The organism is Goodfellowiella coeruleoviolacea (assembly GCF_024171785.1).
In the GTDB taxonomy this organism is placed as follows: domain Bacteria; phylum Actinomycetota; class Actinomycetes; order Mycobacteriales; family Pseudonocardiaceae; genus Goodfellowiella; species Goodfellowiella coeruleoviolacea.
In genome coordinates, this window is sequence record NZ_JAMTCK010000012.1 from 1 (window position 1) to 57,293 (window position 57,293).

The 57,293-nt window shown below is 71.2% G+C and carries 50 protein-coding genes, 3 tRNA genes, 1 rRNA gene and 1 other RNA gene (1 of these 55 running past the window's edge); 34 read left to right on the forward strand and 21 right to left on the reverse strand.

From position 1 onward, the window contains the following. From rrf to LX83_RS24105, 5 genes are all read left to right on the forward strand, one after another. A 5S ribosomal RNA gene (gene rrf / locus LX83_RS24085) occupies positions 1 to 107 on the forward strand; the annotation flags it as partial. A 180-nt stretch (positions 108 to 287) separates the two neighbouring features. Continuing rightward, the gene (locus tag LX83_RS24090; protein WP_253775213.1) at positions 288 to 1,190 is read left to right on the forward strand and encodes a GNAT family N-acetyltransferase; all 903 of its coding nucleotides are present in this window, start codon (positions 288 to 290) and stop codon (positions 1,188 to 1,190) included. A 34-nt stretch (positions 1,191 to 1,224) separates the two neighbouring features. After that, complete coding sequence (locus LX83_RS24095) at positions 1,225 to 1,980, forward strand: type 1 glutamine amidotransferase (protein WP_253775215.1); 756 nt, start codon at positions 1,225 to 1,227, stop codon at positions 1,978 to 1,980. 169 nt (positions 1,981 to 2,149) lie between these two features. Next, positions 2,150 to 5,413 carry a bifunctional [glutamine synthetase] adenylyltransferase/[glutamine synthetase]-adenylyl-L-tyrosine phosphorylase gene (locus LX83_RS24100; protein WP_253775217.1) on the forward strand — a complete coding sequence of 1,088 codons (3,264 nt, stop codon included), beginning with the start codon at positions 2,150 to 2,152 and terminating at the stop codon, positions 5,411 to 5,413. Positions 5,414 to 5,542: 129 nt separating this feature from the next. Beyond that, the gene (locus tag LX83_RS24105; protein WP_253775219.1) at positions 5,543 to 6,478 is read left to right on the forward strand and encodes an NADP-dependent oxidoreductase; all 936 of its coding nucleotides are present in this window, start codon (positions 5,543 to 5,545) and stop codon (positions 6,476 to 6,478) included. A gap of 69 nt (positions 6,479 to 6,547) precedes the next feature. Here the strand turns inward: LX83_RS24105 and LX83_RS24110 are convergent, their stop codons facing one another. The 3 genes from LX83_RS24110 to glnA form a co-directional block, all read right to left on the reverse strand. After that, positions 6,548 to 6,790, reverse strand: a complete 243-nt coding sequence (locus LX83_RS24110; RefSeq protein WP_253775222.1) for a hypothetical protein — start codon at positions 6,788 to 6,790, stop codon at positions 6,548 to 6,550. Continuing rightward, on the reverse strand, positions 6,780 to 7,526 hold the full coding sequence (locus tag LX83_RS24115; protein WP_253775224.1) for an alpha/beta fold hydrolase: 747 nt from the start codon (positions 7,524 to 7,526) through the stop codon (positions 6,780 to 6,782). The genes LX83_RS24110 and LX83_RS24115 overlap by 11 nt, the downstream gene beginning before the upstream one ends. A 280-nt stretch (positions 7,527 to 7,806) precedes the next feature. Then, entirely contained in the window at positions 7,807 to 9,231 is a 1,425-nt protein-coding gene (glnA, locus tag LX83_RS24120) for a type I glutamate--ammonia ligase (protein ID WP_253775226.1), read from the reverse strand. Positions 9,232 to 9,448: 217 nt separating this feature from the next. Here glnA and LX83_RS24125 point away from each other — a divergent pair, with 217 nt between their 5' ends. Further along, entirely contained in the window at positions 9,449 to 9,922 is a 474-nt protein-coding gene (locus LX83_RS24125; protein WP_253775228.1) for an RDD family protein, read from the forward strand. A gap of 169 nt (positions 9,923 to 10,091) precedes the next feature. On the opposite strand, the gene LX83_RS24130 is transcribed toward LX83_RS24125, so the two are convergent. Further along, positions 10,092 to 10,820, reverse strand: a complete 729-nt coding sequence (locus tag LX83_RS24130) for a DUF4191 domain-containing protein (protein ID WP_253775230.1) — start codon at positions 10,818 to 10,820, stop codon at positions 10,092 to 10,094. A 143-nt stretch (positions 10,821 to 10,963) separates the two neighbouring features. On the opposite strand from LX83_RS24130, the gene LX83_RS24135 reads away from it, so the two are divergent. The 4 genes from LX83_RS24135 (at position 10,964) to LX83_RS24150 (ending at position 14,680) form a co-directional block, all read left to right on the forward strand. Then, a complete protein-coding gene (locus tag LX83_RS24135) occupies positions 10,964 to 13,051 on the forward strand; it encodes an ATP-dependent DNA helicase UvrD2 (protein WP_253775232.1) in 2,088 nt (695 codons plus the stop codon). Positions 13,052 to 13,548: 497 nt separating this feature from the next. After that, entirely contained in the window at positions 13,549 to 13,932 is a 384-nt protein-coding gene (locus LX83_RS24140; RefSeq protein ID WP_253775234.1) for a WhiB family transcriptional regulator, read from the forward strand. Then, complete coding sequence (locus tag LX83_RS24145) at positions 13,929 to 14,153, forward strand: hypothetical protein (RefSeq protein WP_253775236.1); 225 nt, start codon at positions 13,929 to 13,931, stop codon at positions 14,151 to 14,153. The genes LX83_RS24140 and LX83_RS24145 overlap by 4 nt, the downstream gene beginning before the upstream one ends. A gap of 317 nt (positions 14,154 to 14,470) precedes the next feature. Further along, positions 14,471 to 14,680 carry a hypothetical protein gene (locus LX83_RS24150; RefSeq protein WP_253775794.1) on the forward strand — a complete coding sequence of 70 codons (210 nt, stop codon included), beginning with the start codon at positions 14,471 to 14,473 and terminating at the stop codon, positions 14,678 to 14,680. Between the two features lie 185 nt (positions 14,681 to 14,865). On the opposite strand, the gene LX83_RS24155 is transcribed toward LX83_RS24150, so the two are convergent. The 4 genes from LX83_RS24155 to LX83_RS24170 all read right to left on the reverse strand — a co-directional run bounded on the left by LX83_RS24155 (position 14,866) and on the right by LX83_RS24170 (position 19,670). Further along, positions 14,866 to 15,678: a hypothetical protein gene (locus tag LX83_RS24155; protein ID WP_253775238.1), complete on the reverse strand. Its 813-nt coding sequence runs from the start codon at positions 15,676 to 15,678 to the stop codon at positions 14,866 to 14,868. A 671-nt stretch (positions 15,679 to 16,349) separates the two neighbouring features. Next, entirely contained in the window at positions 16,350 to 17,705 is a 1,356-nt protein-coding gene (locus LX83_RS24160; RefSeq protein ID WP_253775241.1) for an ABC1 kinase family protein, read from the reverse strand. Between the two features lie 27 nt (positions 17,706 to 17,732). After that, the gene (locus tag LX83_RS24165) at positions 17,733 to 18,836 is read right to left on the reverse strand and encodes a ThiF family adenylyltransferase (RefSeq protein ID WP_253775243.1); all 1,104 of its coding nucleotides are present in this window, start codon (positions 18,834 to 18,836) and stop codon (positions 17,733 to 17,735) included. Between the two features lie 678 nt (positions 18,837 to 19,514). Further along, positions 19,515 to 19,670, reverse strand: a complete 156-nt coding sequence (locus tag LX83_RS24170; RefSeq protein WP_253775245.1) for a DUF5679 domain-containing protein — start codon at positions 19,668 to 19,670, stop codon at positions 19,515 to 19,517. Between the two features lie 237 nt (positions 19,671 to 19,907). On the opposite strand from LX83_RS24170, the gene LX83_RS24175 reads away from it, so the two are divergent. Continuing rightward, entirely contained in the window at positions 19,908 to 20,435 is a 528-nt protein-coding gene (locus LX83_RS24175; RefSeq protein ID WP_253775247.1) for a M48 metallopeptidase family protein, read from the forward strand. A gap of 150 nt (positions 20,436 to 20,585) precedes the next feature. Here LX83_RS24175 and LX83_RS24180 read toward each other — a convergent pair whose 3' ends face one another. Beyond that, a complete protein-coding gene (locus tag LX83_RS24180; RefSeq protein WP_253775249.1) occupies positions 20,586 to 22,037 on the reverse strand; it encodes a zinc-dependent metalloprotease in 1,452 nt (483 codons plus the stop codon). A 182-nt stretch (positions 22,038 to 22,219) separates the two neighbouring features. Between LX83_RS24180 and LX83_RS24185 the strand changes: the two genes are divergently transcribed. Further along, positions 22,220 to 23,359, forward strand: a complete 1,140-nt coding sequence (locus tag LX83_RS24185) for a YlbL family protein (protein ID WP_308204036.1) — start codon at positions 22,220 to 22,222, stop codon at positions 23,357 to 23,359. 115 nt (positions 23,360 to 23,474) lie between these two features. Here the strand turns inward: LX83_RS24185 and LX83_RS24190 are convergent, their stop codons facing one another. Further along, positions 23,475 to 24,008 (reverse strand): PPA1309 family protein, encoded by a 534-nt coding sequence (locus LX83_RS24190; protein WP_253775251.1) that lies wholly within the window; start codon positions 24,006 to 24,008, stop codon positions 23,475 to 23,477. Positions 24,009 to 24,240: 232 nt separating this feature from the next. On the opposite strand from LX83_RS24190, the gene LX83_RS24195 reads away from it, so the two are divergent. From LX83_RS24195 to LX83_RS24205, 3 genes are all read left to right on the forward strand, one after another. Further along, positions 24,241 to 27,252 (forward strand): UPF0182 family protein, encoded by a 3,012-nt coding sequence (locus LX83_RS24195; RefSeq protein ID WP_301328852.1) that lies wholly within the window; start codon positions 24,241 to 24,243, stop codon positions 27,250 to 27,252. Between the two features lie 68 nt (positions 27,253 to 27,320). Next, positions 27,321 to 27,394: transfer RNA gene (locus tag LX83_RS24200), tRNA-Met, on the forward strand. Between the two features lie 315 nt (positions 27,395 to 27,709). Continuing rightward, positions 27,710 to 27,783, forward strand: a tRNA-Met gene (locus tag LX83_RS24205). A gap of 539 nt (positions 27,784 to 28,322) precedes the next feature. Here the strand turns inward: LX83_RS24205 and LX83_RS24210 are convergent. Continuing rightward, positions 28,323 to 28,520, reverse strand: coding sequence for a hypothetical protein (locus LX83_RS24210; RefSeq protein WP_253775253.1), 198 nt, complete (start codon positions 28,518 to 28,520; stop codon positions 28,323 to 28,325). Positions 28,521 to 29,082: 562 nt separating this feature from the next. On the opposite strand from LX83_RS24210, the gene LX83_RS24215 reads away from it, so the two are divergent. From LX83_RS24215 to smpB, 5 genes are all read left to right on the forward strand, one after another. Further along, complete coding sequence (locus LX83_RS24215) at positions 29,083 to 29,583, forward strand: PadR family transcriptional regulator (RefSeq protein ID WP_253775255.1); 501 nt, start codon at positions 29,083 to 29,085, stop codon at positions 29,581 to 29,583. 83 nt (positions 29,584 to 29,666) lie between these two features. After that, positions 29,667 to 30,773, forward strand: coding sequence for a peptide chain release factor 2 (prfB, locus tag LX83_RS24220; RefSeq protein WP_253775257.1), 1,107 nt, complete (start codon positions 29,667 to 29,669; stop codon positions 30,771 to 30,773). A 74-nt stretch (positions 30,774 to 30,847) separates the two neighbouring features. Continuing rightward, positions 30,848 to 31,537, forward strand: coding sequence for a cell division ATP-binding protein FtsE (ftsE, locus tag LX83_RS24225; RefSeq protein ID WP_253775259.1), 690 nt, complete (start codon positions 30,848 to 30,850; stop codon positions 31,535 to 31,537). 154 nt (positions 31,538 to 31,691) lie between these two features. Next, positions 31,692 to 32,594 (forward strand): permease-like cell division protein FtsX, encoded by a 903-nt coding sequence (ftsX, locus tag LX83_RS24230; protein WP_253775261.1) that lies wholly within the window; start codon positions 31,692 to 31,694, stop codon positions 32,592 to 32,594. A gap of 84 nt (positions 32,595 to 32,678) precedes the next feature. After that, a complete protein-coding gene (gene smpB, locus LX83_RS24235; protein WP_253775263.1) occupies positions 32,679 to 33,155 on the forward strand; it encodes an SsrA-binding protein SmpB in 477 nt (158 codons plus the stop codon). Between the two features lie 8 nt (positions 33,156 to 33,163). Here the strand turns inward: smpB and LX83_RS24240 are convergent, their stop codons facing one another. Continuing rightward, a complete protein-coding gene (locus LX83_RS24240; protein WP_253775265.1) occupies positions 33,164 to 34,633 on the reverse strand; it encodes an acyltransferase family protein in 1,470 nt (489 codons plus the stop codon). 528 nt (positions 34,634 to 35,161) lie between these two features. On the opposite strand from LX83_RS24240, the gene ssrA reads away from it, so the two are divergent. The 4 genes from ssrA (at position 35,162) to LX83_RS24260 (ending at position 39,088) form a co-directional block, all read left to right on the forward strand. Next, positions 35,162 to 35,534, forward strand: a transfer-messenger RNA (tmRNA) gene (gene ssrA, locus LX83_RS24245). A 150-nt stretch (positions 35,535 to 35,684) separates the two neighbouring features. Continuing rightward, a complete protein-coding gene (locus LX83_RS24250; RefSeq protein ID WP_253775267.1) occupies positions 35,685 to 36,785 on the forward strand; it encodes a nucleoside hydrolase in 1,101 nt (366 codons plus the stop codon). A gap of 30 nt (positions 36,786 to 36,815) precedes the next feature. Further along, positions 36,816 to 37,763 (forward strand): serine hydrolase, encoded by a 948-nt coding sequence (locus LX83_RS24255; RefSeq protein WP_253775269.1) that lies wholly within the window; start codon positions 36,816 to 36,818, stop codon positions 37,761 to 37,763. A 104-nt stretch (positions 37,764 to 37,867) separates the two neighbouring features. After that, on the forward strand, positions 37,868 to 39,088 hold the full coding sequence (locus LX83_RS24260; protein ID WP_253775756.1) for a cytochrome P450 family protein: 1,221 nt from the start codon (positions 37,868 to 37,870) through the stop codon (positions 39,086 to 39,088). A gap of 91 nt (positions 39,089 to 39,179) precedes the next feature. Here LX83_RS24260 and LX83_RS24265 read toward each other — a convergent pair whose 3' ends face one another. Beyond that, the gene (locus tag LX83_RS24265; RefSeq protein WP_253775271.1) at positions 39,180 to 39,746 is read right to left on the reverse strand and encodes a TetR/AcrR family transcriptional regulator; all 567 of its coding nucleotides are present in this window, start codon (positions 39,744 to 39,746) and stop codon (positions 39,180 to 39,182) included. 95 nt (positions 39,747 to 39,841) lie between these two features. Between LX83_RS24265 and LX83_RS24270 the strand changes: the two genes are divergently transcribed. Continuing rightward, positions 39,842 to 41,095, forward strand: coding sequence for an MFS transporter (locus LX83_RS24270; RefSeq protein WP_253775273.1), 1,254 nt, complete (start codon positions 39,842 to 39,844; stop codon positions 41,093 to 41,095). 3 nt (positions 41,096 to 41,098) lie between these two features. On the opposite strand, the gene LX83_RS38515 is transcribed toward LX83_RS24270, so the two are convergent. Next, the gene (locus LX83_RS38515) at positions 41,099 to 42,001 is read right to left on the reverse strand and encodes a DedA family protein (RefSeq protein ID WP_308204037.1); all 903 of its coding nucleotides are present in this window, start codon (positions 41,999 to 42,001) and stop codon (positions 41,099 to 41,101) included. A 124-nt stretch (positions 42,002 to 42,125) separates the two neighbouring features. Between LX83_RS38515 and LX83_RS24280 the strand changes: the two genes are divergently transcribed. Further along, the gene (locus LX83_RS24280) at positions 42,126 to 43,322 is read left to right on the forward strand and encodes a sensor histidine kinase (protein ID WP_253775275.1); all 1,197 of its coding nucleotides are present in this window, start codon (positions 42,126 to 42,128) and stop codon (positions 43,320 to 43,322) included. Further along, positions 43,319 to 43,963 carry a response regulator gene (locus LX83_RS24285; protein ID WP_253775758.1) on the forward strand — a complete coding sequence of 215 codons (645 nt, stop codon included), beginning with the start codon at positions 43,319 to 43,321 and terminating at the stop codon, positions 43,961 to 43,963. The genes LX83_RS24280 and LX83_RS24285 overlap by 4 nt, the downstream gene beginning before the upstream one ends. Here the strand turns inward: LX83_RS24285 and hrpB are convergent. Continuing rightward, on the reverse strand, positions 43,948 to 46,425 hold the full coding sequence (gene hrpB / locus LX83_RS24290) for an ATP-dependent helicase HrpB (RefSeq protein WP_253775277.1): 2,478 nt from the start codon (positions 46,423 to 46,425) through the stop codon (positions 43,948 to 43,950). The genes LX83_RS24285 and hrpB overlap by 16 nt on opposite strands. A gap of 84 nt (positions 46,426 to 46,509) precedes the next feature. Here hrpB and LX83_RS24295 point away from each other — a divergent pair, with 84 nt between their 5' ends. From LX83_RS24295 to LX83_RS24305, 3 genes are all read left to right on the forward strand, one after another. Next, a complete protein-coding gene (locus tag LX83_RS24295) occupies positions 46,510 to 47,355 on the forward strand; it encodes a GNAT family N-acetyltransferase (protein WP_253775279.1) in 846 nt (281 codons plus the stop codon). Between the two features lie 176 nt (positions 47,356 to 47,531). Next, complete coding sequence (locus LX83_RS24300) at positions 47,532 to 48,815, forward strand: MFS transporter (RefSeq protein WP_253775281.1); 1,284 nt, start codon at positions 47,532 to 47,534, stop codon at positions 48,813 to 48,815. A gap of 171 nt (positions 48,816 to 48,986) precedes the next feature. Further along, positions 48,987 to 49,802: a DsbA family protein gene (locus LX83_RS24305; protein WP_253775283.1), complete on the forward strand. Its 816-nt coding sequence runs from the start codon at positions 48,987 to 48,989 to the stop codon at positions 49,800 to 49,802. A gap of 22 nt (positions 49,803 to 49,824) precedes the next feature. Here the strand turns inward: LX83_RS24305 and LX83_RS24310 are convergent, their stop codons facing one another. After that, positions 49,825 to 51,132: a phenylacetate--CoA ligase family protein gene (locus LX83_RS24310; protein ID WP_253775285.1), complete on the reverse strand. Its 1,308-nt coding sequence runs from the start codon at positions 51,130 to 51,132 to the stop codon at positions 49,825 to 49,827. A 178-nt stretch (positions 51,133 to 51,310) separates the two neighbouring features. Between LX83_RS24310 and LX83_RS24315 the strand changes: the two genes are divergently transcribed. Beyond that, positions 51,311 to 51,383: transfer RNA gene (locus LX83_RS24315), tRNA-Ala, on the forward strand. 477 nt (positions 51,384 to 51,860) lie between these two features. On the opposite strand, the gene LX83_RS24320 is transcribed toward LX83_RS24315, so the two are convergent. Beyond that, positions 51,861 to 52,085 carry a hypothetical protein gene (locus LX83_RS24320; protein ID WP_253775287.1) on the reverse strand — a complete coding sequence of 75 codons (225 nt, stop codon included), beginning with the start codon at positions 52,083 to 52,085 and terminating at the stop codon, positions 51,861 to 51,863. A gap of 433 nt (positions 52,086 to 52,518) precedes the next feature. Here LX83_RS24320 and LX83_RS24325 point away from each other — a divergent pair, with 433 nt between their 5' ends. Further along, positions 52,519 to 52,884, forward strand: a complete 366-nt coding sequence (locus tag LX83_RS24325) for a hypothetical protein (protein WP_253775289.1) — start codon at positions 52,519 to 52,521, stop codon at positions 52,882 to 52,884. A 319-nt stretch (positions 52,885 to 53,203) separates the two neighbouring features. On the opposite strand, the gene LX83_RS24330 is transcribed toward LX83_RS24325, so the two are convergent. The 4 genes from LX83_RS24330 to LX83_RS24345 all read right to left on the reverse strand — a co-directional run bounded on the left by LX83_RS24330 (position 53,204) and on the right by LX83_RS24345 (position 56,176). Next, the gene (locus LX83_RS24330) at positions 53,204 to 53,680 is read right to left on the reverse strand and encodes a hypothetical protein (protein WP_253775292.1); all 477 of its coding nucleotides are present in this window, start codon (positions 53,678 to 53,680) and stop codon (positions 53,204 to 53,206) included. 233 nt (positions 53,681 to 53,913) lie between these two features. Continuing rightward, positions 53,914 to 54,687 (reverse strand): SDR family oxidoreductase, encoded by a 774-nt coding sequence (locus LX83_RS24335; RefSeq protein ID WP_253775760.1) that lies wholly within the window; start codon positions 54,685 to 54,687, stop codon positions 53,914 to 53,916. A 111-nt stretch (positions 54,688 to 54,798) separates the two neighbouring features. After that, complete coding sequence (locus LX83_RS24340; RefSeq protein WP_253775294.1) at positions 54,799 to 55,278, reverse strand: hypothetical protein; 480 nt, start codon at positions 55,276 to 55,278, stop codon at positions 54,799 to 54,801. Between the two features lie 22 nt (positions 55,279 to 55,300). Continuing rightward, positions 55,301 to 56,176 (reverse strand): alpha/beta fold hydrolase, encoded by an 876-nt coding sequence (locus LX83_RS24345; RefSeq protein WP_253775296.1) that lies wholly within the window; start codon positions 56,174 to 56,176, stop codon positions 55,301 to 55,303. Positions 56,177 to 56,261: 85 nt separating this feature from the next. On the opposite strand from LX83_RS24345, the gene LX83_RS24350 reads away from it, so the two are divergent. Beyond that, complete coding sequence (locus tag LX83_RS24350) at positions 56,262 to 56,828, forward strand: CGNR zinc finger domain-containing protein (protein WP_253775298.1); 567 nt, start codon at positions 56,262 to 56,264, stop codon at positions 56,826 to 56,828. A gap of 462 nt (positions 56,829 to 57,290) precedes the next feature. Beyond that, positions 57,291 to 57,293, forward strand: partial view of a MarR family winged helix-turn-helix transcriptional regulator gene (locus tag LX83_RS24355; RefSeq protein ID WP_253775300.1) — the start only. It continues 438 nt past the right edge of the window; the window shows 3 of its 441 coding nt (coding positions 1-3); the start codon lies at positions 57,291 to 57,293; the stop codon falls past the right edge of the window.

Here is a 57,293-nt window from a genome sequence, read left to right on the forward strand (position 1 = left end):
ATGGCGGAGGGGAAACGCCCGGTCCCATTCCGAACCCGGAAGCTAAGCCCTCCTGCGCCGATGGTACTGCACTCGGAGGGGTGTGGGAGAGTAGGTCGCCGCCGGACATTCTTTCTGGTCTGGAGGGGTTTGTGGTTGACGCGAGAGCGTCCCCGAACCCCTCCAGACCATTTTTTTATGCCCAGATCATGGTGCTGATCCCGGATCGGGCCCGAGCCTCCACGTGATCGTGTTGGCCTGGCCGCGGGAACCGGCGGGTGCCGGTGGTGGCGTCTAGGGTTCTGCGCATGCGCGCTGAAGTGCACGCCGACCTGTCGCGCTTCGCCGCTCTGGCCGGCCCGCTGTTCGCTGAGGACCCCGTGCTCCACACGGTCGCGACCACGCTGTTGCACGACCGGATGATCCAGGCCGGCTGGGACGATGGGGAAGCCCTGGTGCTGGTGACCCTGCACGAGGGTGACCACCTGTGTGGCGCGGTGCTCCGGGTGCCTCGCATGCCCGTGGTCGTCAGCGGTCTGCCCGCCGACGCGGTGGACCTGGCCGTGTCGGTGCTGTCCGAAGTGGACCCCGGGCTGCCCGGGGTGACCGGACCTGACGATCGGGCTGAGGCCTTCGCACGCCGTTGGGTCGACCGGACCGGCGCGACCGTGGCGCGGCGGATGGACCAGCGGCTGTACCGGTTGGGCGAGCTGCGCCGACCGCGCGTCGCCGGGGTGGCACGGTTCGCCACCCAGGGCGACCTGATGCTGCTGGCCACGTGGTGCATGGGGTTCGCCCGGGATGCCCACGGGTACGCGTTGGCCGCGTCGTCCGCGTTCGACCTGATCACCTGGTCGTTGACCAGGGGTGGTGTCCTGCTGTGGGAGTTGGCCGGGCAGCCGGTGGCGATGGCGGTGGTCAGGCCGGTGCACGCGGTGCGGATGGCCCGCGTCAGCATCGTCTACACGCCCAGGGAGTTGCGCGGGCACGGATACGGGTCGGCCGCCACCGCGGCGGCCAGTCAGTGGGCGTTGGGGTTGGGCATGACGCACGTGGTGTTGTTCACCGACCTGGCCAACCCGGTGTCCAACGCGATCTACCAGCGGCTGGGCTACCTGCCGGTGCGGGACTTCCTCGATGTGCGGTTCGGTGAGCGCCCGGACCAGCGGCGCGCTGTGGAGGAGATCGACGGGACTGGGGACTCTGGCTGACCGCGACCCACCGATGCCCCTAGGCTCGGTGGTTGTGGATCGTCCTCGTCTGTTGGTGGTGCAGCCGGCCGACTCTGACCCGCCTGCCCGACTCGGTGAATGGCTCGACCAGGCCGGCGCTGTGCTCGACGTCGTGCGTCCGGCGCAACAACCCGTCCCGACCACCCCGGCCGAGTACCAGGGCGTGGTGTGCCTGGGTGGTGGCATGGGCGCCTACGACGACAGCGAGCACCCGTGGCTCGCCGAGGTCAGGAAACTGCTGTCCGCCTCGGTGGCCCAGCGCGTGCCGGTGCTGGCGGTGTGCCTCGGCGCGCAGCTGCTGGCGGTCGCCACCGGCGGCCAGGTGCGCAAGGGGCCACGCGGGCCGGAGGCGGGACCGTCCCTGGTCGCCAAGCGGGACGCGGCCGGCCGCGACCCGCTGTTCGCCGACCTGCCCCTGCTGCCGGACGTGATCCAGTTCCACGAGGACGAGGTGCACGTGCTGCCGCCGGCGGCCGAACACCTCGCTGCCTCGCCCACGTACCAGCACCAGGCGTTCCGGGTCGGGTCCAGCGCCTACGGCATCCAGTTCCACATCGAGACCACGCCCGAGATCGTGGCGGAGTGGGCGCGGCGCAACCCGGCCAGGGTCGCTGCGGCGCGTCCCGGCGCGTTCGAGCTGGAACGGCTGCGCGAGAGCCACCAGGACGTGGCCGAGACCTGGCAGCCCTTTGCCGAGCGGTTCGTCCGGCTCGCCGCCGGGGAACTGGTGCCGGCGGCCCCGACCGGTCGGGATCTTCCGCTGGTTTAGCTGGTTCAGGCGGCCAGGCGTGACTGGCGGTCGACGGCACCGGGTAATCACTCGACCGAGTGATGGGTGCCGGCTGGCTGGCCACGACGGGTTTCGCCGGTCGCTCATCCGGCGGTGGATTGCCTTGGTGGGCTTGGCCGGGCCTGCTCGCTGACTACGGTGAGGACCGATGACCGACAGATCTCGTGCAATCCCATCGCCAGCCCGGTACGGCCTCACCCACCCCCGGGCCGAGCAGGAACTGCGGGACACCGGGCTGTGGACGGCCGATGGTCCTGAGCCGGGCAGCGAGTCGGTGCTCGGCGCGTTGTCGCGCAGCCCGGACCCGGATCTCGCGCTGCGCGGGCTGGACCGGCTGCGGGTGGCGGTCGCCGACGAGTGGCCGGTGCTGGCGCGGGAACTGCGGGCCGATCCGGGGCTGCGTGGCAGGCTGCTGGCCGTGCTCGGCTCGTCCACGGCGCTCACCGATTTCCTGGTGGCCAATCCCGAGCAGTGGCATCGGCTGACCACGACCGGGTACGACGACCTGCGCGACGAACCCGGTGGTGACGCGGCGGCGGAAGCGTCGACGCCCCTGGCGCCGCCGGTGGCGACCGGTGCGACGCCCACCGAGGGCGAGCAACCCGAGCCCGGGCTCGCGCAGGGCGGTGTGGCGGGCGAGGTGACCGTGCGGGGCAGGTTCACCAGGACGCTGCTCAACGCGGTCCGCGTCACGCCGGCGTCCCCCGGATCGGCGAACACGCCCGATCCGGCGAGCGGGCGAGCGGGTGGCGGGTTCGAACTGGCGCGGGGGACGGCGGCGGTGTCCGCGTTGCGCGCGGCCTATCGCGGCGAGCTGCTGCTGATCGCCGCCGCGGACCTGGGCCACCTGGTCGAGGCGGAGCTTGTCGCACCCAGCTACGACGAGGTGTCCGCGTGGCTGTCCGACCTGGCCGATGCCGCCCTGCGGGCCGCGCTCGCCGTGGCGTTCGCCGAACACGGGCTCGCCGCCAGCCCGGTCGAACCAGCCGCTCCGGGTGGACCGGCCGGCTCCGACCCCGGTGGCCGGCCGGAAGACACCGGTCAGCAGCCGCCCTGCCGGCTGGCCGTGATCGCCATGGGCAAGTGCGGTGGCCGCGAACTCAACTACGTCAGCGACGTGGACGTGGTGTTCGTGGCCGAAGGCGACCTGGGGGTGGCCACCCGGGTGGCCAGCGCGATGATGCGGGTCGCGGGCTCCGCCTGCTTCCAGGTGGACGCGGCGCTGCGGCCCGAGGGCAAGTCCGGCGCGCTGGTGCGCACCCTGGACGGGCACGCCTCCTACTACCGCCGCTGGGCGCGGACCTGGGAGTTCCAGGCGTTGCTCAAGGCCAGGCCGGTGGCGGGGGACGCCGAACTCGGGGAGCGCTACCTCGACGTGGTCCGCCCGCTGGTGTGGACGGCCGCGGAGCGGGCCGACTTCGTGTCCGACGTGCAGGCCATGCGGCGCCGTGTCGAGGACCACGTGCCCAGTGACCTGGTCGAGCGGGAACTCAAGCTGGGCCGGGGTGGCCTGCGCGACGTGGAGTTCGCCGTGCAGCTGTTGCAGCTGGTGCACGGCCGCACCGACGAGCACCTGCGGCTGTCCTCGACCACCGCCGCCCTGGCCGCGCTCGGCGAACGCGGCTACGTCGGTCGGACGGACGCGGCCGAGCTGGGCGAGTCCTACCGGTTCCTGCGCACCCTCGAACACCGGCTGCAACTGCAGCGGCTGCTGCGCACGCACCTGTTCCCGGCCGACGACGACGCGGCGGGGCTGCGCTGGCTGGCCAGGGCCGCCGGCCTGGCGCCCAACGGCCGGCGGTCCGCGGCGCAGGTGCTGCTCGGTGAGTTCCGGCGGCACGTCAACCAGGTGCGCCGACTGCACGAGAAGCTGTTCTACCGGCCGCTGCTGCAGGCGGTGGCCAAGGTGCCGGCCGAGGCGCTGCGGTTGACCACCACCCAGGCCGTGGCGCGGCTGGCCGCGCTCGGCTACACCTCGCCCGAGGGGGCACTGCACCACATCCAGGCGCTCACCGAGGGGGTGTCCCGCCGCGCGGCCATCCAGGGCGCGTTACTGCCGGTGCTGCTGGACCTGTTCGCCAGCACACCCAACCCGGACGCCGGGTTGCTGGCCTACCGCCGGGTGTCCGAGGCGCTCGCGCAGACCCCCTGGTACCTGCGGTTGCTGCGGGACGAGGGCGCGGTGGCCGAGCGGCTGGCCACCCTGTTGGGCACGGCCAAGCTCATCCCCGACCTGCTGGTGCGGGCACCCGAGGTGCTGCAGCTGTACGCGGACACCACCGCGCTGACCCAGCGCGACCCGGCCGAGGTGGCCACTTCGCTGCGCAGCGCGGTGCGCCGGCACGCCGATCTGGGCGCGGCCGTGACCGCCGCCCGGTCGCTGCGCCGGCACGAGCTGCTGCGGGTGGCCAGCGCCGACCTGCTCGGCCTGATAGAGCTGGACGCGGTGTGCCGGGCGTTGTCCGGGGTATGGGTGGCGGTGCTGCAGGCGGCGCTGGACGCGGTGCTGCGGGTGGCCGTCGCCGACCGGGCGGATCACACAGCGCCGGCCAGGATCGCGGTGATCGGGATGGGCCGGCTGGGCGGCGCGGAGCTGGGTTACGGCTCCGACGCGGACGTGCTGTTCGTGTGTGAACCGGTCAGCGGCGCCGGGGAGACCGAGGCCGTGCGGTTCGCGGTGGGGGTCGCCGAGCTGGTGCGGCGGCTGCTGGGCTCGCCCAGCCAGGACCCGCCGTTGCAGGTGGACGCCGACCTGCGGCCGGAGGGGCGCAACGGGCCGCTGGTGCGCACGCTGGACTCCTACCGGGCCTACTACGCGCAGTGGGCCGAGGTGTGGGAGGCGCAGGCGCTGCTGCGGGCCAGTTTCGTGGCGGGCGACGCCGACCTGGGGCAGCGGTTCCTGGCCATGGTGGACCCGGTCCGGTACCCGGCTGGCGGCCTGGACGCGGCCAGGACCAGGGAGATCCGCCGGATCAAGGCGCGGGTGGACTCGGAGCGGCTGCCCAGGGGCGCCGACCCGACCACGCACACCAAGCTGGGCCGGGGCGGGCTGGCCGATGTGGAGTGGACCGTGCAGCTGCTGCAGCTGCGGCACGCCCACGAGGTGCCGGAACTGCGCACGCCGTCGACCACGGCGGCGCTGGCCCAGGCGGTGCGGGCCGGGCTGCTGGGTGCCGAGGACGAGGCCGCGCTGCGGGCCGCGTGGACCACGGCGAGCCGGGCGCGCAACGCGGCCACCCTGGTCCGGGGCAAGCCCACCGACCAGGTGCCCACGTCAGGCCGGGAGCTGGCGTCGATGGCCAGGGCACTGGGCTACCCTGCCCACACCGACTCCGGTGAGGTGCTCGACGACTACCGGCGGATCACCCGGCGGGCCAGGGCCGTGGTCGAGCGGGTGTTCTACCAGGGGTGACGCCCCCGATTCCACGCTCCGGATGCGGGCGGACCGGCGTCGGTCAGACCATTGGGGGAGTCGAACACGTGGTTCCGCCGGTGATCGCCGGGCGTTCGGCGAGGCCGGTGGGCAGAGGAGGAGGCTGGTGTGCAGGCGATCGCGCTGACCGAGTTCGGCGGCCCGGAGGTGCTGTCCCTTCAGGAGCTGCCCGACCCGCTGGTCGGGCCGGACCAGGTGCTGATCGAGGTCAGGGCGGCGGGGGTCAACCCGGTCGACTGGAAGATCAGGGAGGGCTACCTGCGGGGCGCCTTCCCGCACCACACGCCCCTGGTGCCCGGCTGGGACGTGGCGGGTGTGGTGCGCGCGACCGGCCCGGCGGTGACCGAGTTCGCCGAGGGTGACGAGGTGATCGGCTACGTGCGCAAGGACCACGTGCGCGACGGCACCTACGCGCAGCTGGTGTCCGCCGCCGACCGGTACCTGGCGCGCAAGCCGACAACGGTGGGTTTCGCCGAGGCCGGCGGGCTGCCGCTGGCCGGGCTGACCGCGTTGCAGGCGCTGCGCGCGGCCGGGCTCGACCAGGGGGACACGGTGCTGGTGCACGCGGCGGCCGGGGGAGTGGGGCACCTGGCGGTGCAGCTCGCCACCGTGCTCGGCGCGGCCCGGGTGATCGGCACCGCGTCCGACGGCAACCGCGACTTCCTGGACTCGCTGGGTGCTGAGCAGGTGCGCTACGGGGACGGGCTGCCGGAACGCGTGGCCGAGTTGGTCGGCGGGGACGGCCGGGTGGACGTGGTGGTGGACCTGGTGGGCGGGCAGGCCCTGGAGCAGAGCGTCGAGCTGGTGCGGGACGCGTCCAGGCACGTCTCGATCGTCGACCCGGAGCGGGTGCTCGCGCAGGGCGGTCGTTACGTGTTCGTCCGACCCGACAGCAACCAGTTGGGCTGGCTGGGCGAGCTGATCGACCAGGGCCGGCTGCGGGTCGTGGTGCAGCGGACGTTCCCGCTGGCGCAGGCGGCCGAGGCGCACCGGCTGGCCCAGGAGGGTCACGTGCGCGGCAAGCTCGTGCTCACCACGGACTGACCGGGGCGGGCCGGCGTCGGGGTGCTCCCGGACGGTGCGCTCGGCACCCCGACGCGACGGCGGCTCGCCTCAGTCCTCCAGGTCGGCCTCGACCGCGGGGACGCTGTTGTAGACCTCGACCACCCATTCCTCGACCAGGGTGTCCTCGGTGTCGGTATCCGGAACGAGACGGTTGAACAGCCGCACGCCCAGACCGAGCACGTCGGCGGCGTGCACCGCCTCGATGGCCTCGGCGGCGGAATCCAGAACATTGCTGGACAGCAACTGCGGGGCGGGGAACTCGAACGCGTCATCAGAGGAGTCAACAGACACGGCGCGACCCTAACGCCCCGGCCGGCCCGGCGCCCGGGTGGCCCTGCTCACGTTGCGCGACCGTCATCAACAGTTGAGCCACCACCGCGGGCCGGGACACGTGGGGACAGTGACCACTGGAGATTTCCACCGGTCGCACCCGCAGCCGCTGCTCGGCCGCCCGCCGCATCCAGTCCGGGCGCAGGGTGCGGTCCAGCGTGGGCAGCACGTAGGTGGACGGCAGCGCGGCCGGGTCCACGGTGGGTGGCTCCTGGTAGGCGGGTGGGGCGTGGAACAGCCGCATGGTGCTCAGCGCCCAGGCGAGGGTGGGCTGGTCGCAGTCGTGGAACAGGAACTCGGTCGCGACCACGGGATCGGTGACCGGGTTCTTGCCCCACCAGTCGTGGTTGAACATGCCCGGCTCGTGGCTGGCCTCGTCGATCAGGCCGCGGGGCCGCAGCGTGTCCGGCACGTACGCGGCGAGCCAGACCTGGTGGGCGGCGTTGACCTCGGCGGCCACCGGGGCCAGCAGCGGGCCGCTGCCGGAATGGGCGACGACCACCGGCCGCTCGGCGGTTCTCGGCTGGTCCCGCCACCACCGGGCGACGCCGGCCGCGTAGTCGGCGATGGTCAGGTCCGGTTCGATGCCGACCAGGTCGACGGCGTGCGCGCGGTGGCCGGCCGCGACCAGTTCGGCCGACAGCAACCGCCAACCCGCTGGCGACTGGGTGGTGCCGTGAATCAGGAGGAAGTCCATGGGAGCCTCCAGCCCCGCATTCTGCGGGTACCCGCGCTGTCGCGGCTGACCCCCGGTGTCGCGTGAGCGGATGGGGTGAACCAGCGCAGGACGGGCTGTCCGGCTCCAGTCGGTCCGGGCCTGACCTGCCCGGAAAGGGGCTGCCCGGAAACGGTCTGCCTGGGAACGGTCTGCCTGGGAACGGTCTGTCTGGAAACGGGTGGAGAAGGCCGAGGGCCGGGTGACCGCAGTGGTCGCCCGGCCCTCGGGGAACGTGCTGGTGGTGATCACCCGGGGGTGATCACACGTCGTAGTAGAGCGCGAACTCGTAGGGGTGCGGGCGCAGCCGCAGCGGGTCGATCTCGTTCTCCCGCTTGAACGCGATCCAGGTCTCCACCACGTCGGGGGTGAACACGCCACCCTCCAGCAGGAAGTCGTGGTCGCGCTCCAGGTTGTCCAGCACCGTGCCCAGGTCGCCCGGCACCAGCTTGACGTCCTTGGCCTCCTCGGGCGGCAGCTCGTAGAGGTCCTTGTCGATCGGGGCCGGCGGCTCGATCTTGTTCTTGATGCCGTCCAGGCCGGCCATCAGCATCGAGGCGAACGCCAGGTACGGGTTGCCCGACGAGTCGGGGCAGCGGAACTCGATGCGCTTGGCCTTGGGGTTGTCCCCGGTGATCGGGATGCGCACGCACGCCGACCGGTTGCGCTGCGAGTACACCAGGCTGACCGGCGCCTCGAAGCCGGGCACCAGGCGGTGGTAGGAGTTCACCGTCGGGTTGGTGAAGGCCAGCAGGCTCGGCGCGTGGTGCAGGATGCCGCCGATGTAGTGCCGCGCGGTGTCGGACAGCCCGGCGTAACCGGACTCGTCGTGGAACAGCGGCACGCCGTCCTTCCACAGCGACTGGTGGGTGTGCATGCCGGAGCCGTTGTCGCCGAACAGCGGCTTGGGCATGAACGTCGCGGTCTTGCCGGCCTGCCACGCCGTGTTCTTGACGATGTACTTGAACAGCTGCAGGTCGTCCGCGGCGTGCAGCAGGGTGTTGAACTTGTAGTTGATCTCGGCCTGGCCGGCGGTGCCCACCTCGTGGTGCGCGCGCTCCACGGTGAACCCGGCGTCGGCCAGGTTCAGCACGATCTTGTCGCGCAGGTCGGTGAAGTGGTCGGTCGGCGAGACCGGGAAGTAGCCGCCCTTGTAGCGGACCTTGTAGCCCAGGTTGCGGCCGCCCTCCTCGGCGCCGGTGTTCCACCAGCCGGCCTCGGAGTCGATCTCGTGGAAGCTGCCGTTCGGGGCGTCGTCGAAGCGCACCGAGTCGAACAGGTAGAACTCGGCCTCCGGGCCGAAGTACGCGAGGTCGGCGATGCCGGACTCGGAGATGTACTGCTCGGCCTTGCGGGCGATGTTGCGCGGGTCGCGGCTGTAGGGCTCGCGAGTGAAGGGGTCGTGCACGAAGAAGTTGACGATCAGCGTCTTCTCGATCCGGAACGGGTCGATGCGCGCGGTCGCCAGGTCGGGCAGCAGCAGCATGTCCGACTCGTGGATGGACTGGAAGCCACGCACCGATGAGCCGTCGAACGCCAGACCCTCGTTGATCGCGTCCTCATCGAAGGCCGCGGCGGGCACGGTGAAGTGCTGCATGATGCCTGGCAGGTCGACGAACCTGACATCGACGAACTTCACGTCCTCATCGGCGATGAAGCGCAGGACCTCGTCGGGATTGGTGAACACCCTCGTTGGCTCCTTTTGTCTGATTGCCGCTCGCCGGCGCACGCACGCGGACACAACCCCCTGGCTGCTGGTCGTACCCGGCCCTGAGCTGGGACGCTATGCCCGCGGTGTTGCCCGGTCATCACCCATGTGTTTCACCGGTGTTAACTGGGCCCCTGTTGGGCGGTTCACCACACTGCCGGCAATCAGCCCGTGACCAGGGGCTTACGCTAGTGGAGTGACCAGGTGGACCGGTTCGTGGCTGTCAGGACCCCGCTCCGCGCTGGAACCCGGCGAGAACGCCGGCGACCGGCCCCAACAGCGGTGGCGGGGTGAGCGACTGGGCCTGCCGGAGAGCGGGCCGGGCTCGGTGTCCTCGACCGGCCGGCGGGCGTGGGCGCTGCTCATCGACGTCTTCCTCGCGGCCGGGGTGGCGGGGCTGTTCACCTACCCCGAGCTGCCCAGGAACTGGAGTCTGCTGGCCTGGTTCGTCATCACCGTGGTGGCTGTCGCGTTCTTCGGGTTCACTCCGGGAATGGCCGCGCTCGGGCTTCGGGTGGCCAGGATCGACAACAAGGTCATGGTCGGCCTGCCCCACGCCGTGCTGCGCGCCGTTCTCGTGGGACTGATCATTCCAGCCGTGGTGTGGGACGCCGACAACCGGGGTCTGCACGACAAGGCGTGCCGGACCGTGGTGCTGCGCACCCGGTGACGCGCTGAACCCGGGTGGCCACCCACCGCTGGCTCGCGGCCGGGTCGACGGTGTTCCTCAGTGTTCCTCGGTGTTCTCCTCTCCAGGACAGCAGTGGGGCCCGGCAGGAAGTCCTGCCGGGCCCCACCCGGTTCTGGCTGAGTCGGCCCTGCTCAGGGCTGGTGGCTGGTCAGCGCCGGCGGATCGTGCGCTGCACGTTGCGCATCTTGGCGCCCTGGGGCAGCGGTCCCTTGGGCATGGCCACGCCCTTGCTGGCCAGTGCGGCGAGCCGGGCCTCCAGGGAGTCGACCTGGGCCGGGGTGATGTTGCGCGGCAGCTTCATCATGTGGGTCTGCAGCCGGCGCAGCGGCACCTGCCCCTCGTCGTTGCCGATCACCACGTCGTAGATGGGTGTGTCACCGACCACGCGGGACACCCGCTTCTTCTCCTGGGCGAGCAGCGACTTCACCCGGTGCGGCGCGCCCTCGGCCACCAGCACCACGCCGGGGCGGCCGAGCACTCGGTGCACGGCGTCCAGGTGGGTCGTGCCGGCCACGGCCGTGGCCACCCGCCAGCGGCCCCGCAGGTTCTCCAGCGCCCAGGCGGCAGCGCCCGGCTGGCCCTCGGCCTTGGCGTAGACGTTGCGCTGGACCCGCCGGCCGAACACGATCACCGCGCCCAGCGCGCCGAGCGCGAGGCCCAGCGGCAGCAGCACCCACTGGAGACCCCAGATCAGCCCGAGCAAGAAGGCGATGGCGGCGACGCCGAGCAACACCCCCAACATCCAGGGGATGAGTGCCTTGTCCTCGCGGCGCTGCATCTTGAACGCCTCGAAGATCTGCCGGCGTCGGGCTCGGGATGCTTCGCGCCGAGCGCGCGCCGCCTCCTTGGCAGCCGCCTTGTCCTGCTTGGGAGCCATGTCACCAGGATACGGCTGTGGTACCGCCTTGAAGTCCGGGACTCCGGTACTACCGGATTCCGCTCGTCGCGCGGTGACCGCCGGGCGCGGTCCGCCGACGGGGGCTGGTGGGCGGCCGGTGTGCTGGTGCGAGGATGCGGCACATGGATACCGAGCGCCGACTGCTCGACGGACTGGACCCAGAACAGCGAGCCGCGGTGGCGGCGCCGCGGGGACCGGTCTGCGTGCTCGCCGGCGCTGGGACGGGCAAGACGAGGACCATCACGCACCGGATCGCCTACCTGGTCCACCGCGGGCACGTCGCCGCCGGACAGGTGCTCGCGGTCACGTTCACCGCCCGGGCGGCCGGGGAGCTGCGCACCCGGCTGCGCGCCCTGGGGGTGACCGCGGCACAGGCACGCACGTTCCACGCCGCGGCACTGCGGCAGTTGCGGTACTTCTGGCCGAGGGTGGTCGGGGACGAGCAGTGGGATCTGGTGGAGGGCAAGCTCCGGTTGGTGGCCCAGGCGGCCAACCGGGTGGGGATGTCCACGGAGGCGGAGTCACTGCGCGACCTGGCCAGTGAGATCGAGTGGGCCAAGGCGTGCCTGGTGGCCCCGGACGACTACCCGGCCGAGGCCGCCAGGCTGCACCGGCAGCCGCCCGGCCCGGTCGAGCAGGTTGTCCAGGTCTACCGCGCCTACGAGCAGCTCAAGACGCGCGCCAGGTTGCTGGACTTCGACGACCTGCTGCTGCACACCGCCGCCGCGCTGGAGGAACACGGCGAGGTGGCCGCCGAGTTCCGCGACCGCTACCGCTGTTTCGTGGTGGACGAGTACCAGGACGTGACGCCGCTGCAGCAGCGGGTGCTGGACGCCTGGTTGGGCAACCGCGACGACCTGACCGTGGTCGGTGACGCCAACCAGACGATCTACTCCTTCGCCGGTGCCTCGCCCCGGCCGCTGCTGGAGTTCTCCCGGCGGTTCCCGTCGGCCACGGTGGTCCGGCTGGAGCGTGACTACCGGTCCACACCGCAGGTGGTGTCCCTGGCCAACCAGGTGATCAGCGCCGCCCGCGACCGGCCGGCTGGTTCCCGGCTGAAGCTGGTCGGCCAGCGCGCGCCTGGTCCGGAACCGCGGTTCGCCGAGTTCGACGACGAGCCAGCCGAGGCCGCGGCCGTGGCGGCCAGGGTGCGGAGCCTGGTGGACGAGGGCGTGCCGGCCAGTGAGATCGCCGTGCTGTTCCGGGTCAACGCCCAGTCCGAGGTGTTCGAGCAGGCGCTGGCCGAGGCGGAGATCCCCTACCAGGTGCGCGGTGGAGAGCGGTTCTTCCAGCGCCCCGAGGTGCGGCAGGCCATGCTGGCCCTGCGGTCGGCCGCGGTCAGCCCACCGCCCGGCGAGTTGCCCGAGGTGGTTCGGACAGTCCTGGCCCGGGTCGGGTTGACCGAGGAGCCGCCCTCGGGTGGCGCGGCCCGGGAGCGGTGGGAGTCGCTGCTCGCGCTGGTCGAGTTGGCCGAGGAGCTGGCGGCCTCCGTCGCCGACGCCACCCTGGGCGGCTACGTGGCCGAACTGGACATGCGGGCCGAGGCGCAGCACCCGCCGACCGTCGAGGGCGTCACGCTCGCCTCGCTGCACGCGGCCAAGGGGCTGGAGTGGGACGCGGTGTTCCTGGTCGGCCTGGTCGAGGGCACGCTGCCAATCCAGCACGCGGACGGTGACAACGCCGCCATCGAGGAGGAACGCCGCCTGCTGTACGTCGGCGTGACCCGCGCGCGGGAGCACCTGTGGCTGTCGTGGGCGCTGGCCCGAACGGCCGGTGGACGCCGGTACCGCCGACGGAGCCGGTTCCTGCACGGGTTGCTCCCGGACAGCCACCCGGCGGCCCGCACCGGGCAGACGCGGCAGCGTGACGGTGGCCCGGGGTCGGTCGGGCGGCGCACGCCGAGCAAGCCGCGCTGCCGGGTGTGCGGCGAGTTCCTGGTCGACACGCCCGCGGTGAAGCTGGGGCGCTGCGTGGACTGTCCGTCCACACTGGACGAAGAGCTGCTCACCCGGCTTCGGGCGTGGCGCAGCGAGCGCGCCCGCGAGCTGAAGGTGCCCGCCTTCGTGGTGTTCACCGACGCGACCCTGGTGGCCATCGCCGAGCAGCGCCCGACCGACTCGGCCGGGCTGGTGGCGATCTCCGGGATCGGCGCGTCCAAGTTGGACCGGTTCGGTGCCGACCTGCTCGCGCTCGTCCACGGCGACCGGTGACAGATCGCCTGGTCAGGTCATGTCTCGCTCCTCTCGGTGCCGCTCGTCCGGTTGAACTTCCACTTCGCGGCGAACTGAATCAGAAAAACCTGTTGCACAGATCCGGCAGGCCGCAATAGCCTGCTGAGGCCGGGGTCGAGGTACCCCGTGAACTTGTCAAAGCGCCCCGCGGAGGGAGGTGGCCGGAGTGGACACGATTCAAATCATCAGCGTCCCTGGCTACCCCATGACCGGGGCTCGTGGTCTCGCTATGGCCGCTTTCGTTGAGCCGAAGCGTCGTGGAGTGCTGCTGTCCGCCACGACCGCTGTCGCGCACGCGGCGCCGGGCCGCCAGGTCGTTGATGTCCCGAACCGTCGGTTGCAGTCCGCCCTTGAGCGAAGTCCCTGACACCAGCGTCAGGACTCCAAGTCTCACGAAGGCCGCGGACCGCATGTCGGATCCGCGGCCTTCGTGTTTGTGCACGTCCTGAGTTCAAACTCCAGATAGGAGACCGTTCATGTTGACCGCCACCGTCCCGTCTCTCGGCGGGGCGATGTCCGAGCTGATAGCGCCGGAAGGCACCGGCATTGCCGAACTGCTCGATGCGGCCCCGGTCGAAAGCCTTGCCCTGCCCTGCCGCACCAACAACGCGGACCTGTGGTTCTCCGACAGGCCGGCCGAGTTGGAGCAGGCCAAGACACTCTGCGCGGAGTGCCCGGTGCGGGCCGAGTGCCTGGCGGGCGCGCTCACCCGGCGCGAGCCGTGGGGTGTGTGGGGCGGCGAGATCTTTGAACGCGGCGCGGTTGTGCCCCGCAAGCGGCCACGGGGCCGGCCCCGCAAGGAGCACCAGGTCCGGGCCGAGCAGCCGGCCAGTGGCAAGAGCCAGGAGGCAGCGGCGTGAACGACCGGCACAGCAGCCCGACTGCGAAACCCATTGGCTACCAGCACAAGAAGGTGTGGGGCGTGTTACTTCAGGAAGAACTGGCCAAGGCCCGAATACGGGAGGCGGAGCACTCCGCCGAACAGCATCGAATGGCCCACGGGCTGCTGCTGGCTCGGCGCTGGCGACGACTCTGGGGCTGGACGCGGCAACGAGCGCTGCTGTACAGCGAGCAACTGTGATCAGGTAGGCGAGCAGGGGCTGTTCCTCCATGTTGGAGGGGCAGCCCTTCGCCTGTCCGGGCCGTTGTCGGAGTCGGGTTCTCCGGAGTCGGGTTCTCCGGAGTCGGGTTCTCGGGAGTCGGTGGCGGTGGTCGGGGTGGTGCGGCTGCCTGCTGGCCGTGTGGTTCGCGGTGCCGGACGCCATGATCAACTGTGCGGTGGTGTCGCGTAGCATGCTGGTTCTCCTTGGCATGTGGACAAAGCCGTGGCGGCTGGTGACATGGAGCCGGAGAGCGCCGGTGGTCGTGCCGGCGGTGGGCTGACGGATTGGTGAGACGGTGGCGCAGCCGGACAAGGGCGGGAACGTGGGCGACACGCTGACGACGCAGTGCTACCGATGTGACCAGCGGCAGGACCGTGACGACCCGGTCGAGGCACTGACCTGGGTTCCCGAACGAGAGGGCCAGCGCCTGCGGTGGCTGTGCCCGGCCTGCGCGCGCGCTCACGTTCGGGAGATCGAGGGCAAGCTGTCGCACGAGTACTGGTGATGCCGGTCAGCACCGCCAGCACCGAGTGCGGCGGCCGGCGGTAGCGCAGCGGCGGTGGACCAGCCAGTGGTACCAGCGCTCGTCGAGTGTCGTGGCCTTCCCCCGGCCGTGGTTGTTCGTGCCGGCAGTGGTGCGTCCGACGCGCTCGTCCCTGGCCGCGACGGGGGTGGCGGCGCGTGGCTGGCCTAGCCATCGTCGAGCTGCCCAACCCCTGCGACAGCCCCGTGATCGCTCGAAAGCGAACCGCCACTCCTGCCTGATGCCGCTCGAAGGTAGGCCGCGGCCAGGCCACGGCGGACGTCCTCGGGTGAGCTGTGCAGTTCGAGCGGGGTGTTGTCCAGCACCGTGTCCGCGGTGACGGCGGAGTGCCCGGCAGAGGCGACGCACTGGCGGTGGTGCGCCCGCGCGCCGATGTGCCAGAGCAGGCCCACGTCCTGCCACCAGGCGTGCACGACCCGGCTTGGTGACGACTGGTTCGGTAACCCGTCGGTGATGAGCCAACTCGGTGGTGGGATGGGACAGTGCGCCACGATCCGGCGCGCCCAGGCTTCCGTGATCAGGTGGACGTGACCGGTCAGGGACTGGAGCGCCTGTCGGGGCTGGGCGGAACCGCGCTGGCTGCCGGCGTCGAGTTCATTGCGCAGCTGGGTCAGCGTGCAGGCCCCGTGGCGAATGGCTTCGACGAGCAGGGTGCGGACCTGGTTGGGGTCCCGCTCCCGCCGTGCCGCGTCGAGCACCGCCCTGGCGGTGGGGGGTAGCGGCAGGCCAGCGTGGTGCCGGGGATCGGGCAGTCGGGTGGTGCGCTCCACCAGTACGAAGCCGCGGCTGGTGACGCGTCGGGTGGCCGGTATGAGCACGTGCACCGGCCCGGAGGGCTCCAGCGGCCACGCTCCCTGCCGGTGCAGCGCGTCCAGCCCGGTGATGACCGCGCGGTCACCGGCGTAGAGCAGGGCTGCGCGCACCAGCTGTTCACGGCACGGGGGACCGCTGCTGAGCATCAGCACACCGGGCAGTAGCCGTTGCCAGGGGCCGCCGCTGCGGCAGCGGGCGTCAATGGCTGAGCCGGACATGCCCGCGCGCCGGAGTTGGGCTCGCCGGACAACGCTGCCGGGATCGGTGGTGGTCAGGTTGAGGCGGGTGGTGGCCGGGGAAGTGGTGGTTGAGGAAGTGGTGGTTGAGGAAGTGGTGGTTGAGGAAGTGGTGGTTGAGGAAGTGGTGGCCGGGGGCGTGGGGAAAGTCCTGTTGCGCATGCCTCCAATCGTCGGCTTGGTCAGCGATGGTGAAAAGAACGAGCCGTGTTCTGTGGATAACCCCGGTCAGCGAATGGAGATTTTGGATTCCTGGCCCTTGGTTCTGTGGATAACTGGGCTATTGGGTGAAAATCCGTTGGCCACCTGGAAGAATCGGCGTTGCGCGGTGCGGCGGGGGCGGGTTGTGCCGGGGGGATGGTGGCCCCCTTTGGGTGGGTGGGCTGTGTGCTGGGGTTGGGGAAGCGCGTTGGGAGGGCGCTCGGCCTGGTGTGGTGGGGTGGTGGCGGCGCTGGGCTGCGGCTGGTGGGTGAGGGAAGAGCAGGTGGCGGCGCCGGCGTAGCTGGGTTGATCGGCCGCGGTACGGCGCTGTGTCGGCGGAGGGGAGTGCCCGCCGCCGTGGCGCTGTGGCTCGCGTGGCGTCAGTCCGTGAAGCCTGGTTGCCAGCGAGTCACGATGCTCTTGGCCGGAACCTCGGCGTTGAGCTGGCAGAGAATGCCGGTCGCGCCCAGCGTCACCCGGTGGATGAGCAGGTACTGGGGTGGCAGGTTCAGCGAGCGCACCATGCGGGAGTCTGGCGCGCGCAGATCGCTGACCCGTTCCGCCTGCGCCTGGAGCCACCGCCGGGTGAACCGGAACCGCTCGGGACGCAGGGGTTCGACGAATGGTGCGAGATAGTCGAACACGTCCTCGGCGTGCACCTCCATCCCCGGTCGGATGAAGTGCTCGGTGCGGAGCAGTTCGAGCAGTTCGGCGGGTTTGTTCTCCAACGCCAGCCTGGTCATGACCCCCAAGGGGCGGGGAATGCCCTGTGGAAGCCTGGCGACCGCGCCGAAGTCGAGAATTCCCAGCCGACCGTCGTCCAGCACCATGAAGTTGCCCGGGTGCGGGTCGGCGTGCAGCAGGTGTGCGCGAAACGGCGCGGAGAAGTGGAACTCCGCCAGGAGCAGACCGGCGCGGTCACGCTGCTCGGCGGTGCCACTGCGGATGATCGTCGCGAGCGGCGTGCCCTCCAGCCACTCGGAGACCACCACCTTCGGTGCGCTGGCCACCACCTTCGGGACGAAGATCTGCTCGTCGCCGTGGAACGCCTTGGCAAAGGCACGCTGGTAGTCGGCCTCCCCGCGGTAGTCCAGTTCCTCCACCATCCGGTCGCGAAGCTCAGCCAGCAACGGCTTGACCTCCACACCAGGCACCAGTGTCTGGAACAGCCGGCTGAACCGCTGCAACTGGCGAAGGTCGGCGAGCAGGGCCTCGTCCGCCCCCGGGTACTGCACCTTCACCGCGACTTCCCGGCCGTCGTGCCACACCGCGTGGTGCACCTGACCGATGCTGGCCGCCGCGGCGGGCTCGTTGTCGAAGCTGGCGAACCTGCGTGTCCACCCACTGCCGAGCTGCTCGGCGAGCACCCGGTGCACTGTTCGGGCCGGTAACGGCGGCGCCGAGGACTGGAGCTTGGTCAACGCCTCCCGGTAGGGCGCGGCCAGCTCCTCGGGCACGGCGGCCTCGAACACGCTCAGCGCTTGGCCGAACTTCATGGCCCCGCCCTTGAGCTGACCCAGCACCGCGAACACCTGCTCGGCGGTCTTGGCCGCCATCTCGGCGTTGATCTCCTCTGCGTCGCCGCCGATCAGGCGCTTCCCCCAGCCGCCAACGACGCGTCCGGCGACGCCCAGGGGAAGGCTGGCCAGCTTGGCGGTTCGTTGTACGGCCTTGCGAGGGATGTCGGTCACTCGGGGATTGTCTCCTGACGTGTGTGAGCAGCGCAGCAAAATCATCGGCCAGAAGCACAATAACTCGGCTGTCTACCTATCGGGTGGGTCTGGCTGCCGGTTGTCGCGCGCGCCGCAACCACAGTTCGGATGGGGTGGCCACGGTCGGTGGTTGAGCAGACCGCGCCACGGGTCCAGTTCGAGGGTGGCGTTCCAGGTGGGCGGCGGAGCGGGCGCCGCCGCCGGCCAGCTCAGGGCCAGCAGTGCCTGACTGACCGCGAGGGACGCGGTCGCGTGCGCTGTGGCCAGGTCGGCCAGTTGGGTGCGGTCCGCGAGCTGGGCGGCGACCACCGACCAGCGGGCATCCCGGTCACACCGGTGCAGGTCGGCGCAGCGCACACAGCTGCTCCGACCGGGCACCACCAGCGGGCCGACCAGTCCAGTGCCCTCCCGGACCCGGACGAGCAGGTGCGGTACCTGGTCGGCGACCAGCGTGGCGACGAGTTGGGGACAGGGCACCAGCGCGTCGGCGAGCACCACCAGATCGGGTGGCTCGCTGGCGGGCATCCGGTCGGTGCGCACCACGCACGAGGCGCGGTGGACCGCGGCAAGGGCGGCTTCCTGCCTCGGTCTGCCCACGTCGGCGTCCAGATAGCCGCCTCCGGTGTCCTCCGCGCGGACCTGTCCATCGGCGTGCACGTTGATCCAGCCGACGCCGGCTGCGGCGAGCAGGGCGGCGACGGCAACCGTCAACCGGCCGTTGCCGTGCACCACGACCCTGGTCTGCGCCCGGGCGGGGACGCTGGCCGCGCTCGGTTCGATGTGCAACGCGCAGGCCGTGACGTCAGCGGACAACCGGCCGACCAGCGCTGCCCGGTCCTCGGGCGCTGGCGCGGCGTCGGTCAGCAGACCGGCGTTGGCCAGGGCGAGGAGCAGAGCGGGCAACTCGCTTGCGGCACCGCCGCGTTCGGCCACCTGAGCGCTGAGTTCGTCGACGGTGTGTCGCCCGTCGAGTTCACGCAGCACCTGGACGAGCGGCTCGGTCAAGCCGTCGATGACCACGGCGTGCCGCGGATCGGTGCCGATCTGCACCTCGCCGCTGTTGCGGTGCAGCACGGCGAGGCCGGGCAGGATTCGCGGCCGATGCGGTAGGACCGGGCTGAACTCGCGCTGCTGGTCGGTGCGATCGGGAGCCATGACGGCAGCCTGGCAGGCCGGTGCGGCAACCGAAAAACGGTTGTCCACAGGGCGGGGTTTCTGTCCACAGGCGGGCAAGAGGGCCTTGACAACACCGCGGCGGCTGGTCCGCGCAGCTGGGTGGCGGTGGTGCGGCGTGGCAGACGGCGCGGAGCAGGCCGGACCGGCACGGCTGCGGAGGTCAGACGCGCGGATGACGTGACTGACTGGTGGGGCTACCCGGTGCGGGGTCCCCCCGAAATCAACTCTATTTGGAGCGTGTTTGGTGTGGAAAGGGTGGAACGGGAGTTGTGGATGGGTGGGCATTGTGAATGGAAAGATCGAACGACTGGTTGGCTGAAGATGTGGATAACGCGGTGCGTGAGTTGAAAAGCGTTGGAACGGGTGGAGGATGGACAAGGGAGATCACACCGGTGTCCGGTTCGATGCTGTTCCGGGCGACAGGGCGGGCCGTCGTTGACGGCTTTCCCGTCCGAGCTGCTGCGACCGCGACGACGGCTCCCCGGTGGGTGGGCGGGTGGTGTGCTGGGGGTGGTGGCCCCCCTTGGGTGGGTGGGCTGTGACTGGAGAGCGGAGAGCAGCAGGGCACTGGCGAGGCTGGGGGCGGCCCACCTCCCACCGCGGACCGCCCCCAGGGGCACCGGATTCTGGCGGCCGTGTCAGCGCACGGCCGTGGCGCTACGACGACGCCTTGCCCAGGATCCTGGTCATCTTCGTGCCACAGACCGGACAGGTGCCCTTGGCCATGCGTCGACTGTTGGTCTCCTCGACGTGGCCAGTGAAGTCACGCTTCTCCCGGCACTTGACGCAGTAGCCGTTGTAGGTCTCGGCCACAACTCCCTCCCTCTGAATCTGCCCTGGCCGCGGCCGCGACCGGGGCTTGGTGAGCACGGTCCGCTGCCCGCACTCGGGGACCCGGCGGCCACGCTACCTGTGCAGACGTGCTGATTCGTGCATGCGGACAGGCGCGTGTCCAACGGGGTGTTCCGGGTGGGGCACGAGTGGGTGAGGGCTTGTTCACAGCTCGTTGGCGACCCCGGATCGTCAGGGGGTGGCCTTACTGTGATGCTCATGGCCGAACCCCGGGTCGAGGTGCGGCGCAGCGCACGGCGGCGTCGCATGGTCAGTGCCTACCGGGAGGGCGACACCGTCGTCGTGCTGCTCCCAGCCAGGATGACCAGAAGCGAAGAAGAACACTGGGTTGCTGAGATGCTCAGCCGTCTCCAGCGCAGTGAGACACGTCGGCGTTCACCCGCCAGGGCGTCGGACGCCGCACTGCTGGCCAGGTGTCGGGAACTCGCCGCGCGCTATTTCGACAACGACGCCGAGCCGGCGAGTATCCGGTGGGTGCCGCCGATGCGCACCCGCTGGGCCTCGTGCACCCCCGCCGACCGCACCATACGGGTGAGTGACCGACTACGCGACGTGCCCGGATGGGTGCTCGACTACGTGTTGGTGCACGAGTTGGCCCACCTGTCCGTGCCAGGGCACGGCAAGGACTTCTGGGAACTCGTGCACCGGTACCCGCGGTCCGAACGCGCCATCGGCTACCTGGAGGGCATCTCCGCCGCGGCCGGTTGGGGGCTCACCGAGGACTGAACCGGCCGGGACGGCTGAGCTGGGGACAGCGGCGCGCCCCAGCCGGGGGACTCACGTGGGGGCAGCCCGATGTGACACGGGGCGACCTGGGCAGACGCAGCCGGGGCCCGCCGCGCGGCGGTGGGGCGGTGGGCTCGGCCGCGTCGGGCGTCAGGACTGGCCGGGCTGGCCGGGGCCAGCGCTGTCGGATCCGTCCTCGTTGTCGTCGGTGGTGGCCTTGTCACCGCGCTGCTCGGCCTCGCGCTGGGCCCGCTCCCGCTGCTCGGTGCGGGCGATCTCCGCGATCGGGTCGTCGAGCGCGGCGTGCACCGCGCCGAGCCGATCGGCGAACTCCAGCGGATCGTCCAGGTCCTCGGCGGTCGGCACCAGGTCGGGGTGCTCCCAGATCTGGTCGCGCACCTCGATGCCGTGGCGGTCGCTCACCAGGCGCCACAGCGCCGAGGCGGCCCGCAGGCGCCGGGGCCGCAGCTCCAGGCCCACCAGGGTGGCGAAGGTCTGCTCGGCCGGCCCGCCCGTGGCGCGCCGCCGCCGCAGCGTCTCCCGCAGCGCCTCGGCCCCGGGCAGCCGGTCGCCGACAGCGTCCGCCACCACCACGTCGACCCAGCCCTCCACCAGCGCGAGCAGGGTCTCCAGCCGGGCCAGTGCGGCCTGCTGCTCGGGCGTGGTCTGCGGTTCGAGCATGCCCGACCGCATGGCCTCCTCAATGCTCGCCGGGTTGGCCGGGTCGACCTGGCTGGCCAACTGCTCCAGCGCGGAGGTGTCCACGGTGATGCCCCGCGCGAACTCCTCCACCGTGGCCAACAGCCGCTGGCGCAGCCACGGAACGTGGGTGAACAGCCGCTGGTGCGCGGCCTCCCGCGCGGCCAGGAACACCAGCACCTCACTGGCCGGCCGCTCCAGGCCCTCGGTGAACCGCTCGATGTTGGCCGGCAGCAGCGCGGCCGTGCCCGGCTTGCCCAGTGGCAGGCCGACCTCGGTCGAGGTCAGCACCTCGGAACCGAGTTGGGCCAGCGCGCCGCCCAGCTGTGAGCCGAAGGCCATGCCGCCCATCTGGCCGAGCATGGACAGCAGCGGGCCAGCCGCCTCCTTGGCCTCGGCGGGCATGGCGTCGACCCAGGCGGTGGACATGCGCTGGGCCACCGGGTCGCACAGCCGCTGCCAGGTGGGCAGGGTCTGCTCCACCCAGTCCCTGGCGCTCCAGGCCGCGGTGTTCGTGCTGCCCGCCGGCAGGGTGGTGGCCGGGTCGAGCCACAGCTCGGCGAGCCGGACCGCGTCGGCCACGGCGGCGCCGCGGTCCTCCCCGCCCTGGCCGCCGGTGCCGGCCAGTTGCTGCAGGGCGATCTGCTTGGCCAGGTCGTAGTTGACCGGCCCGGTCGACGAGCTGGCCTGGCTGAACATCTGGCCCAGCTGGCTGAGCATCTGGCCCAGCTGGTTGAAGTCGAACGGGGCTCCCCCGGGACCGGGCATGCCGCCGGGCAGCGCGCCGGGCCCGAAGCCGAACGGCATCTTGGGGATGTCGCCACCGCCGCCCTGCTCAGGAGGCTTACCCTTGCCTTCGTCGTCGGGGTCGGGACGGGAGAACCCGAACGGCAGGTCGTTCATATCTCCACCGTACGCGGCGCACTCCCGCTGAGCTGGTTCGCCTCAGCCAAGGCCGTCCGCCCAGAGAAAAACCAGCACCCGGAAAAACCGGAGAAAACCTGGGGCGCGCTCCGCTGTCCCGGCGCTGGCCGGCGCGCCCTCTGACACCAACACCACACGGTCTCGTCGTACGCTGTGCCACCGTGAGTGAGCGGAGCCAGGCCGACAGCCAGGGCAACAACCAGCAGGTCAGCGTGCCGGGACCGGCCGGGGCCAGCGTCGCGCCCCAAACCGCCCCGGTGCGGGCGGACCGTGGCCTGACCCGCCGCACCTGGACACTGGTGGTCACCTTCGTGCTGGTGGCCGGGCTGGGCCTGCTCGGCGGGTTCGCCCGGGTTCCCTACGTCGCGCTCGGCCCCGGACCCACCTACGACACGCTCGGCACGGTGGGCGGCGGCAACACACCGGTGGTGGGCATCTCCGGGCAGGAGACCTATCCCACCGCGGGCCGGCTCACCATGGTCACGGTCTCGTTGATGGATGACGTCACCCTGTTCGGGGCGCTCGGCATGTGGGTGAGCGGCCGGTACGCGCTCGCGCCGCGCGAGGAGTACTTCAAGCCGGGCGAGTCCGACCAGCAGGTGCAGCAGGAGAACGTCAAGGCGTTCCAGGACTCGCAGACCAACGCCGAGGCCGCTGCCCTGAACTACCTGGGTTATCCGCAGAAGGTGCTGGCCGCCGAGGTGGTCAAGGGCAGTGCCGCGGACAACGTGATCGAGCCGGGCGACCAGTTGCTCGCCATCAACGGCAAGCAGGTGGCCAGCGCCGACGAGGTGCGCGGCATCCTCCAGGCGACCAAACCGGGCGACGAGGTGCAGGTCACCTTCCGGCACGACGGCCAGGACCGCACCCAGTCCTTCCGCCTGGGCACCGCGCAGGACCGCGACTGGGGCTTCCTGGGGGTCTCCCCGGTCAACCGGGCCGACGTGCCGTTCCAGATCAAGATCGGCCTGGCCGACGTGGGCGGCCCGTCCGCGGGGCTGATGCTCGCACTGGCCATTGTGGACAAGATGACCCCGGGTGAACTCAACGGCGGCCAGGCCGTGGCGGGCACCGGTGAGATCACCGAGACCGGCGAGGTCAAGCCGATCGGCGGCATCCCGTTCAAGATGATGGGCGCGCGGGACGCCGGCGCCACCGTGTTCCTGGTTCCCGCGGACAACTGCGTGGAGGCCAGCCAGCGCGCACCGGAGGGCCTGAAGCTGGTGAAGGTGACCAGCCTCAAGGACGCGGTGGCCGCGCTGGACGCCCTGCGCGAGGGCAAGCCGACCCAGGGCTGCTGACCTGGAGCTGCTGACCCGAAGCGGGTGAGCGGCCGTTGACCGGGGGCGGGCGGCCCGCGCCGGTGGGTGCGCCCGGCTGCCCGGCCTCGGTCGTGTTCGGCGCGGGACGCGCCGGTCAGGGGCGCAGGGTCTCGCGCAGCGCGTCGGTGAGGTTGGGTGCCAGCTCCGGGTGTTCGACGATCTCGTCGGGGTGTTCCTGGTCGCCGCGCAGCCGCAGCACGCAGGCGGCGCTGCCGTCCCTGAGCACGGCCGCGACCAGCCGGGCCTCCCGGCGCCGCGGGTGCTGGGCGGCGAACTGCTTGGCCCGCTCGGCGTCCTCCTCGTCGGCCAGTTCCGCCTCGGCCTCCGGCGGCAGCACCACGATCTCCTGGGCCAGGGCACACCCGGTCACCTCGTCCGGCCAGGCGATCCCGGCCAGCGCCTCCACCAGGTCGTCGGTGGGCAGCGGCTCCTGGGCGATCGGGGTCAGCGCGGCCGACGGGTCGAGCTGCGCGGCCAGGTCGGGCTGCTTGGCCAGCAGGTCGGCCGTGGACACCAGGGCGAACAACTGGGGCGCCTGGTCCCAGCCGGCGGCGGAGACGAAGTCCTCCACCTCGCGGGCGACCGAGGGCAGCGCGGGTGGGGTGGGCGCGGAGTGCGGGGCGGACACGGCCTTATCGTCGCATCCGCGACCGGAGGCTGCCCACCACCCGAAGGGGGCGCGCTGATCGCCCCGGGCGTTGGGTATCGCCCTGATAACGGCTGCTCGGGCGGGAACCACCGGACCCATCCGTAAAGTTGGACAAGATGGGACCATCCGCCTGTTGGCGGCGGGGTTCGCGCCCCGGTGCGGACGTGTCCCTGCCAAGATCAAATGCGACCCTGGAGCGTGCCCAGTGGCGATGCGGCCCCCGGCCGGACTGCCGAAGCTGTCCCGACGCAGCCGGACCCTGCTCATCATCGGCCTGGTGGTCCTGGTCGGGCTGATCGCCGGTTCCAGACTGCTCGGCATGTACGTGAACTGGCTGTGGTTCGGCGAGGTCGGATTCCGGTCGGTGTACAGCACCGAACTGCTGACCAGGCTCGGCCTGTTCGTCGGCGTCGCCGTGCTGACCGGCGGGCTGTTCGCGCTGAACCTGGTGATCGCCTACCGGACCAGGCCGGTGTTCGTCCCGGTGTCCGGGCCGGAGGACCCGGTGGCCCGGTACCGCGCGGTGGTGGTGCGCCGGCTGCGGCTGCTGGGCATCGGGCTGCCGGTCGTGGTCGGGGCCATCTGCGGCTCGGTGGCGCAGAGCGACTGGCAGCTGGTGCAGCTGTTCCTGCACGCCACTCCGTTCAACCAGGTCGACCCGCAGTTCCAGCATGACATCGGGTTCTACGCGTTCCAGGTGCCCTTCTACACGTGGCTGCTGTCCTGGCTGTTCATCAGCATCGCGGTGGCGTTCTTCGGGTCGCTGGTCGCGCACTACCTGTTCGGCGGCATCCGGCTGGCCGGCCGGGGCGGCCAGATCGCCGGGCCGGCGACCATGCAGCTGGCCATCCTGGCCGGGGTCTTCGTGCTGCTCAAGGCGGTCGCCTACTACTTCGACCGGTTCGCGCTGCTGTCCTCGGGCCGCAACGAGCGGTTCACCGGCGCCTCCTACACCGACCTGAACGCGGTGCTGCCGGCCAAGCTGATCCTGTTGTTCATCGCGGTGTTCTGCGCGATCGCGTTCTTCGTGGGCGCGTTCCTGCGCAACCTCCAGCTGCCCGCCATCGCCACCGTGCTGCTGGTGCTGTCCAGCCTGGTGATCGGCGCGGCGTTCCCGGCGGTGCTGGAGCAGATCTCGGTTCGGCCCAACGCCAACGAGCGCGAGGCCGAGTCGATCCAGCGCAACATGGAGGCCACCAGGCAGGCGTTCGGGTTGACCTCGGACAAGGTGGAGTACAAGCCCTACCAGGGCACCACCGACGTGGCGCTGGACCAGGTCAAGGCGGACAAGACCACGATCCCGAACATCCGGCTGCTCGACCCGAGCGTGCTGTCCAAGACGTTCACCCAGCTCCAGCAGCGCAAGAACTTCTACGGGTTCCCGGAGAAGCTGGACGTGGACCGGTACACGGTCAACGGCACGGTCCGCGACTACGTGGTCGCCGTGCGCGAGCTGAACACCGACGGGCTGGCCGAGAACCAGCGCGACTGGATCAACCAGCACCTGGTCTACACGCACGGCAACGGGTTCGTCGCGGCCGAGGCGAACAAGGTCAACTCGGCGCTGGACAACAACGGCGGCGAGGGTGGCTACCCGGTCTTCACCGTCAGCGACGTGTCCACCCAGGGCGACATCCCGGTGCAGCAGCCGCGGATCTACTACGGGGAGCTGGCGACCAGCTACGCCATCGTCGGCGGCAACCCGGGTGAGGCGCCCGGCGAGTACGACACCGACGACAAGAAGTACACCTACACCGGCAGCGGTGGCGTGTCGATCGGCAACTGGTTCAACCGGCTGGTGTTCGCCGCCTCCTACGGTGAGCGCAACATCCTGTTCAACCAGGCGATCGGGGACAGCTCGAAGATCATCTTCAAGCGCGACCCCCGGGACCGGGTGGAGGCGGTGGCCCCGTGGCTGACCGTGGACGCCGACCCGTACCCGGCGGTGGTGGACGGCCGGATCAAGTGGATCGTCGACGGCTACACCACACTGGACCGCTACCCCTACGCGCAGCAGACCTCGCTGGGCACCAGCACCAGCGACAGCGACCTGCTGCCCAACATGCCGCGCCAGCCGGACCGGTCGATCGGCTACATCCGCAACTCGGTGAAGGCCACTGTGGACGCCTACGACGGCACGGTCAGCCTGTACGCGGTGGACGACACCGACCCGGTGCTCAAGGCGTGGATGGGCGTGTTCCCGGGCACGGTCAAGCCGAGCAGTGAGATCTCCCCGGCGCTGCGCCAGCACTTCCGCTACCCCGAGGACCTGTTCAAGATCCAGCGGAAGCTGCTGACCATGTACCACGTGGCCAACCCCAGCGAGTTCTACTCGCAGGGCACGTTCTGGGACGTGCCGAGCGACCCCACGGTGGACAACCCGACCACGGTGCAACAGCAGCAGCAGCAACAGCAGCAGCAACAGAACCCGCAGGCGCAGCAGCCGCCGTTCTACATCCTGGCCGGCGACCCCAACGACCCGAGCAAGGCGGACTTCCAGCTCACCAGTGCCCTGGTCAGCCTGCAGCGGGAGTTCATGTCGGCCTATGTGACGGTCCGGTCCGATCCGGACAACTACGGGAAGATGACCGTGCTCACCCTGCCGTCGGACACCCAGACCAAGGGTCCACAGCAGGTGCAGACGCAGTTCCTGTCCTCGCCGACGGTCAGCACCGAGCTGAACCTGTTGACCGAGCGCAAGACCAAGGTGGTCTACGGGAACCTGTTGACCCTGCCGGTGTCGGGCGGGCTGCTCTACGTGGAACCGGTCTACGTGGAGCGCAGCAACCAGAGTTCGTCGTTCCCGCAGTTGGCCAAGGTGCTGGTGAGCTTCGGCGGCCGGGTGGGCTACGCGCCCACCCTCGGCGAGGCCATGGACCAGGTGTTCGGCACCGGGGCGGGCCAGTCCGTGCCCACGCCGCCCACCGACGGCAACCAGTCGCAGACCCCGAGCAGCACGCCCAGTTCGCCGCCGAGCGGAAGCAGCCAGAACCAGCCGGGTGGGCAGGCCAACCCGGACCTGGCCAGGGCGGTCGCCGACATCCAGGCCGCGCTGGACAAGCTCAGGACGGCACAGCAGTCCGGTGACTTCGCCGCGATCGGGGAGGCCTACAAGCAGCTCGACGACGCCACCAAGCGCTTCGAGCAGGCCAAGGGGGGTGGCGGTGCCGGACTGGGGGACAACTCCTCGGTGCCGCCGACCTCGCCGACCCCGTCAGGCTGACACTGGCAAGCGCCTGACCAGCCGATTTGCCTTTGTCGCTGCCCACCCCGTAGGGTTACCCCTGTCAACGCGGGGTGGAGCAGCTCGGTAGCTCGCTGGGCTCATAACCCAGAGGTCGCAGGTTCGAATCCTGTCCCCGCTACTAGTAACGGTGTCCCCGGAACCAATCGGTTCCGGGGACACCGTCGTTTTCGGCCCAAATTGGTGTGGTGGCCAGCTGGGGCGCTCGCGTGGTGAATGGTGGCCGGTGCGCCACCGGGTGTGCGGTACGGGTGCGGCGGGTGTGTGCGTGGTGTGTGTGCGGCGGGCCGGCCAGGGGTGCGAGGCGGTGTGCCGGGAGGTGCCGGGGCCGGAGCGGCCCACCCGGTGGGAAAACCGCCGTTGAACAGCGGAAATGGTGGTTTGTGGGGGGTGGTGAGAATGGGGTCGCGAAGTGTAGTAAGCTTGTACATGTCAACGCGGGGTGGAGCAGCTCGGTAGCTCGCTGGGCTCATAACCCAGAGGTCGCAGGTTCGAATCCTGTCCCCGCTACTAGTAACGGTGTCCCCGGAGCCAATCGGTTCCGGGGACACCGTCGTTTTCGGCGAAAGAACCAGGGCTACCCGGTGCCGGTGAACCGCGGGCGCGGGGCGGAGATGTCCGTGCCGGGTGCTGCGGGGGCTGTTGCGGCTGCCGTGGCGGGCGTACCGGCCGGCCGAGGCGGGAGTGGCCGGGGCCGGGGCTGGCGGACCGTGCGGCGGCGCCAGGCCGGCGGGTGACCGCGCGCTGGGGAGTTGGGCGCTGGGGAGTTGGGCCTGGGAAGTTGGGCCTGGGGGAGCCGAGCGCTGGAAGAGGGGCGCTGAGGGGGTGGTGGGCGCTGGGCGCGACGCGGGAAACGGTGCGCGGGGTGCGGACCGGGCGGCGAGACCAGGCGGTGAGACCGGGCGGGCGCTGGGACCGGGTGGACCGTTCCGGTGCGACGGGCCGCCGGCGAGTCCGGGGCTGCGGAGAACGAGCGGAGCGGGGCCGCCGGGGACGGCTGGGCGGGCTGAGTGGTCCTGGGTGCGTCGTCCCCGGCTGCCACGTGCCCGCTAGTCCATCATCTTCTCCGCCCAGTACTGCGCGCACGTCAGGGAGCAGACCCGCCCGTCGCCCATGGCCGCGCGGTGCCGGCGGATCTGCTTGCCGCAGACCACGCACTCGTCCTTGCCGCTCTGCGCGGGGATGTTTCCGCTGGCCCATGCGCGGGCACTGTGGACTGCCTTCTGTCCGGGCCACTTGATGCTCACGGGTGCACCTCCGCATCGGATTCGGTCGCGATTGCGTCCAGGCGGGCCGGCGCCGACGGCAACGGCGGCGGTGGGGACGCCCGCCCGGGGCAATCGTCGCAGCGCCGAACGCCTTGACCAGAGGGCGCGGCGAGAATCACTGGTTTGCGGGACAAAAAGACTCCTTTGTCCGCCAGGAATGACTGCGCCTGGTGAGATTTTGTTCCGGCCACAGGGCCGTTCGGGTTAGCCGCGGCGATGTTGTCGCGGTTCTCACCCGGATTGCTGCCACCTGGAGCAAACCGTCGCCCGTTCACGGTCCACAGTTGTGCCTTCGCACCAAAAAGCCTGCCTCACCAGGGACTTGTTCGATCCGACAGGCCTGTCGCGTGAGCAGGCAACAGCGGTGCTGGCAACCGCGCGGCCAGGAAGGTGACCGGCGGCGGATCGAATGTCCACACGGCGACATGGCGCTTTGCGTTGAGCCGCTTGGACTAGCGCTCGCTAACCCGTGATCAGCCACAATGGACAGATACCTAGACCACTGTGGACAGCCGCGCAAAGTCGTGGCACGGTGGGTAACGTGTCAGAGCTGAACGCAACCGCAGCCGCACTCCTCGGGCTGCTGCACGACGGACCCAAGACCGGCGGCCAGCTTGTCGCGGAGGCGGGGGAGCGCTTCGGCGCGTTCTTCAGCGTCACCCGCAGTCAGGTGTACCGCGAGCTTCCCGCACTCGCTGAGAACGGGTTGTTGCGCCTGGGCAAGCAGGGTCCTCGGTCGAGCCAGCAGTACGTGCTCACCGCGGCGGGCAAGAAGGCGTTCAAGTCCTGGTTGGTCAGTGAGCCAGGACCGGACCACCTGCGGAGCCCGCTGATCCTGCGCCTGGTGCACGCCAACTCGCTCACCGCCAAGCAGCGGAGCGCGCTGGTGACCTCCGCCCGCGAGGCCTACACCGCCGAACTGGACGCGGCCAAGACCGCGGTCAAGGCGGCTGAGGACCCGTACGCCAAGGCGGTGGCCGAGTTCGGGCAGGCGCACGTGCGAGCCGTGCTCAAGCTGCTGGACGCGATCCCCGTCGACTGAAGGCCCGGGCGAATGCGCCCATCGGACCCCGACCGGATGACCGCCGCCCCGTTCGGCGGCGGTCTGACGTACCCTTCTGCGCCGTGAACCCAGACGTTGAAGCAGACCTCAACCGGCTCTCCGCGACCCTGGGAAACGTCGAGGCTGTGATGGATCTGGACGCCCTGCGCGCCCAGATCGCCGAGCTGGAGGAGCAGGCCGCTCGGCCCGACCTCTGGGACGACCAGGAGAAGGCCCAGAAGGTGACCAGCCAGCTCGCCCACAAGCAGGGCGAGCTGCGCCGGGTGGCCGACCTGCGCCAGCGCCTCGACGACCTGACGGTGCTCTACGAGCTGGCCGAGGCCGAGAACGACGAGTCCAGCCTGGTCGAGGCGGACGCGGAGCGGGAGAAGCTGCGGTCGGACATCTCCTCGCTGGAGGTCCGGACGCTGCTGTCCGGCGAGTACGACGAGCGTGACGCCCTGGTCACGGTGCGCGCTGAGGCCGGTGGCGTGGACGCCGCCGACTTCGCCGAGATGCTCATGCGGATGTACGCCCGCTGGGCGGAACGGCACGGCTACCAGGTGGACGTCTACGACACCTCCTACGCGGAGGAGGCGGGCATCAAGTCGGCCACCTTCCGCGTGCACGCCCCCTACGCCTACGGCACGCTCTCGGTGGAGCAGGGCACCCACCGGCTGGTGCGCATCTCGCCGTTCGACAACCAGGGGCGGCGGCAGACCTCGTTCGCCGGCGTCGAGGTGGTGCCGGTGGTGGAGCAGACCGACCACATCGACATCGACGAGAAGGACCTGCGGATCGACGTGTACCGCTCGTCCGGCCCGGGCGGCCAGGGCGTGAACACCACCGACTCCGCGGTGCGCATCACCCACCTGCCGACCGGCATCGTGGTCTCCTGCCAGAACGAGCGGTCCCAGTTGCAGAACAAGGCCACGGCCATGGCGGTGCTGCAGGCCAAGCTGCTCGACCGCAAGCGCCAGGAGGAGCAGGAGTGGCGCGACTCGCTCAAGGACGCCGGGTCGAGCTGGGGCAACCAGATGCGCTCCTACGTGCTGCACCCCTACCAGATGGTCAAGGACCTGCGGACCGAGTACGAGGTGGGCAACCCGAGCGCGGTGCTCGACGGCGACATCGATCAGTTCATCGAGGCGGGGATCCGTTGGCGCAGGCAGCACGCCCAGGCCAACTGAGCCGACGGGCGGCGGTCGTGGGCCGACCGGGCGAGACCGAGCCTTAACAACACCCAACGGTAGACTCGCCGCTCGTGATTCGGCTCGAACACGTTTCCAAGGTCTACAAGACCTCAACCCGTCCGGCTCTCGACGATGTGTCGGTCGAAGTGGGCAAGGGTGAGTTCGTGTTCCTCATTGGCCCTTCCGGGTCGGGGAAGTCGACCTTCCTGCGGCTGCTGCTGCGTGAGGAGGTGCCGTCGAAGGGACGCGTGTACGTGTCCAACTTCGACGTCGCCCGAATGGCCCGGCGCAGGATTCCGCGCCTGCGCCAGTCCATTGGGTGCGTGTTCCAGGACTTCCGGCTGCTGGTGAACAAGACGGTGGCGGAGAACGTCGCCTTCGCGCTGGAGGTGATCGGCAAGCCCAGGCACACCATCCGCAAGGTGGTTCCCGAGGTGCTGCAGTTGGTCGGCCTGGAGAGCAAGGCCGACCGCATGCCGCACGAACTGTCCGGTGGTGAGCAGCAGCGGGTCGCCATCGCCAGGGCGTTCGTGAACCGCCCGCTGGTGCTGCTCGCCGACGAGCCGACCGGAAACCTGGACCCCGACACGAGCCAGGACATCATGCTGCTGCTGGAGCGGATCAGCCGCACCGGCACCACCATCCTGATGGCCACCCACGACCATTCCATCGTGGACTCGATGCGACGCCGGGTCGTGGAACTCAGCATGGGCCGGGTCATCCGCGACGACGCCAGAGGTGTGTACGGCGTGGGCCGCTGAGGCGTCCCCGCCGGGACGCCGCACGCGCGTGGCGATGACGGGCCGGCGACGACCAACACCGGCGGCGGTCCACCGGTCCAGCTGAGGTTTCTCACCCGCTCCACCCGCTCCGCTCCACCCCCTTTGCCCCCAACTCCAAGGAACGCCGACCCCGATGCGCGCAAGCTTCGTGTTCAGCGAGGTCCTCACCGGTCTTCGCCGGAATATCACGATGACCATCGCGATGATCCTCACGACCGCGATCTCGCTCGGCCTGCTCGGCGGTGGCCTGCTCATCGTGCGAACCATCGACAAGATGCAGGACATCTACTACGACAAGGTCGAGGTCGCGGTCTACCTGACCGACGAGGTCAGTGCGAACGACAAGGAATGCACCCAGCAGCCCTGCGCCGGGCTGCGCAGCCAGATCGAGCAGACCTCCGGTGTGGACACGGTCACCTACGAGAACCGCGACCAGGTCTACGAGCGGTTCAAGCAGATGTTCCAGGCCCAGCCCGAGCTGCTCGACCTCACCCGGCCCGAGTCGCTGCCCGCGACCATCCGGGTCAAGCTGGACGACCCGGAGCGCTCGGACGTGCTGATCAAGGCGTTCGAGGGCCAGCAGGGCGTGAAGAAGATCGACGACCAGGGCACCCTGCTGAGCCGCCTGTTCGACGTGCTCAACGGTGTGCGCAACGGCGCGTTCGCGATCGCGCTGGTGCAGGCGCTGGCCGCGCTGCTGCTGATCTCCAACACCATCCAGGTCTCGGCGTACACGCGGCGGACCGAGGTCGGCATCATGCGGCTGGTCGGCGCGACCAGGTGGTACACCCAGCTGCCGTTCCTCATCGAGGCGGTGGTGGCCGGCCTGATCGGCGCGATCCTGGCCGTGGTCGGCCTGGGACTGGCCAAGACGTTCTTCTTGGACAGTGCGCTGGCCGGACCGATCAAGTCGGGCATCATCCCCGCGGTCGACTTCCTCGACATCCTCTACGTCTCGCCCTACCTGTTCCTGGTGGCGGCGGGGATCTCGGCGATCACCGGCTACGTCACCCTGCGGATGTACGTGCGGCTGTGACGGGGTGGCGGATCGTGGCAAGTGGACGGTCGGGCGCGGCTCGCCCGGGCAATTTCGCTGGCCGGCTCACGTAGAGTTGACGACATGGTGAAGGAACGTGGTCAGAAGGTGATCGTGTCGAACCGCAGGGCGCGACACGACTACACGATCCTCGACACCTACGAGGCCGGGGTGGCACTGGTCGGCACCGAGGTGAAGAGCCTGCGCGCGGGCCGGGCGTCGCTGGCCGACGCCTTCGCCACGGTCGACGACGGCGAGGTCTGGCTGCGTGGCCTGCACATCCCCGAGTACGAGCGGGGCACCTGGACCAACCACGAGCCGCGCCGCACCCGCAAGCTGTTGCTGCACCGCAAGGAGATCCTCCGGCTGATCGGCAAGACCAGGGAGAGCGGTCTGAGCCTGGTCCCGCTGTCCATGTACTTCAAGGACGGCAAGGTCAAGGTGGAGATCGCCCTGGCCAAGGGCAAGAAGGCCTATGACAAGCGCCAGGCACTGGCCAGGCGGGACGCCGACCGCGAGATGGCCAAGGTGCGTGGCCGGGCCCTCAAGGGCAGGTACTGACCGCGCCCTCACGAGCTGAGGTGACGAGTTGACGGCGCCCCGGTCCACCACGGGCCGGGGCGCCGTGCTGTGTCGGTCCGGCCGGGGCTGGTGGTGTGCCGCGCGGCCAGTCGGGTCAGGCCCAGGCCGGCCAGCAGCACGGCCACCCACGGCACCGCGCCGGTGGTGAGCAGGGCGAGCAGGCCGGGCCGGGACGGCGGGGCGAACCCGAACGCGGCCAGGCCGAGCAGGCCGACGGCCAGCAGCACCGCGCCGGTCACCAGCAGCGGCACGTGGACGGCGCCCGCGCGGGCCGGTCGAGCGGTCCCGGTCGCCTCGACCCGGCCGAACACCCGCACCAGCCCCAGCAGCACGACCAGCGCGGCGGCCAGCCACAGCGGGGCGGTCAGCAGCCAGAGCGGCCCGCCCGGGGTGGGGGTGGGGTAGCCGAGGCCGACCACGGTCAGGCCGCCGACGACCACCAGCGCGGACATGTGCCACAGGTACACGGTCATGCTGCGTGCCGCGAGCACCCGCAGCACCGCCCGCACCCGTCGGCGACCGGCCAGCGCCACCAGCCACCGCCGGCCGAGCAGCACCAGGCCGAACTGGCCGACGCCCAGGGTGAGCAGGCACAGCGTCGGCGGGGCCATGTTCGACACCGGCGCGCCCGGCATGCCGATCATGCTGGTGGGGTAGGGCCCGAAGGTCACCAGCGCGGCGGTGGCGGCGAACCCGCCGACGGCCAGGGCGGCGCAGCCCCGCCAGGTCAGCCGGGTGAACGCGCCGTCGGCGTAGGCGATGCCGACCTGGTGCACGGCCAGCCACACGACGAGCGCGTTGGCGAACCCGGCCAGGCCGGCCACCCCGGCGAAGCGCAGCCCGTCCACCAGGCCGGCCAGCAGCGCGAGCACGGGCAGCGCGGCCAGCCCGAACCGCTGGTGCGCGGCCACGGCGAGCGGGGTGGCCAGCACCGCGGCCAGGTACACCACCAGGAACCACAGCAGTTGCGCGACCGTGGCCGCGGCCAGCCGCACGGGCTGCTCGGGCAGGCCCAGGGCCAGCAGCAGGTGGGGCAGGGGCAGCCACACGGCGATCAGCGGCAGCACCGGCACGGCCAACCGGTGGACCCGGGTGGCCAGCCACGGGCCGGCCGCGGCGTAGCCGGCGGGGGTGCCCGGCCGGGCGGTGCGGGTCAGGTGGGTGCGTGCCAGGTGGGTGCGATACGACAGCGCGTTGGCCGCGCCGCCGGCCAGGAACACCAGTGGCATCACCTGGCCCAGCCAGGTCAGCACCCACCAGCCCGGGGTGCTCAGCGCGTTGCCGGTGACCAGCTGGCCGTGCTCCACGCTCAGCACGGGCATCAGCCAGTGCTGGAACACGACCAGGGCGATCGCCAGCACCCGGATCAGGTCGATCAGGGGGTCTCGGGCACTGGCCCTCGGGTGCTGGGCTGGTCCGGTGGTGGTGTGCGTCGACGCGGTGGTCGTGGTGGGCAAGGCGGCCTCCGGCTGTGGTGGGTTCCACAGCCAGCCTTGCGGCTCTGACCTGGGAAAACAGCGGTGCTAGCCGGTGTTCCGCAGCGGGTGGCAGCACCCGTGACGGGGGTGGGGCCAGGCCTACCCGGGCAGCGTCGGCCCAGGTGGCGGCGGGTGTGCGGGGTGGGAGCGGCCGGGCGGGCGGACCGCGGTGGGCGGCGGGTTGTTCGCCGTGAAGGCCACACCCCCGCCCTCCCAGGGGGGCGACCCCTGAGTCAGCCTATCGGCGGCACCAGGGCGGGGCCAGGGTCGTCGCTGGCCTGTGGACAACTGCGGAACCTGTGGATGACGGACTTGACACGGGCCGGAACCGGACGGCCGGCGTGCGCCGGTAAATGGAATGAAGTGAGCGGGTGGGAGCGTTACCCTGACAGCGCCTGGCGGCCCGCGGGACCGACCAGCCGGTCACGCCGTGCGCGTGGCGGGTCGGCGGAATGATCTGGTGGGCTCGGGCGTTATAGTGAACGTGGTGTTGTCCACCATCCACCAGGGGGTGAACGGTTTCGACTCTGGACGTTGAGTCAGGGGAAGCGTGCAGGTGCAGGCGAGAGACCACCTTCAAGCGTCATCGCAAACCAATAAGCGCCAAGGTTAGTAACCAGCGCGAGTTCGCCCTCGCCGCCTGAGCGAGTGCGACTCTGTCGGCCCGGGGGCGCCTCCGCCCCGGTTCGCCGGCATCAGCTAGGAGGCTCACCGCCAGTCTCGGTCGCGGAGACTGAACGGGACATTCACAGCGACTGGGCCCGTCACACCGGCTTGTCCGCGTGACCGGTGGGGCCGAGTAGAGACACAGCGGACTGCGCACGGAGAAGTCCTGGTGAGGCGACAGAGGACCCGGGTTCGATTCCCGGCACCTCCACCCACGGATGAGCGAGGTGGGTTCGCGAACAGCGCGAGCCCACCTCGCTCTCGTTGTTTTCCGGCTCGTTGTCGCCGCGGGGGTGGTTGTCCACCCACGTTGGTGGGTAACGTCGAGGCTGGTGTGCCTGGTGCGAGTTCACCTGGGGGCCTGATGAGCCGGTGGCTGCGCGTGTTGGCGGTGGTCGCGCTGGTGGTGTGTGGGGCCGTCGGGGTCGGCGTGGGAGCGCCGGCACTGGCCGAGGACACCGGGGGCGCACCCGGCGCGGACCAGCCCGTGCCGGTGATCCCCGTGCCGGTGATCTACGACAGCGACGTGGACGTCGACGACGCCATGACGATCGCCTACCTGTGCCAGGAGCACGAACAGCGGCGGATCGACCTGCGCGCGGTCACCGTCACCAACAACGGCTTCGGGTTGCCCGGCAGGGCGCTGACGCACGTCCGCGGCCTGCTCGCCCGGTGCGGGCTGCCGGACGTGCCCGTGGCCGAGGGCGCGGACGAGGTGGTGCACGCGGCCCCGGCCGAGACGCGGGAGGCGGTGGAGGCGGTGTTGACCGGCGCGCTGGCCGACGCCGCCGTCCCGTCGCGGCCGGGTGCGGTGAACGCCGCCCAGCTCATCCGGCACGTCCTCGCCACCGCACCGCGCGCGGTCACCGTGCTGGCCACCGGGTCGATGAGCAACCTGGCCGCGGCGCTGCGCGCGGGTGGTGACCGGGTGGCGGAGCGGATCGGGCGGCTGCACGTGATGGGCGGGGCGATCGGCGTGCCCGGCAACCTGTACGGGTCGGCGCTGCCCGGGTTCGACAACTCGCAGGAGTTCAACATGTGGCTCGACCCGGCCGCGGCGCGCGCGGTGTTCCAGGCGGTGCCGCCGGGCGTGCTGCGCCTGGTGCCGCTGGACGCCACCAACCACGTCCCGATGACCCAGTCCTATGTGGATGAACTCGGGGCGGATCAGCGCACGCCCGGCGGCCGGCTGGTGCACGCGCTGCTGACCCAGCCGGCCATGGTCGAGATGATCCGCGAGGGCGGGATGTACTGGTGGGACGCGCTCACCGCGGTCACCGCGCTGCGCCACGAGGACGCCGGCCAGCTGGTCCGGTTCCACGACCTGCGGCTGGACGTGGTGCTGGACGGCGTGCAGTCCGGACGCACGAGGGTGACGCCCGACGGTAGGTGGGCCCGGGTGGCGTTGACAGCCGATCGGGGGCTGTTCGAACGCATCTTCCGCGACGCGCTCAATGGTCGATGACTCAGCGTGGCAGGGCGATACGTTGCGTGAATGACGCTGATCAACAGTTGCCTGGTCGCGCGGATCTTCGCCGTGGGCATCGTGACGGTCGCGGTTGCCGCTCCGCAGGTCAGGACCGGGCACGTCGGGACACCACCGGTCGTCGTCAGCACACCGCCAGCCGGGACACCGGCGGCCAGCGCGACCGCCGTCGTCCCTGAGGTGAACCGCTTCGCCCTCCCGGCGGCCGAGGACGACGACCAGCCGTCATCGCCGGACCGGGAACTCGCCGCCCGCATCGCCCGAGCGGAGGACTACGCGCGCAACCAGCCCGGGGTGACCGGGTTCGTGGTGCGCGACCGGTGGACCGGTGTGGTCTGGCGCAACGCCGACGCCGGCACGCTGATCCGCGCCTGCTCGGTGACCAAGCTCGCCATGGTGGTGGACCTGTTGCTGCGCAACGACTCCGGCGCGGTCAGGCTCACCGACCGGGACCGCGAGCTGATGCACCGCATGCTGAACTACAGCGACAACGACGCGGCCACCGTGCTGTGGGCGCGCTACGGCGGGACCGGCTTCGCCACCCGGTTCCCGGACTACGGCCTGACCGACATGACCTTCAGCAGCCGCCACCCGCGCACCTGGGGCTGGTTCCTGACCACCGCGGACGACCTGGACCGGCTGATGGACCACATCCTCACCGAGCTGCCCGCCGAACACCGCGACTACCTGGTCGGCGAGATGCGCTCGGTCGACGTCAACCAGCGGTGGGGCGTGTGGGGCGCGGGGCCGGCCGCCGCGCCCGGCAACAAGAACGGCTGGTCCGACGCGAACGACGAGGGCACCTGGATCGCCAACTCGGTGGGGTTCGTCGGCCCGGAGGAGCGCTACACGCTGGCCGTGATGAACCGGACCACGACGGAGGTGGGCGGCGCCGAGATCGGCAAGCGGATCACCACCGAGATCAGCCGGATCATCTTCGCGGGCCTGTTCGACTGAGCGGCGGCGCGGCCGGGCGTGCCGGGGCCACCACCCGCCAGTGGGTCGCGCGACCGGGACAGGTCGACAGCGGGCGGTGATCGGGAAGTGGTTACCTGGTGAGCATGTCGACCCAGGAGTTCGCCACCCACTCGCCCGGGACCGCGGCGCTGACCTTTGACGACGCCTACTTCGCCAACCCCTACCCGACGCTGGCCCGGCTGCGCGAGGCCAGCCCGGTGCACCGGGTGACCACGCCGGACGGCCACCCGGCCTGGCTGGTGACGCGCGAGGCCGACGTGCGGGCCGGGCTGGCGGATCCCCGGCTGGCGTTGGACAAGGCGCACGCGCGGGACGGCTACCGCGGGTTCAGCCTGCCGCCCGCGCTGGACGCCAGCCTGCTCAACCGGGACGGGGCCGACCACGCCCGGCTGCGGCGCCTGGTGTCCGGGTCGTTCACGCCGCGCCGGGTCGAGGCGTTGCGCGCGCGGGTGGCGGCGATCGCCGAGGGCCTGGCCGACCGGGTGGCCGGTGCGCTGGCCGAGCACGGCCGGGCCGACCTGGTGGCGGAGTTCGCCGTGCCGCTGCCGCTGGCCGTGGTCGGTGACATGCTGGGCGTGCCCGAGGCCGATCGGCGGGCGTTCGCGCAGTGGACCACCGGGCTGCTGGCGCCACGCCACCACGAGCAGGCGGCCGAGTCGGTGCGCGCCATCCAGCGGTTCCTGGTGGCGCTGATCGCGGCCCGACGCGCCGAGCCCGGTGAGGACCTGCTGTCGGCCTGGATCAGCGCCCGCGACGAGGACGACCGGCTGAGCGAGAACGAGCTGGTGTCCATGGCGTTCCTGGTGCTGCTGGCCGGGATCGAGAACGTCACGCACGCGATCAGCCACGGCACGGTGGTGCTGCTGCGGCACCCCGGCCAGCTGGCCGCGCTGCGCGCCGACGCGGACCTGCTGTCCTCGGCCGTGGAGGAACTGCTGCGCGTCGCCGTGCCGGCGCCGGTGGCCATTCGCCGGTTCGCCACCGAGGACCTGGAAATCGGTGGGGTGCGGATCCCGGCGGGGGACACGGTGATGCTCGGGGTGGCCTCGGCGCACCGCGACGCGGCCCGGTTCACCGACCCCGACCGGGTCGACCTCGGGCGGGCCGACAACCCGCACCTCGCGTTCGGCTACGGGCCGCACTACTGCGTTGGCGCGCCGCTGGCCCGCATCGAGTTGCGGGTGGCGTTCGCCACGCTGCTGCGCCGGTTCCCGAACCTGGCGCTCGCCGTGCCCGAGGACGAGCTGCGGTGGCGCCCGTCGTTCCGCTCGCACGGCCTGCTGGAGCTGCCGGTGACCGGGTGAGCGCCGGCGCCGGCACGCCGCCCACACCGTCCGCACCGTCCACATCGGCCAGTGCGGCCAGTCGGCCAGTGCGGCCACCGGCAGTGGGTGATCAGCCCGCGTGGGCCGCGGTCGCCGAGGTGGCGAGCAGGGCGGCGGCCACGGCCTTGGCGCGGTGGGCCGGTTCGGCGGTGCGTTCGCGCAGCGCGGTCACCATGGCGCCGTCCATCAGCAGCATGAACTGCTCGGCCAGGGTGGCGTGGTGGTCGTGGCCGGCGGCGGCGAGCAGGCCGTCCAGGTACTCGATGACCAACCGCTTGTGCTCGGCGGCCACCTGGTGGCCCGGGCTGTCCGGGTCGGCGAGTTCGACCATGGCGTTGATGGAGGCGCAGCCCCGGAAGTCAGCGCTCTCGAACCGTTCGGCCATCACGTCGAACACGGCCAGCGGCTGGTTGCCGCGTTCGGTGACCCCCTCGGCCAGCACCCGGCGCCAGCGCTGGTCGTAGCCGCGCAGCATGGCCACGACCAGGTCGTCCTTGCTGCTGAAGTGCCGGTAGAAGGAGGCGCGGCCCACCCCGGACACGGTCAGCAGGCGTTCCACGCCGACCGCGCGGATGCCCTCGGCGTAGAAGAGGTGCTCGGCGGCCTGCACCAGGCGATCTCGGGCGTGCGTTGGCATGGGACCAGGCTATCCTGCCTTGACCAAGAACGGTACTGGTCGGTACCGTCTGCCCACTGTCAAGACGGAACCGATCGGTACCATTTGGAGGACGTGTGGCCAGCCAACCACCGCCGCTCACCGGTAAGCCGACAGCCGGGAACCCCACGGCCGGGAACCCCACAGCCGGGACGCCCACGGCGGACGCCCCACCGGAGCGTATTCCCGGCCGGGTCCTGGTGCTCACCACCGGCAGCTTCGCCGTGGGCACCGACGCCTTCGTGGTGGCCGGGGTGCTGCCAGACATCGCCGGCTCACTGCACGTGAGCGTGGCCGAGGCCGGGCAGCTGGTCACCGTGTTCTCCATCGCCTACGCCCTGCTGACACCGGTGCTGGCCGCGCTGACCGGGCAGTGGTCCCGGCGGGCCGTGCTGCTGACCGCGCTGGTCGTGTTCGGGCTCGGCAACGCGGCCACCGCCCTCGCGCCCACCTACGGCTGGGTGCTGGCCACCCGGGTGCTGGCCGCGGCCGGGGCCGCCCTGTTCACCCCCAACGCGGGCGCGACCGCCGCGGCCATCGCCCCACCCAGCCGCCGCGCCGGCGCCATCTCCCTGGTCGTCCTGGGCCTGACCTCGTCAACCGCGCTCGGCGTGCCCATCGGCACCGCGCTGGGCACGGTGCTGGACTGGCGCGGCACCATGTGGTTCGTGGTCGTGCTCGGGGTGGTGGCCGCGGCCGGGGTGGCGCTGTGGCTGCCGGCCGTGCCGGCGCCGCCGACCGCGGGGCTGCGCCAGCGGTTCGCCCCGCTCGGCGACCGGCGGGTGGCGATGACCCTGCTCACCACGGTCGCGCTGTTCATCGGCGTGTACGTGGTGAACACCTACCTGAGCGTGATCGTGGCGCGCGCCACCGGCGGCAGCGGCACCACCCTGGCGGTGCTGCTGTTCTGCTCCGGTGTGGCCGGCATGGTCGGCACCTACCTGTCCGGCCGGTTCAGCGACCGCTACGGCGCCCGGTGGGTGCTCGTCGGGGCCGCGCTGCTGCTGGCCCTGGACTACGCGCTGCTCCCGGTCACCAGCGCCACCCTGGTGGGTGCGGTCGTCGCCGTGCTCGCGTTCGGGCTCGGTGCGTGGAGCATCACCGTGCCGCAGCAGCACCAGTTGATCGCCATGCGGCCCAGGGACGCCGCGGTGGTGGTCTCGCTCAACGCCTCCGCCACCTACCTGGCCGTGTCCCTGGCCGGGCTGGTTGGCGCCGGCGCACTCCAGGTCCTCGCGTCCCAGTGGCTGGCCTGGGTGGCCGGTGTGTTCGTCCTCATCGGACTGTGCTGTGCCGAGCTGGCACACCGGATCAGCAGGACGACGCGCTGAGCCTCACGGCCGGGGCCGGCGCTGGATGCGCACGGTGTCGTTGTCGCGGTCCCGGTCGCGGTCCCGGTCCCGGTCCCGGTCCCGGTCCCGGGTCCGGCCCAGCCGCACGGTGTCCGCGTCGGACACCCGGTCGAACTGGACGGTCTGGTCGGGGTCGGCCTGCCCGGGGACGGGCCGGCCCGGACCCGGCTGCCCAGCGCCGGTCTGCCCAGCGCCGGTCTGCCCAGCGCCGGTCTGCTTGGCCCGGCGGGCCCGGCGCACCCGGCTGACCACGAACCAGACCACGGCCACCACGACCACCACGGCGACCACATTGGACAGCACGCCCACGTAGTCCTCGACCAGGTGCCAGTTCTCGCCGAGCAGGTAGCCGGCCATGACCAGGGCGGTGTTCCAGATCAGGCTGCCCAGGGCGGTGAACACCAGGAACGTCAGCATGGACATCCGCTCCACGCCGGCCGGGATCGAGATCAGGCTGCGGAAGATCGGGATCATCCGGCCGAAGAACACCGCCTTGACCCCGTGCTTGGCGAACCACGCCTCGGTCTTGTCCACATCGGCCACGTTCACCAGGGGTAATCGCTTGGCGATCGCCCTGATCCGGTCCCGGCCGAGCAGCGCGCCGACCGCGTAGAGCGCGACACCGCCGACCACCGACCCGATGGTGGTCCAGATCAGCGCGGCGACCAGGCTCATGCTGCCCTGGCTGGCGGTGAACCCGGCCAGCGGCAGGAACAGTTCGCTGGGCAGCGGCGGGAACAGGTTCTCCAGTGCGACGGCGAGCCCGGCGCCCGGCGCGCCCAGGGTCTCCATCAGGTTCACCACCCAGCCGACCAGACCGCTGTCCGTAGTGGACTCTGCTGCGGCCGCGGTGACGAGGTGCGGGTCCAGCGCCAAGGAACTCATGGCGACCAGGCTAGGAAATCGGACATATTGGCACCATGAGGTCGGACGCACACCTTTCCGGCGCCCGCCACAGGGCCGAACCCGCGGAAAACCACAGGGTGCCCGGCTGATTAGCCTCTGCCGCGTGACAACCGATCCAGCACGACCAGACGCCGGCCAGGCGCAGGCCCCGGCACGCGCGGACGACCCGCTGCGCCGGGTGCTGGTCCGGTGGCTGCGCCTGGTCACCGGGGCGCTCATCGGCAGCGGCACCGCCCTGCTGGGTGGCGTGGTCCTGGTGGTGGCGGGCGTGACGATGGTGCCGACCACGGTCTGGTCGGGCACCCGCCCCGCGCTGCTGGACTGGATCGCGCGCCGGGTGCGCGGGTGCGTCGGCGTGGACCGGTGGCGGCTGGCCAGGTGGCTGGACTGCGAGGTGACCGACGAGCACGGCCTCCGTCGTGCCGTGGCCTACCTGCTGCTGCGCCTGCTGACCGGACTGCTGGGTCCGGTGGTGGTGCTGGCCGCGCTGGTGGGTGGGGTCGGCTACCTGGTCGCCGCGGTGGTCCTGGTCGCCGAGATCCCGCTGGCCAACGCGCTGACCAGCGCCGGACTGGGGGTGGCCGGGCTCTACCTGGCCGGGCACGGCACCTTCGAGCTGGCCGCGCTGGAGCGCTGGCAGGCGCGCCGGTTCCTCGGCCCCAGCGACCAGGACCGGTTGCAGCAGCGGATCAGCGAGCTGGCCGCGAGCCGGGCCGGGGTGGTCGAGGCCGTCAACGACGAGCGCCGGCGCATCGAACGGGACCTGCACGACGGCGTGCAGCAGCGGCTGGTGGCACTGGGCATGCTGCTGGGCCGGGCCCGCCGCTCCCAGGCGCCCGAGCGCACCGCCGACCTGCTGCGCCAGGCCCACGAGCAGGCCCAGCAGGCCCTGAGCGACCTGCGCGAGGTGGCCTGGCGGGTGTACCCGACCGTGTTGGACGAGAGCGGGCTGGCCGCGGCGCTGGAGACGGTGGCCGAGCGCTGCCCGGTTCCGCTGCGCATCGACTACGGTCTGGCCAGCCGGCCGACCGGCGTGCTGGAGACCGTGGCCTACTTCGTGGTGTGCGAGGCCGTGACCAACGCGGCCAAGCACGCCACGGCCGAACTGATCACTGTGGACATCACCGAGCGGGAGAACGTGATCGCCGTGCGGATCGAGGACAACGGGGTGGGCGGCGCCGATCCCGGCGGCAGCGGGCTGTCCGGGCTGGCGCGCCGGGTCGCGGCCGTGGACGGCCGGTTCGACGTGCACAGCCCGGTGGGCGGGCCCACCAGGATCAGCGCGGAGCTGCCGTGCTGAGGGTGATCCTGGCCGAGGACTCCACGCTGCTGCGCGAGGGCCTGGCGCGGTTGCTCGCCGACGAGGGCCACGACGTGGTGGCCGCGGTGGGCGACGGCGCGCGGCTGATCGACGCGGTGGCCGCGCACCAGCCGGACGTGGCCGTGGTGGACGTGCGGATGCCGCCCACGCACACCGACGAGGGGCTGCGCGCCGCACTGGAGATCCGGCGGCGCTGGCCCGGCGTTGGCGTGCTGGTGCTGTCGCAGTACGTGGAGAAGCGCTACACCGCCGAACTGCTCAGCCTGGACAGCGTGGGCATCGGCTACCTGCTCAAGGACCGCGTGGTGCAGGTGGAGGAGTTCCTCACCGCGCTGGAGCGCGTCGCCGCCGGTGGCGCCGCGTTCGACCCGGAGGTGGTGCGCCAGCTGCTGGCCCGCACCAGCCACGCCGACCCGGTGAGCCGGCTCACCCCGCGTGAGCGGGATGTGTTGGGACACATGGCACAGGGCCACACCAACGCCACCATCGCCGAGCAGCTGCACGTGTCGCAGAGCGCGGTGGAGAAGCACGTCAACGCGATCTTCGACAAGCTCGGCCTGTCCCACACCACCGGCTACAGCCGCCGGGTGCTGGCGGTGCTGCGCTACCTGGAGTCCTGAGCGCGCCGCTCGGCCCGGTTGGTGCGGCGGGTGGGCGTGGCGGTGAGCGGGTCCTCCGGCCACGGGTGCTTCGGGTAGCGGCCGCGCAGTTCCGCCCGCACCTGGGGATAGCCCGTGCGCCAGAACGAGGCCAGGTCGCTGGTGACCGCGGCGGGCCGGCCGGCGGGGGAGAGCAGGTGCAGCACCACGGGCACCCGGCCGTCGGCGATGCGCGGCGTCTCGGTCCAGCCGAACGCCTCCTGCACCTTCACCGGCAGCACCGGGTCACCGGCCGAGTAGTCCAGCCGAACGCGTGAACCGGACGGCACCGCCAGCCGGTCCGGCGCCAGCTCGTCCAGCCGGCCCGCTTGCGGCCACGGCAGCAGCCGGCGCAGTGCCCGCCCGGCATCCACTGTGGACAGATCGGCGCGGCGGCGGGCGGTGGCCAGCTCCTCGGCCAGCCACGTCTCGGCGGTGGTCACCAGGGCCGGCTCGGCCACGTCCGGCCACGGCTCGCCCAGCACCCGGTGCAGGAACGCCAGCCGCTCGCGCAGCCGCACCGCGTCGGCGTCCCAGCGCAGCAGCGCGGTGCCCTCGGTGCGGATGCCCAGCAGCAGCGCCCGGCGCACCGCGTCCGGTGCCGGCTCGGCCAGCGGCCGCTCACTCAGCAGGATCGCGCCCAGCCGGTGCCGGCTGGTGGCCACCACATCGCCGTCCGCCCAGGTCACGTCGTCCACTGTGGACACCATGCGGGGCGCGGCGCGCACGGCCAGCTCCTGGTCGGTGCGGGCGGCCAGCCAGACGCGGCCGTGGCTGCGGCCGGGCGCGCGGTCGGCACTGGCCACGGCCAACCACTCCGCGTCGGCCAGGCCGCTGCCCGGCGCCAGTTCCGCCGCGGTGCCACCGGCCATCAGGTACACCGGCGAGCCTGGGGCGCGGCGCCTGGCCAGGCGTTCGGGGTAGGCCAGTGCCACCACCAGCGCGGGATCGGCGCGCTGCGCGGGCTTGCCGGTGGTGTCCGGCTCGACCAGGGCGGCCAGCCGGTCGGCCTCGGCGCGCCAGCGGCGGCTGCCCGGTGCGGTGCCATCGCGCAGCCGGCGCAGCGCCAGGTCCAGGTCGGCGTCGGTGGCCAGGCCGTCGTCGTCGAGCAGCGCCACCACCTCGGCGGCGGCCCGCGCGCCCACCTCGGCCGCGCCGTCCAGCAGTGCCCTGGCCAGCCGGGGGTGCAGGCCGAGGTCGGCCATGCGCCGGCCCCGGTCGGTGAGCCTGCCGGCCTCGTCGTGCACACCCAGCACCCACAGGACCGACAGGGCGGCGTTCAGCGGTCCCTCCGGCGGCCGGTCCCACCAGGTCAGCCCGGCGCCGGTGGGCGAACCCCAGCAGGTCAGCTCCAGGGCCAGCCGGGTGAGGTCGGCGGTGCGGATCTCCGGCTCGGGGTAGCGGGGCAGCGTGCTGTGCTCGTGTTCCGGCCAGCACCGGTAGGCGCGGCCCGGTCCCTGCCGGCCGGCGCGACCGGCCCGCTGGTCGGCCACGGCCGCGGACACCCGCACCGTGGCCAGGCCGGACAGCCCGCGCCGGTGGTCCATCCGGGGCACCCGGGCCAGCCCGCAGTCCACCACCGCGCGCACCCCGGGCACGGTCAGGCTGGACTCGGCCACGGCCGTGGCCAGCACCACCCGCCGGCGCGGCCCCGGCCGCAGCGCCAGGTCCTGCTCGGCACTGGGCAGCCGGCCGTGCAGCGGCAGAACGTCCACATCGGACAGATCAGCGAGCAGGCCGGCCACCCGGCGGATCTCGGCCACCCCGGGCAGGAACACCAGCACGTCACCGTCTGATTCGGACAGTGCGCGGCGGGTAGCTCTGGCCACACAGGACTCGATCGGCTCGGTGCGGGCCGGTGCCACGTGGGTGGTGTCCACCGGGAACTCGCGGGCGCTGGTGTGCAGCACCGGCGCGGGCCGCTCCCCGCCGAGCACGTCGGCCAGCCGCTGCGCGGCCACGGTCGCCGAGGTGGCCAGCAGCCGCAGGTCCGGCCGCAGCCCGGCGCGCGCGTCCAGCAGCAGCGCCAGCAGCAGGTCGGCGTCCAGGTGCCGCTCGTGGCACTCGTCCAGCAGCACGGTGTGCGTGCCGGTCAGCTCCGGGTCGGCCTGCAACCGCCGCACCAGCAGCCCCGAGGTCACCACCTCGATCCGGGTGGCCCGGGAGACCCGCCGGTCCCCGCGCACCGAGTAGCCCACGGTCCGGCCCACCGGCTCGCCCAGCAGCGCGGCCATCCGGCTGGCCGCGGCCCTGGCCGCCAGCCGCCTCGGCTCGGCCACCACCACCCGGCCCTCGGCAGCGGCCAGCGCCAGCGGCACCAGGGTGGTCTTGCCGCTGCCCGGCGGGGCCACCAGCACGGCGGCGCCGGCGCGGTCCAGGGTGGCGGTGATCTCGCCGAGCAGCGCGCGCACCGGCAGGTCGGGAAGGTCGGCTGGCAGCTCCACGGTCGCCCAGTCTGCCTGGCGCCGGCTCCGCGATCCGCGCCCGGGAGCGGCGCCGGTGTCGGTGCGGCGTGTCACGCTGGAGGTGTGGTGGACCCGCTGCGCGACCCCGACGACCCGGAACTGCTCGACACCTACCAGGCCCGCGACCTGGCCACGCTGGTCGAGAACGCCCGGCTGGCCTCGGGCGCGGTCCGCTACGGCCGGATCGGGCGGGTGGGCGGCGCGCGGGTGGTGGTCAACCGGGACAACCCGCTGCCCACGGGCAACCACGCGTGCGCCCTGGACGGAACGTCCGCGCAGGTGGCGGACACGCTGATGCGCCTGGAGCAGACCTTCGCCGACGCCGGGCGGGCCGAGGCCGTGGTGTTCGCCTCGCCGACCACCGTGCCGGAGATCGACGGCATCGCCGACGACACCGGCTGGCAGGCGGTCACCGAGATCCTCGCCATGGTGCACCGACCGGGCGAGCGGGCGGCGCCGGCCGCGGCCGTGCCGGTGCGCCCGGCGCTCGACGCCGACCTGCCGGCCGTGGCCGCGGTGTTCGCCGATGAGCTGGGCCTGCCGCTGTCCGGCACCGCGCGGCTGCTGCGCCACCTCGGCCAGCGGCTGGACGACCCGCGCTGCGTGCTGCTCGTGGTGGACGACCCCGACCCGGACGCCCGAAGGGTCGCCGGGTTCGCCTCGGGCTTCGCCGAACACGGCGTCGGCCTGGTCGAACAGGTGGTGGTGATCCCGGCGCGGCGGCGGCGCGGCATTGGCGGCGCCCTGGTCGGCGCGCTGGCCGAGCGGCTGCGCGGGCTGGGCGCGCTGCTGGTGGCCGCGTACGTGGACGAGGGCGGCGGCACCGAGCGGTTCGCTGAGTCGTGTGGCTTGCAGGCCGGCTACCCGGTGACCGGATACGTACGCAGAGTGGATGAACTGCTCGACTGATTCCGGCTGATCGGGTGATGTGAGTGGTCTGCCTCCCCCACACGGATTAGGTCTGTCCCCGTCCGATCCATATCCTTAGCTCCGCTAAGCGTGAGTGGTGTGCCGGTGGGCATCCCCGGGCCGAAGCCGCCCGCGTGAGCCGGCCGAGCCGCGACGGTGAAGGGGTCGGACAAGTGGTGACAACCGAGGTCGACGAGCGCACCCTCCGATTACCCGGCGAGGTGTGGGTGCTGGTCGCGGCCAGCTTCATCATCGCCATCGGCTTCGGCGTGGTCGCCCCGGTGCTGCCCACCTTCGCCACCAGCTTCAACGTCGGCAGCACCGCCGCGGCCCTGGTGGTCAGCGCGTTCGCCTTCGTCCGGCTGGCCTTCGCCCCGGTCAGCGGCCGGCTGGTGACCAGGTTCGGCGAACCCCCGGTCTACCTGGTCGGCATCCTCATCGTCGCCGCCGGCACCGGCGCCTGCGGGTTCGCCGCCGCCTACTGGCAGCTGCTGTTCTTCCGGTCGCTGGCCGGCGTCGGCTCCACCATGTTCACCGTCTCCGCGGTCGGCCTGCTCATCCGGCTCACCCCGGCGCCGCTGCGCGCCAGGGCGTCCGGCGTGTGGTCCAGCAGCTTCCTGATCGGCAACATCGCCGGGCCGGTGGTGGGCGCGGCCCTGGTGGAGATCTCCCCGCGCGCCCCGTTCCTCGGCTACGCCGCCGCCCTGGTCGTGGCCGCCCTGGTGGTGTGGCTGTTCCTGCGCAACTCCACCCTGGCCGCCTCGGTGGACAAGGGGGGCGAGGTGACCAGCGTGACCGTGCGGTCGGCGCTGCGCTCCGGCGCCTACCGGGCCGCGCTGGCCTCGGGTTTCGCCAACGGCTGGGCGGTGTTCGGCGTGCGCATCTCGCTGATCCCGCTGTTCGTCACCGAGTCACTGCACCGCAGCCCGAGCCTGACCGGGGTGTCGCTGTCGGTGTTCGCCGGCGGCAACGCCGCCGTGCTGCTGCTGTCCGGCCGGCTCGCCGACCGGTGGGGCCGGCGGCCCCTGGCCCTGGCCGGCCTCGCCGTGTCCGCGGCCGGCACCATCTGGCTCGGCTTCACCACCAGCCCCGGCACGTTCCTGGCCGCCTCCCTGGTCGCCGGCGTCGGCGCCGGCCTGCTCAACCCGGCGCAGAACGCCGTGGTCGCCGACGTGCTCGGAGCCAGGGCCAGGGGCGGCCCGGTGCTGGCCGCCTTCCAGATGGCCGCCGACCTCGGCGCGATCGTCGGCCCGCTGGCCGCCGGCGCCATGGCCGACCACTGGACCTTCCCGGCCGCGTTCACCCTCACCGGGGCCATGGCCGTGCTCGCCCTGCTGGTCTGGCTGGCCGCCCCGGAGACCCTGCCCCGCCGCGCGCCGACGCCCGAGGTGGCGGCCGCCCAGGCGGTGACCGAGACCGAGGGCGGGCAGGCCGACCCGGGCTCGGACGGGCGGCGCTGAGCGCGCGGGTGGCCGGGCGAGCCCCCGGTCCGGCCGGCACCCGGCCGCGGTAGGTGATCCACGACCTGGTCAGGGCCGTCGGTACCCTGCGGGTGTGGGTCCGGACAGACCTGGCTCGTCTCCGCCAGCGGCGGCCCGGACGGCGAGGCACCTCGTGGGAGGACGTTGATCGTGGGTGGCGCCGAGCGCAACGCGCGGAAGAAGAAGCAGGCCCAGACGCAGGCGGCCAGGGCGGTCGCCGCGGCGCGGGGCACCGGCAACGACCGCACCAAGATCCTCATCGGGGTGGCGGCCGTGGTGGTGCTCGCGGCCGTGGTCGTCGGCGGGGTGCTCTACAGCAACTCCCGCTCCACGCGCCAGGTCGGCAACCAGCCCGTGCCCACCAGCTCGGTGAGCGCCGAGTACCAGGCGCAGCGGGAGGACGGCACCGTGCTGGCCGGCAAACCGGACGCCAAGCTCACCGTCGACATCTACGAGGACTTCCTGTGCCCGTACTGCGGCCTGCTGGAGAAGTCCTACGGCAAGCAGATCGAGGAGCAGCTGGCCGCCGGCACCTTCAACGTGCGCTACCACCTGCTGCCCATGCTCAACAACGCCTCCGACCCGCCCGGCTACTCGCTGGACTCGGCCAACGCCGCCCTGTGCTCGGCCGACGCCGGCAAGTTCGAGGACTTCCACGCCAGCCTGTTCGCCACCCAGCCCGAGGAGGGCGAGCGCGGCTACGACAACAGCCAGCTGATCAAGCTCGGCCGGGACCTGGGCATCAGCGGTGACGAGTTCGCCAACTGCGTCAACAACGGCACCCACAAGCAGGACATCAACAACGCCTACGAGCAGGCCCGCAACGACCCGCGCCTGCAGGCCACCCGGCCGGACGGCCGCACCGGCTTCCGGGGCACGCCCACCATCGTGGTGGGTGACCAGATCATCAACACCCAGGACCCGGAGTGGCTCAACAAGATCATCAAGCAGGCCGGTCAGGGCTGAGCCCCGGTCGCCGCTGCCCGGTCTAGCCCAGGCCGGGCAGCGGCGGCGTGCCCTGCGACCACCGGACCAGCCGCTGCGCCTTGCCCGCCTCGGTGCGCGGCACCCCGCCCGGCGCGAGCACCCGCACCGCGCACGCGATGCCCAGCCGTTCCCGCAACCGCGCGGCCACGTCCCGGCCCAGCGCCGCCGTGTCCACCCCGCCGTCCACCGGCTCCACCGCCACCCGCACCTCCGGTCGCGCCGCCACCGTGCGGTCCTCCACGATCAGGTAGTGCGGGCTGACCCGGGCGTCGGACAGCAGCACCGCCTCGATCTCCGCGGGGAACACGTTCACCCCGCGCACCACCAGCATGTCGTCCCGCCGGCCCAGCACCCGGCTCATCCGCCGCAGCGTGCGCGCCGAGCCCGGCACCGGCCCGGCCAGACTGGCCACGTCCCCGCTGCGGTAGCGCAGCAGCGGCATGCCCGTCTTGGTCAACGTGGTGAACACCAGCTCACCGGGTGTGCCGTCGGGCACCGGGTTGCCGTCGGCGTCCACCGCCTCCACGTAGAAGTGGTCCTCGGCCACGTTGAGCAGCCCCGCGGAGTCCAGCGACTCACACGCCACGCCAGGACCGATCACCTCGGACAGCCCGTAGATGTCCAGCGCGCGCAGCCCGAGCAGCCGCTCCACCTGGTCGCGCAGGGTTTCACTCCACGGTTCCGCGCCCAGCACCGCGACCCGGGGCGAGAGCCCCGCCGGGTCAACGCCCTCGGCGCGCGCCGCCTCGCCCAGGTGCACCGCGTAGGACGGCGTGCAGCACAGCACGTCCGGCGCCAGGTCCTGGATCAGCCGCAGCTGTCGGGCGGTCATGCCGCCGGACGCCGGCACCACCGCGGCGCCCAGCCGCATCGCCCCGTGGTGCACGCCAACGCCCCCGGTGAACAGCCCGTACCCGTACGCGTTGTGCACGGTGCTGCGCCGGCTCGCCCCGGCCCCGCCCAGTGCCCGCGCCATCACCCGCGCCCACACGTCCACGTCGTGCGCGGTGTAGCCGACCAGCGTGGGCCGCCCACCCGTGCCCGACGAGCCGTGCACGCACACGATCTCCTCGGCGGGCACGGCGCACAGCCCCAGCGGGTAGTGCTCCCACAGGTCCGCCTTGTCCACAGTGGGCAGCCGGTGCAACTCGGCCAGGTCCACGTCGGCACCCCGCCGCACCCCGGCCGCCCGCAACCGCTGCGCCTGCACCCCGTCCGCGGCCAACAACCGGTCCACCAACCCGACCAGCGCCCGCTGCTGCTCGGCCCGCCGCAGCTCCGGGTCCATGCCCTCGGCAACGGCATCCACCAGAGGAGGGTGACCCTGCTCACCATGATCCGCGTTCGCGCTCACATGCCGGGTCTACCAGGCCGCTGACCTGCGCGGAAGCCTTGGACACCCCCGATTTTTGTTCTGGCCACCTCGTCGTGTACGGTATGACCACACCGAACGGGGAAGCCAAAAACCCCGGCCGGTGGATCAGTAAGGGGCTGTAGCGCAGCTGGTAGCGCACCACACTGGCAGTGTGGGGGTCACGGGTTCGAGTCCCGTCAGCTCCACTCGCTCGTGAGCGGGGTAGGTTCGCCGAAAGTGCGAACCTACCCCGCTCGTTGCGTTTTCTGGGGGTGCAACCCCCAGACCCCGCCCGGCGGGCTTCGCCCCCGGACCCCCTCTCGGCTGATCGAATCGGACAGCCGTGTGGGCGCGAGCGGATGGCGGTGGGGCCGGTGGTGGGGGCGGTTGGCCCGGTGGTGCCCGAGCCGTTCTGCCTGGGCGATTTCCGGGATTCTGTCGGCGATGAGCCAGGTTTTGTGGCTGTGGCGCAGGCCGTGGAAGGTCAGCCCGGGGTGGATGGAAACGGGCCCGGGGTGTCGGCGAGGTGTTCGCGGAGCAGTGTGGTGAGGAAGGGCGGCAGGGTGATGGTTCGTGCTGAGGCGGGTGTCTTGGGCGGTCCCAGTCACAGGCCGTGGGTGGATTCGGGGAGCGCGCCGGTGTCGGGGTCGATGGTCAGCAGACCGCGGTCGAGGTCGAGGTGGTCACGGTGCAGGCCGGCGAGTTCGCCCCAGCGGCAGCCGGTCCAGGTGGTGTGGCAGGCGGTGGGGTTGATCCAGGTGCCGCGGCGGCGGTCGGTTTTCCAGGTCGTGGGCGTAGTTTTCGGCGGCTTTTCTGCTGGTGAACCCGGACAGTGATCCGTAGGTTCCGTTGCCGTTGGGGTAGCGGATCCGCCAGGAGTGCTTTCCGGTCTTCTCGACCCAGGACATGACGTCCTCCTGGGAGTGGGGTGTCGGTGTGGTCAGGGCCGTCATGCGCCTTCGCTGGCATGTTCGCAACTCGATCAACCCTGTGCTCCGGTGAAACCGGTTGTGGGCCGGGAGTAACGCGGACGATCGGGCTTCTCTGGAGCATCGCCGGCTGGTGAGGCCGCAGGTCCGGTGGTCTCTTGTTGTGGGAAAGAGGGCAGATACGGGCGAATGGTTCCCGTTGATAACCAGCAGGCATCCCCTGGGACTGTCTATTCTGGGGGCTGGATTCGGAGGGATTCATCGGCATTCCTCGTTCGGTGGACCGAGCCGGCCAGCCGAGGGAACCGATGGCCCTCATATTTCAGGTGCTGCTGAGAAAACGGGCTCGGGACAAGGAACTTCGGTTCGGAGTCTGGGGCAGCCAGCGGCACGGGTCGAGGAAGGAAATGCGGTGCCCTACGCGGTGTGGATCGACATGTCGGCTCCCGAGGCGGCTCAGGGCGATGAGCACACGAGGGATCAGGTTCCTGCCCTGATCTTCAAGTTGATCGAGGCAGGGTGGGAGGTGCCCGCACCCACCGATGCCGGTGGTGACACGCCAGACGACGAGGACGACGCGCCAGAGTTGTTGGGCGCGACCAACGCACCCGTGCAGCTTCGACTCGCACTGCCCACATCAGGCTTCGCCACAAACGGCAATGAGCCGTTTCCCGGCACAGCCCTGCCCGCAATCCCTTGCGCCGGCACAGCCCTGGTCAGACCCATCAACAGAAGGATCCTGCGCGAATGTTGTGGGACTACAGGCGGCCCTCCCTGATTCCTGTGAGTCTCGATATCGCGATATATCGCGGTCATCGTGACCGTTGACAACGCTGGCGGATTCTTTCCTGCGCTGTTTGATTGTCATTCGAAATTCCTGGTTCTATTTGGGTGAATCGGCGTCGGTGATGAAGCTGATGCCAACTCCTGTGGGCGGTAAGTCTGACGATATTGCTATTGTTGCCGGAAGTCGGGGGTCCTGTCACGAACAGTCGTTCCCGGCTCGGGGTGCTTTCGGTGCTGTTCCGATGCGAGAGATAGGTAACGCTCCGCGGTTGGCGGTTGTCGTCTTGCCGGTAGGGAGGCGAGGGCGATATTCATTTCTGCTCTTCGTTTAGGTTGGGTGCCTCGATGTCATCGAGGTCTTCCACTTCATGCGCTGCCGGTTCGCTGTTAAAAGGATCTCGGCCTTGTTCAGCCAGTAGTTCGCATGAGTAGCAGCCGGGAAGTATTACGCCAGCCCACTCCGCACCCATCATCAACAGCCGGCTAACGTAAGCGGATCCTACGGGACTGATCTGCACAAACTGGTTGTCAGCCCCCAGGATCCCAGCGTGCTGCTCGGTGACCCTGCGTAGGGCTTGTTGAGGGCTCTCTCCACTGCGTGCAGGGGTTCTGATGATCAGGCGGATAAGGTATTCGTTGTCCGCGTCCGAGTTCGCCGGGCCGGCTTCGAACCGCATGGCTTTCAGTCTGGCGGCAAGGGGTTGGCAGGCTTGAATAGCTTTGTGCAGATCGTTGGCTCGTAGGTAGATGTGTAGTCGGGTGACCACGTCGGTCTCGTTGAGGTACATCAGTGAGTCACACACCCTTCGGGTGAAAAGTTCGCGTTTTCCCTCCGTCTATTGAGAACAAGGCGAACTGATGCTTGGGATTTGGGATCTGAACGTCCCATCAGTTGAGCGAAGGCCAGCACGGCCAGGGCGAGCCCCGGTCTGCGAAGGAGGGCGGTCATGGGAGTCCTGTTCTGGATGGAAGATGTTGGGATCGATCGGTGGTGGCTCGGCCCTGTGGGCCCGGGTTCCGCCTATGAGGTCGGCGACGTTGGGGCGTGCGCCTGCCGCTGTGTCGCGAGCCATTCCTCGAAGGTGGTTGGTGCGATGCGGACCCTCTCGCCAGGCAGCAGGACGTCGCCGGCCATGTCCGGGCCGAACAGCGTCGACCACGTCGGCACGAGCCTGATGCTGCGGTCTCGTGCCTCGTTGACGCGTCGGGCCATGTCCACCAGGTCCTGCGGTTCCGGTCCGGCGAGGTCGGGGTGGCGTCCCCGTGGCATGCCCGTCGCGATCTCGGTGAGGACGTCGGCCACGTCCGCGGGCGCGACCGGCTGTACGAGCAGCGGCGGGATCGTGGCGACGCCGTCCCGCTCGGTCCAACTCGTCACCGTCGCGGCGAAGTCGTGGAACTGCGTGGCCGGCACGATCGTCCACGGCACCGGGCCGGTGGCTACGAGGCGTTCCTGCTCCCGCTTGCCCGCGTAGTGGGCGTTACCCGCGACACGATCGATGCCGACAATCGAGAGCAGCACGTGATGACGGACGTTGGCTCGTTTCTCCGCAGCGAGCAGATTTTGCGTGGCTGCGCGGAAGTACGTCACCGTCTCGGCCGGGTCGGCCGCCGGGCCGTTGGTGACATCGACCACCGTCTCGACCCCGCGCAGCGCGGCGGCGAGTCCCGCACCAGTCATGAGGTCCACCCCGAGCGAGCGACTGATGCGCACGACCTCGTGCCCGTGCCGTTCGAGTGCGGTGACGGTGAGGGCGCCGATGTTTCCCGTTGCGCCGGCAACTGCGATTCGCACGACGATCACTCCTCTTTCTCCTGCCAGTCATGCGGCAGGCTTTTCCAGATCACTCATCTACAGGTCGTTGGGACAGTCGAGCGGCGATGTGGCTGCCGCGGACACGGTGGCTCAGGCAAGAACGGGGAAGTTGCGGCGGAAGGTGTTGTGTGGATCGCGGTCGCGCTTGATGTCGCGCAGTCGGCTCAGCGTGCCGGGGGTGAACACGTTGGCCAAGGTCTCGCTGGGAGTGAGAAAGGTGAAGGCTTGCGGCCGCTGATGGGAAGGGCGTCGGCGAGTGCGCGCTGCCTGGCGGTGATGGCCTGGGCCACCGCTGGACCGGTGGGAACGCCGAACAGGTAGAGCGCGTAGGGCTCGGTGAGTGGACCGTGCGGGCTGTCGGACGGGCGGGTGAACGCGCCGCCGAGGTGGCGGATCTGCGCGCTCAGCAGCGGGGCCGACCAGCAGGCCAACGCGGGATTCGGGCACGTGCAGGGCGCGGCTCATCGACGGCAGCAGCCCGGTGGGCAGGGTTTCGGTGGTGATCGTGGTGAAGGCGGCGGTGAACAGCACGGCCAGACCCGGGAGCGGGCGGCGGGCGACGGGACGCATGGTGGTCTCCTGGCTGCAGCCGCTACTTCCAGGTGCGGTCGACGAAGTCGGCGATCAGGGGTGCGATTTCGGGCAGGTGGGTTTCCAGGGCGAAGTGGCCGGTGTCGAACAGGTGCAGTTCGGCGTCGGGGAGATCGCGCAGGTAGGCGCGGGCGCCGGGTTCGGGGAAGAACGGGTCACCGACGCCCCAGGTGATGAGCGTCGGCGGGGTGTGCGTGCGGAGCCAGGTCTGCCAGCGGTCGTAGCGCTTGAGGTTCGAGTGGTAGTCGAACGCCAGCGCGACCTGCGCCTCCTTGCGGCCGGGCAGATCCAGGAAGTGCTGGTCGAGTGTCCAGCTGTCCGGGGTCAGCAGCGCCGGGTCGGGTACGCCGGTCTCGTACTGCGTGCGCGTGCCGGCGAGGGTCAGCAGATCGCGGATCGTCTCCTCCGCGCCGGGGGTCTGCGGGCGTAGCGCGATGAAGTCCCTGGCGCCGTCCGACAGGCCCTCGGCGTAGGCGTTGCCGTTCTGCACCACCAGGCCCGCGACCCACTCCGGGTGCAGCTCGGCGAGCCGGAAACCGACCGGTGCACCGAAGTCGAACACGTACATCACGAACCGGGTCAGGCCGAGCCCGTGCACGAAGCCCTCGGTGACGGCCGCGAGCTGGTCGAAGGAGTAGGTGAAGTCGTCTGGGGCCTCGGTGTGCCCGAAGCCGGGGTAGTCGGGCGCGATGAGTCGGTATCGGGAGCCGAGGACGTCGATGAGGCGGCGGAACTGGTGGGAGCCGGACGGGAAGCCGTGCAGGAGCAACAGCACCGGCGCGTCGGGTCGCTCGGGCAGGGACTCCCGGTAGAAGACCCGGACCCCGTCGACGTCGAGGTGGCGGTGGGCGGTGCGGGCGATCGGGGAGAGGACCATCTCTAATGCCTCCAGTTCGTGATGATGCATTAGGTATAGCGATCAGGGACCTAATGCGTCAACTCGTCGATGTAGCATTAGTGGCGTGAGTGATCTCATCCCGCTGACCGGGGAACCACTGACCCTCGATCTGGTCAACACCCGCCCGACGGGGGGTGACCTCCTGGCAACCCCCGCCGACCTGCGGACCTGGCTGACGCTGCAGGCCGATCGGTTCGACGAGGCCCGTGACTTCGCTGCCACCGAACCGACCGCGAACGACGTGGCCGCCGTGCGACGTGTCCGCGATCACGCCGCCCGCGTCCTCGACCACGTCCGCCGTGGAAGGCGACCAGCCGCGGATGACCTGAGCGCCCTCAACCAGTTCCAGCGCGCCGCGCCCACGGTCACCGAACTCGACTGGGGTGGTGAAGCGGTCACCGCGACCCGCCGCCGGATCGGGACCCCCGGAGAGCAGCTGGCGGCGTGGCTTGCCGAGGCCGCCGCCGAGTTCCTGGCCGACCCGGCGGTCACTCGGGTTCGCGAGTGCGCGGCCGACGACTGCGTGATGCTGTTCCTGCCCACCCATCCGCGCCGCCGCTGGTGCTCGGCCAGCCGGTGCGGCAACCGCGTCCGTGTCGCCCGCCACTACCAGCGCCACAAGTCGTCATGACCCCGCCTTCGGTGGCTCCCGCCATCTGCTGGTTTCCGACGTAGCCGTCGACCGGCGGGGCCAAGCTCCGGCTGCCGCGGTCCGCACCGCCTGGCGTGCGGCGTCCGCTGCCGGATCTCGTCGACCAGGTGTGCTGCCCGTGAGGTTCGGTACGCGGGTGGCGGGCCTGGTGGACGCGGTGCCGTTCTTGGCGACGACTCCCGCACCTCCGCACGCGACAGCTACCGCGTGGACGCCACCACCGGAGTGGTGGGCAGCGCGATCATCACCCGCCCCTGTCGTGGAAACGACAACCAGCGACCGCACGCGTGGTCGCGGTCAAGGTTGATCTCCCGCGAGGCACGCGCGTACTCGGACTCGGACGGCTCCCTGGCGAGCAGGGCGGCTCAGGCCTGCGGCGCGGTGGGGCGAGCGGCATCCCCGGTCTTGATAGTTAACGCTGCAACAGTTAACGTGTTAACCATG

Bases quoted from the DNA above. Each gene is read 5' to 3' on its own strand.
- LX83_RS24340 (WP_253775294.1), bottom strand. From the start codon at position 55,278: ATGCGTCCCGTCGCCCGCCGCCCGCTCCCGGGTCTGGCCGTGCTGTTC.
- LX83_RS24115 (WP_253775224.1), bottom strand. From the start codon at position 7,526: ATGGACTTCCTCCTGATTCACGGCACCACCCAGTCGCCAGCGGGTTGG.
- LX83_RS24180 (WP_253775249.1), bottom strand. From the start codon at position 22,037: ATGAACGACCTGCCGTTCGGGTTCTCCCGTCCCGACCCCGACGACGAA.
- LX83_RS24155 (WP_253775238.1), bottom strand. From the start codon at position 15,678: ATGCTCAGCAGCGGTCCCCCGTGCCGTGAACAGCTGGTGCGCGCAGCC.
- LX83_RS24140 (WP_253775234.1), top strand. From the start codon at position 13,549: ATGTTGACCGCCACCGTCCCGTCTCTCGGCGGGGCGATGTCCGAGCTG.
- LX83_RS24345 (WP_253775296.1), bottom strand. From the start codon at position 56,176: ATGGTCCTCTCCCCGATCGCCCGCACCGCCCACCGCCACCTCGACGTC.
- LX83_RS24260 (WP_253775756.1), top strand. From the start codon at position 37,868: ATGTCGACCCAGGAGTTCGCCACCCACTCGCCCGGGACCGCGGCGCTG.
- smpB (WP_253775263.1), top strand. From the start codon at position 32,679: ATGGTGAAGGAACGTGGTCAGAAGGTGATCGTGTCGAACCGCAGGGCG.
- LX83_RS24265 (WP_253775271.1), bottom strand. From the start codon at position 39,746: ATGCCAACGCACGCCCGAGATCGCCTGGTGCAGGCCGCCGAGCACCTC.
- LX83_RS24165 (WP_253775243.1), bottom strand. From the start codon at position 18,836: ATGGCTCCCGATCGCACCGACCAGCAGCGCGAGTTCAGCCCGGTCCTA.
- LX83_RS24250 (WP_253775267.1), top strand. From the start codon at position 35,685: ATGAGCCGGTGGCTGCGCGTGTTGGCGGTGGTCGCGCTGGTGGTGTGT.
- LX83_RS24195 (WP_301328852.1), top strand. From the start codon at position 24,241: ATGCGGCCCCCGGCCGGACTGCCGAAGCTGTCCCGACGCAGCCGGACC.
- LX83_RS24320 (WP_253775287.1), bottom strand. From the start codon at position 52,085: ATGTCCTGGGTCGAGAAGACCGGAAAGCACTCCTGGCGGATCCGCTAC.
- LX83_RS24330 (WP_253775292.1), bottom strand. From the start codon at position 53,680: ATGTACCTCAACGAGACCGACGTGGTCACCCGACTACACATCTACCTA.
- LX83_RS24175 (WP_253775247.1), top strand. From the start codon at position 19,908: ATGGCCGAACCCCGGGTCGAGGTGCGGCGCAGCGCACGGCGGCGTCGC.
- LX83_RS24255 (WP_253775269.1), top strand. From the start codon at position 36,816: ATGACGCTGATCAACAGTTGCCTGGTCGCGCGGATCTTCGCCGTGGGC.
- LX83_RS38515 (WP_308204037.1), bottom strand. From the start codon at position 42,001: ATGAGTTCCTTGGCGCTGGACCCGCACCTCGTCACCGCGGCCGCAGCA.
- ftsX (WP_253775261.1), top strand. From the start codon at position 31,692: ATGCGCGCAAGCTTCGTGTTCAGCGAGGTCCTCACCGGTCTTCGCCGG.
- LX83_RS24130 (WP_253775230.1), bottom strand. From the start codon at position 10,820: ATGGCTCCCAAGCAGGACAAGGCGGCTGCCAAGGAGGCGGCGCGCGCT.
- LX83_RS24135 (WP_253775232.1), top strand. From the start codon at position 10,964: ATGGATACCGAGCGCCGACTGCTCGACGGACTGGACCCAGAACAGCGA.
- LX83_RS24090 (WP_253775213.1), top strand. From the start codon at position 288: ATGCGCGCTGAAGTGCACGCCGACCTGTCGCGCTTCGCCGCTCTGGCC.
- LX83_RS24160 (WP_253775241.1), bottom strand. From the start codon at position 17,705: ATGATTTTGCTGCGCTGCTCACACACGTCAGGAGACAATCCCCGAGTG.
- LX83_RS24100 (WP_253775217.1), top strand. From the start codon at position 2,150: ATGACCGACAGATCTCGTGCAATCCCATCGCCAGCCCGGTACGGCCTC.